The following is a 56,914-nucleotide window of genomic DNA, read 5'->3' as shown; positions in this document are numbered from 1 at the left end:
CGGTTGTAGATTTCCTGGGGCGTGGCGTACTGCTCAACCTTGCCGTTGTTCATCACGGCAATGCGGTCAGCCATCAGCATGGCCTCGTCCTGATTGTGCGTGACCATCAGGGTGGTGATGCCGAGGTTGCGCTGCAATTGGCGCAACTCGGTGCACAGATGCTCACGCACCCGAGCATCGAGGGCCGACATCGGCTCATCCAGCAACAGCAACGAAGGGGCTGGCGCCAGGGCGCGGGCCAGCGCGACGCGTTGTTGCTGACCGCCGGAGAGTTGGCCGGGGTACTTTTTCTCACTGCCGATGAGGCCGACCAATTCCAGCATCTGACCGACCTGACGGCGCACTTCGTCGCGACCACTGCCGGCGAGTCCGTAGGCAATGTTCGCTTCGACGGTCAGATTGGGGAACAACGCGTAGGACTGGAACAGAATGCCGTAGTCCCGCGCCTGGGGCGCGAGGCCGGACACATCGCGGTCACCGAGGTACAACTCGCCGCTGTCCTGTTTCTCCAGCCCGGCGATGCAGCGCAGCAGCGTGGTCTTGCCGCAACCCGAGGGGCCGAGCAGGCAGACCAGCTCACCGGCCGCCACATCGAGGGAGACGTTATCCAGCGCGGTGAAGGCGCCGAAGCGTTTGTGCACGTGGCGCACTTTCATCGGTGCGCCGGGGTGGGTCAGGGCAGTGGCAATTGCGCGGTTCATGGACAGGCCTCATCGAACAGATGCAGGCCATCCTAGGGTTGTAATGCGTCCGTCATGTGGCAGTGAGGCAAAATCCTCTGATAGTGGTATTGGCAGATTTGAGGTTATGCATCGCCTGAACTGCCGCCATCGCTGGCAAGCCAGCTCCCACAGGGGTTTGCAGTGCACTTGGGTTCGCCAAACACCAGAGAGCCCTGTGGGAGAAGGGCTTGCCAGCTCCCACAGGGTTTTGCAGTGAGGCTGGATTCTCTGACCACCAGAGAAACCTGTGGGAGCTGGCTTGCCAGCGATGAGGCCGGCACAGACACCCAAAATCTCAGGCCGGGGACATTTCCTGCGCCAACCCGAGAAACGCCGCCGGCAACCGGGCGCTTTTTCGCTCCTTGAGGCAATACAGATACTCGGGAAGCTGCGGTGCATTCTCCAGCGTCAGCACCCGCAACTGCGGATCGTGCGGGACTTCCTGTCGCGCAATGATGCTGATGCCGATGTTGCGCAACACCGCTTCGCGGATCGATTCGCGGCTGCCGATCTCCAGCAGCGGGCCGGAACTCACCCCGGCGCTCGCCAGAAATTCTTCGGTCAGGCGCCGCGTGGTCGAACCGGTTTCGCGCATCAACAAGGTGTGCCCGGCCAAGGCACTGAGCGCCACATGGTCGTGCGCCGCCAGCGGATGATTGCGATGCACCGCCAGCACCAGCGGATCGGTGCCCAGCACCCGGCGAATCAGCCGCGCATCGTCGAGCATTTGCGACGAGGCGGCGACGTCCACCCGGTAATCTTCCAGCGCTTCGAGCACTTGCTGGGAGTTGCCGATTTCCACCGAGACCTCCACCTGCGGCAACCGCTCGCGGAAGGTCTTCACCAGATCGAGGATGTAATACGGCGCGGTGGCGGCGATGCGCAATGTGCCCTGCACCTGGCCGCTGTTGCGCAAGAAAAATTCGATATCGGCTTCCTGCTGCATCAGCGTCTTGACCATCGGCAGCAATCGCGCGCCCTCGTCGCTGACGCTAAGGCGGCGACCGCCGCGATAGAACAGTTCCACCGAATACTGGCTTTCCAGATTGCGGATCTGCGTGGTCACGGTCGGTTGGCTGAGGCCGAGTTTTTTGGCCGCCAGGGTGATGCTGCCCAGGCGGGCCACCATGTAAAACGCCTTCAGCTCGGCACTCAGCACAACCGTCCCTCTCTTCTATTTGCGCAACAGGCGCAACCCGTTGAACACCACTAGCAGGCTCACGCCCATGTCGGCGAACACCGCCATCCACATGGTGGCGAGTCCGGCGAAGGTTACTCCAAGAAAGATCGCTTTGATCACCAGCGCCAACGCAATGTTCTGTTTGAGGATGCTCGCCGTGTCGCGCGACAGGCTGATGAATGCAGGAATCTTGCGCAGATCATCGTCCATCAGGGCGACATCAGCGGTTTCAATCGCGGTATCGGTGCCCGCAGCGGCCATGGCGAAACCAATCTCCGAGCGGGCCAGCGCTGGCGCATCGTTGATGCCGTCGCCGACCATGCCGACCCGGTGACCCTGGGCATACAGGTCGTCGATGGCTTGCAGCTTGTCCGTCGGCAACAGATCGCCACGGGCTTCATCAATGCCGACCTGCGCCGCAATCGCTTGTGCGGTGTGAGCGTTGTCGCCGGTGAGCATCAAGGTTTTCACGCCGAGGTCGTGCAATTGGCGGATCGCTTCGCGGCTGGTTTCCTTAACTGTGTCGGCCACGGCGAACAGCGCGAGCGGACCGGAGGCGTCGAGCAGCAGCACGACAGACTTACCCTGCTGCTCCAGCGCGAACAGTTTCTCTTCCAGTTGCGGCGAGCACAGACCCAGCTCTTCAACCAATCGATGGTTGCCCAAGTGGTAAGTCTGGCCGTTGATGTCGCCTTTCACGCCACGACCGGCCAGCGCTTGGAAGTTATCCACAGTGAGCGGCGCAAACTTTTTGTCCACAGCCGCAGTGGCGATGGCCAGCGACACCGGGTGATCGGAACGGCCAGCCAGCGCGGCGGCAATCGTCGGCGCCGTGGCATCGGCCGTCGGATCGAGCGCGATGTAATCGGTCTGCAACGGTTTGCCATGGGTGATCGTGCCGGTCTTGTCCAGTGCGAGGAAGTCGAGTTTGTGCCCGCCCTCCAGATACACGCCGCCCTTGACCAGAATGCCTTTGCGCGCGGCGGCTGCCAGACCGCTGACGATGGTCACCGGGGTGGAAATCACCAGTGCGCACGGGCATGCGACCACCAGCAAAACCAGCGCGCGGTAGATCCAGTCGAACCACACTGCGCCCATGAACAGCGGCGCAATGATTGCCACTGCCAATGCCAGGACGAACACGGCGGGGGTGTAGATTTTCGAGAACTGATCGACGAAACGCTGGGTCGGTGCCCGCGCGCCTTGCGCCTGTTCAACGGCGTGGATGATCCGCGCCAGGGTCGAGTTGCTTGCTGCGGCGGTCACGCTGTACTCCAGCGATCCGGCCTGGTTGATGGTGCCGGCGAAGACTGTGTCGCCGACGGTTTTTTCCACCGGGAGGCTTTCGCCAGTGATCGGCGCCTGATCGATGGTTGAATTGCCAGCGACGACTTCACCGTCCAGGGCAATGCGCTCACCCGGTTTAACCCGTACTCGCGCGCCGAGATCGACAACTTTTACGTCCTGTTCGATCCAGTTGCCATCGGCCTGCAACACCGTGGCTTGTTCCGGCTTCATCTGCATCAGGCCGCTGATGGCGTTGCGCGCGCGATCCAGCGAGCGTGCTTCGATCAGCTCGGCCACGGTAAACAGGAACATCACCATCGCCGCTTCCGGCCATTGGCCGATGAGGATTGCACCGGTCACGGCAATGCTCATCAGCGCGTTGATGTTGAGGTTGAAGTTCTTCAGGGCGATCCAGCCCTTTTTGTAGGTGCTCAGGCCGCCGCTGAGGATCGACACCAGCGCAACGATCGCCACCACCCAGTTGGGCGCAGCGTTGGTGAAATGGATGACTTCCGCCCCGAGCGCCGTGACGCCGGACAGCGCCAGTGGCAACCACGGTTTGCGCTCAGGTGCAGCGGCGGGGGCTTCAACGCCCGCCTCCATCGGTTCGGCGTGCATACCAAGGGACTTGATCGCCTCGATAATGGCTGCGGTGTCCGCCAGGTTGTGGGTGACGCCGAGCACGCGGTTGATCAGGTTGAATTCCAGTTGTTGAACGCCGGCGAGTTTGCCGAGTTTGTTCTGGATCAGCGTCTGCTCGGTCGGGCAGTCCATCGCCTCGATGCGGAAACTGCTCAACCGGGCGTCGGCGCTGGGCGCTTCGCTCAGTTGCACCAGCGACGGCGCAGCGGCTTTTGACGAGCAGCAGGCGCCTTCGCTCGTCTGGACGGGCGCAGGCGCAACAACGTTCGACCCACAGCAGCTATCGCCGCCATGGTCGTGCTTATGCACAGGCTGCAATTTGTGGCTGTGATCGTGCCCGCCGCCGGTTTTGTGGGTGTGCAGTGAATCGCTCATCGGTCGCGTCCATAAAGGTGCCTGTTGCCAAGTAAAGACCCTGTAGCCACTATAGGGTCAAGCACCGTTTCTGGAGATGGCCGTCATGAAGATCGGAGAACTGGCGAAGTTGACCGACTGCGCCGTGGAAACCATCCGCTATTACGAACGCGAAAACCTGCTGCCGGAACCGGCCCGCAGCGACGGCAATTACCGCGTCTACACCCAGGCCCACGCCGAGCGCCTGACCTTTATTCGCAACTGCCGCACCCTCGACATGACCCTTGAAGAAATTCGCAGCCTGTTGGCCTTGCGCGACAGCCCGCAGGATCAGTGCGAAAGCGTGAACGCGCTGATCGACGAACACATCCTCCACGTCAAGGCACGGATCGATGGCTTGCTCGCGTTGCAGACGCAATTGCTCGACCTGCGCCAACGCTGCGGCGAAGGGCCGGATGCGGACCATTGCGGGATTTTGCAGCGGCTGGAAGTGAGCGGCGGCGTTGTAGCGAGCGAAAACGAACCGTCCCACGTCGGTCGCAGCCATGGCCATTGATACGCCCCCTGCGGCAGCGCCTACACGGGTGTTTAGATGATTTCGAAGCTGACTTCGCCGACCGCGCCCGGATTCCAGTAGAAATTGGGGCTTAACCGGGCGCCCAGGTAGAGCCGGTACAGCACCGTCACCCGACGACCGACATGGGACTGATACACCGCCGGATCAACCGAAAACTCCGTGGTTTTCTGCGCTGACACCGTGATCCGGCGCTGGCGCTCGACCCAGTGATCCGGCTCGTGAATCCACAGGATTTCCATCGCGTTATATGCGCGCATGTTGGCAATGGGCGCGACACTCACCTTGATCCCGTCGGGAAACGCCGAAGCCTGCAGCACACCATTCACCACACCTTCTACTTCCAGTGGCGGCTTGCTGCCCAATGCAGGCGCAACGTACACAAACCGCGATCGCGAAGGCCTGGCGCCACCGGATTGCGGCAGATGGACGAAAATGACTTCAACCGTTTTCCCTTCAAAACCGCTGATGACGGCGTCCGGGATACCCACCAGAATAAAATGCTCCTTGCTGTCCACCGCCATCGGCAGCGACTGAAACGGCGCTGAGCCATCAAGCGGCGTCCAGTCCACGCGTATCTCATCACCGAGGGCGATTTCTGCTGGTTGCGGATCGACCCATGCGGTCACGGCATTACGAAAGGGCGAACCGGGCTCGAATATTTCCATCGGGATCACAACACCTTCCGGCTCGGTTGCACCAAATCCGAAGTATTTGTCCTCTACCGCGTAGTAGTAGTGAATCAGCGGCGCATCGAAATCGCTCACCACCCTCGGCGATGTGACGTCGGAAATCAGGGCCGGGCTGACCTCCGGGTTCGGAGCGCCGCAAAATCCTTCCCCTGATGACATTGAGAGGTGTGCCATGAACGTCTCCTCGGTCGAAAACGTCAGATAACCACGCGCGGCAAGGCAACGGCACTGTCAGTTATGACAGGTCGATTAGACTGATTTGGCATAGGCAACCCAACGGGTTGAGAGGACGCAGGCACGCTCGATCTAACGTCGGGCGTGCCTGATCAGGTGAGCGCGAGATCGAGCGATCAAACCGCCATCGGCGCGGTCATTGGCGCGTGATGCTCGTAGCCTTCCAGTGAGAAGTCACTCGGTTCGACCAACTCCAGCCATTGCGGCTGGTAAACGCCGGTCTTGGCGAACTCCGGCACGCGATCCGAGATTTTCAGCTTCGGCATGGCGAATGGCTCGCGCTTGAGCTGTTCGTTGAGCATGTCCAAGTGGTTTTCGTAGACGTGGGCATCACCGATGAAATAGGTGAACCAGCGCGGCGTGTAACCGGTCAGGCGACCGATAAGGCTCAGCAGCGCGGCGCCTTCGGTGAGGTTGAACGGCGTGCCGAGCCCTTTCATGCCCCCCATATATTGCCCAATCCAGCGTGTTTCGACGTCTGTAGGCAATATCACTTATGTGCAGTTCAAATTATGCACATTTCGAGAATACATGTCCATCTTTTCTTCATACAAATTAGCGAGTTAACTGAAGTCCGCTGCCCATGCGGCTTTGCGGGACTTTCAATGGATTCGCCTAGCCAGAGTGGCGCTCAGCCCTATGCCCTGGAAACGGATACACTCCGCCGAGGCATTCTGCCACCAACCAGCTCATGCAACGGACACCCCATGGATTACAGACGCATCAGGGGCATGGAATCAGGACAGCGCCTCGCTTTCGAAGAACTCATTTGCCAGCTAGCCCGGCGTGAACCACAAGCCGCTGGCGCAGAATTCAGGCGAATTGAGGGAGCCGGTGGAGACGGCGGAATCGAGGCTTATTGGTTGCTTAAAGACAAAAGTGAGATCGGCTACCAAGCAAAATACTATTTAAAGTCCAGCGAAATTAATTGGGCCAATATCGACGACTCGGTAAAGAGTGCGCTTGAGTCTCATCCATCGTTAACCAAATATGTAGTCGCCCTGCCTTGTGACCTGACGCATAAAACAGGCCGTCAAGGCGGCGGAAAAACAGGGTGGGAGCATTGGGACACCCATAAGGCCAAATGGGAGAAACTTGTCCCGAAGGGTAATCAAGTAGAGTTCACCACTTGGACAGCCTCAGATATAACCGACCGTCTGATCCATCCAAACGCTGAAGGTCTCCGCAATTTTTGGTTTGGAGATGTTGAGCTTTCGGAGCTCTGGTTTAAAGACAAGATTGATCTTGCTGTTAGATCACTGGAAGAGCGCTACCACCCGGATGATCATGTTGAAGTAAGTATTGAGCGACTATTCAAAGTCGCGCTTCACGACCAAGTTATAATTACTGAAGTTCACGATCAAATCGCCAAAATCCGTGACGCTATAGACCTTGAAAAAGTTGAAAGATTATTAGGCGATCAGAGCAATAGCATTACGAACAAAATCCGAGGTGAAGCGCAAAAACTCGAATCGCTGGCGCTAACTATCACTTCAGATCCGTGGAGCACATGGCCTATTGCGGAGTGCCTACAGTGCGCGAACAACATCTCTAATCATGTATACGAACTGTACGACCTTAAACGGAAAGCCCAAGAAGGCAAGAGCAAATTAAAAAATGAGCACGACCAAGATTCTAGCAACTTGGAGTACAGGCTTGGCAAGATCAGTAGTGAGGCCTACTCGCTCAGCTCACTGCTAGAAAATAAATATTTTTCCAGCGAAAACTCTCGCACTATTTTGTTATACGGAAAAGCAGGTACTGGGAAGTCTCATCTACTTGGCAATATCGCCCAGCAGGCTATTTCAGGAGATAGAAAAGCTATCTTAATTTTGGGCCAGCATCTCTCAAACGATAATGTTTGGCATCAAATTACGACACGCTTAGAGATAGGCAATATTACTGCCGATGTATTCTTGCAAACTCTGAGCGCTGCCGTTGAGGCCACAGGTAAACGAGGCTTAATTTTAATCGACGCCATCAACGAAGGCGCAGGAAGAAAACTCTGGCACAGTGAATTGGCTGAGTTCATTGCCAGAGTTGAAAAATATCGCAACTTAGTATTGGTAATTAGTTGCAGGACTGAGTACAAAAAAGTTGTAATTCCTGAGTCATTACTCACAAACCTACCGTCATTTGAAGTTCGTGGCTTTGAGACACCCAAAGAGCAGTCGAGAGCCGCCAAAGTCTACTTAGGGAAACGCGGAATATCTCAGCCTAACAGTCCATGGCTATCTGCAGAATTCGTGAACCCCCTTTTTTTACGAAGTGCTTGTATCGCTCTTCAAAAAGATGGCAAGAAATTTTTCCCTCAAGGTTTATCTGGCACCAAAGAAGTATTTCTTTTTTATCTCAGAAGCATTGCACGCAACCTAGGGGTTGGCCAAGACGGCTCCGATACTCTTGTAAAACCCACCACACTAGCTCTTTCAGCCATAGCCTTGGAAATGGCCGCCAAGCGACGGGACTTCGTTCCGCAAACCGAGGCTATGCAGATCATTGCTGAGAAATTTAGTGGTCATCCTGCCCCAACAGATGCCAGCTGGCTTGAAGTGCTCCATAGAAATGGTCTATTCCGAACAGACCCAAACCCTCAAGCCAGTGAAGATGATCTGTTTGGCTACCCGGAAGACATCATTAGATTCAGCTTCCAGCGGTTGCAAGATCACCTGATGGCAGATGCATTACTTAAAAACATCGATGCCCCTTCAGCGGCGCTGGAGAACGGTGCACTTAGCTTTATTCATAACGACGAGCAGCTAGACTGGGAATGGGCTGGATTGGCGGGGGCTCTCGCAGTACAACTACCTGAACGCTTTGGCGAAGAACTTTTAGACTTATTACCCGGTGACATTAACATTTGGGCTAATGATTACGATCTTCGTGAATCTTTCATCGAAAGTCTAAAATGGCGTAGTAACAAAGCGTTTACTGAGCGAACCATAGAAATCTATGATGCATTTCAGTCAAATTTCAACAATTACTTCGATGTAATCATTCAGCTGAGCGCCAACCCAGATCATCCCTGCAACGCAAAGTTTATGCACAAGAAGCTTTTGAGTATGAAGATGCCAAAACGCGATGAATTCTGGACTCGCCAAATCAATGAACTTTCCATGGAAGAGGGAAGCATAGCTAGACGATTGATCGACTGGAGCGCACATGAACAGAGCGACCAAACAGATCCCAAAATTCAACATCTTTGTTCTATAACCCTTACCTGGTTCACCTCGAGCACTTTCAGGGAACTACGAGACAAAGCGACCAAGGCCATCGCCGCTCTCCTGCGTCGCAACCCAAGCCTGTATGAACAGCTATGTGAGGATTTCCACACCGTTGATGACCTATATATCCATGAACGGCTTCATGCCGCCGCTTACGGTTCCTGCTGCAAAGATCTGAGTAATGAACGGTTATCCGCCTTCGCAGAGGTAGCCTATAAATCCGTTTTCGACCAAGAAATCGTCCCACCGTCGATACTCTTGAGGGATTCAGCACTAGGTATCATCGAATTGGCCCATGTTCGTGGCTGCCTACCGGCAAGTATTGATGTTGGGAAAGCCCGCCCCCCCTATGCAACGAAAGCAATTCGACTATCCGTCACCGAAGAGGCGCTAAAAAAGGTTGCCCTTCAGGCCGGAGACTCACAGATCAGTCGCTCTTGCACTGGCTGGATGGGTGATTTTGCAAATTACGAAATAGAACCGAGAGTCAGCTCTTTCCTGAACGTATCCCTGAAGCAACCTGAGCCATTCACCTCATCCGAGATCTATGAGCGGTTTAAACAGGAGGTGATCAACCATTGCGCGGAAAGGGTTGAGATACTTCGGTTGATGCATGCGTTCAGTCCCAACCCCTTTCGAAATCTTCTGAACCGTGCCCAAGATGATGAACCGGACGAGAGCCTAGAGGACTTCATGGAATGTGAAGCTCTGCTGCTCTCTGTTCTGAGCCCCTCTGAAAAGCTGAGGTACAAAAAGGAATACAAACCACGCTTTGGCATCTCAACGACCCGCCCTGAAAAGCGGCCACTTATAAATACTGCATCGGCACAGCGCTGGATTGCCAAGCGAGCCTATAGCTACGGCTGGACAAGCAAGCTGTTTCCTCATGATCAAAGCTTTCGCCATGCGCATGGCCGCGAGCGCCCTGCCGGCGAGCGAATAGGCAAGAAGTACCAGTGGCTTGCTCTGGATGAGCTTCTCTGCAGTCTGGCCGACAACAACTGGATGTCCGAGAGGGCTTCCCATGGATCGCGCCAGTACGCTGGCCCAGTAGACATTGGTTTCCATCGAGACATAGATCCAACGGTATTGCTAACCGATGACGCGAAGCCTACCCGGGGGAGATCGATCCAGAAGCACGAGATATTGATGCGCCAAACCTCTGAAGAGGAGCTGGGCAAGTGGCCATTCGAAGCGGATCCCGCTATGAGCATGAAAGGCCTCATCGCCAGAGAGGATTCCGAAGGCCGCAGGTGGATGGTTCTGCATGAACACCGCTCAGTGTCCGAATACTACAAGGACAAGTCCAAACGCGAGCATGGGCTCAGGAAACAAGAGTGGCGATTCCTGCTGCCAGTGATCGTGAGGCAAGGAGATGAGAAAAGGCTCATCAAATATCTACTTGCCAAAAAGGACATCGATGTTAACCGCTACTCGACTCGTGAGGCGACGGGCGCCGGTTATCTTCTGGAGGCTCCATGGCGGTCTGTGTGGGATCAAGAGCAATGGTCGGCCATGGATTTCCACAAGGTTGGGGAGGTAGAAATTGCCTATCCATGCTACCGATATTACTGGGAGTCGCACTTGGACGCCTCTCTCCCTGAAGGAGCTCAAGCGCTTATACCCGCGCCTTGGCTAGCTCACAGGCTTGGCCTAGTTCCTCACCATGACGATCCGAATGTTTACGTAGACAACTCCGGCAACCCTTGTTTTGTTAGTGGTCGAAGCCCTGGTGATGGCTCGCATGCGTTTCTCGACCAGGAGCTCTTCGATGCATTCCTTAAGAACGATGGGCTGTCCTGTGTGTGGGTTTTTGTCGCGGAACGAGGAGCTTGGCCAGGCGGGGGGAACCGGCACGCTTCTTGGCGTCGATCCGAAGGGTTCGTGTGGCTTAAAAACAATAAGCCTCAAATCAATCACTGGAAAAACGATTACGACAAAGGGGAGGATGCAGAGGAACCGCACGACCTTGAGTCGTGAGCTTGAGCATTTCGGAAGACTGACCAGCTAGGTCTGCAAGTGCAAATTGGCAGGGGTTACAGATCATAGAAACAAGGAAGAGCTCATGTCTAAAAAGAAAAAGCCTTATCGACCAGGAAAAATTACTTCGCCGCTGGCCGACCACAAAAAGGTCGGTAAAGCGTTAGTGCCTCCCTTCATGCAGATATCTGGCCTGAGTTTCTCTTCCTGGGCCAGTGATCGCCTTCCAGAGATGCTTTGGGCCTGCTTAGTCATAACTGTCCTCCCGCGAGAGGAGGCAATTGATGCTTTCCGGGACATCGCCGCCATCGGCATCCGCTATCGGCGGGAAGATGGTGAAGAGCAGGAGCAGAAGGCACGAGGCTGGTCACTCCGCCATTCAGACCTGCCAAATCAGCCGAGAGAGCTTTTCAACGGATTGGCTTCTCGCGTGCTGCGCTGCCCCGCAGGCGTGCAGGCTTTACGCCCACTATTACTGCTCGAAAATTTACCAGGCTTGGCGTGGTGGAAGGCCGCAATTGCCGTTGAACCGACCGATGATGACTGGCAGACCCTTGGACAAGCTGTACAAAAAACATTTGATCATCAATCACAATCGGCCACGGATGTACGTTGGCTAAGCGTACTGTTCAAGCTGGGTCTAGGTGAGCTCTTTGTATTTGAGGGCATGAGGGAGCAGGTTCAGGAAATTATCGACTATCCCAATCGTGGGGATATGAGATCTGTTCGCCCCTCCATTAGATCGATGGAAATGGCTGTAACCAGCCTCAAACCTGATCAAGAACCTAACCCGTGGCCCGAGTCTTTCTGGGCTTACACGCTGGAGCATACCCATTGCTTGCCAGCCCCATTGAAGGCAAGAGGCAAGTCCACCCATGACTCAAAAGTCCTCGGCAAGGCGATCAACGATGTTCGGGAAGCTCTGCTGGAACACTGGTTCAATAGCCTAAGCACTACCGCATTGAATCCAAAACATGATGGTGTTTTTGGATTCGGATTCTTTGCTCTGGCCTGCTTGGTCGAGTTGAGCGTGGGCCCGTTGAACTCTGCTATTACAGGCAGGCTGCTGCTTCGCGCCCTTACAGAATGTCGAATATCTCTGGCCTATTTGGTACGGCGCGGCAATGACGAGATGTGGAAAAAATTCCGTTCATACGGTGCTGGCCAAGCCAAGTTAGCTCTACTTAAGCATGAGGAGATGTCTGGTCAGAAGCCTCGTTTCGTGACCCAGGAAGCCTTGGAAGCCTTGGCGAACGAGGACTACTTCCAGGAATACGTGGAGATTGATCTGGGCCACTGGTGCGGGAAAGACCTCCGTCGGCTGGCAGAGGAGTCAGGCACGAAGGACGATTACGACCGGTACTATGGCTGGGCTTCGGGCTTCGTCCATGGCCAGTGGGGAGCGATGAGAGACAGTAACTTCACTCATTGCCTGAATCCGCTGCATCGGTTCCACAGGATTCCGCTGCCGATGCATCGCATGCTAGAACCCACCATGGCTGATGCACTGCATTTAGTGAATGCCATCCTAGATGATGTGAACGGGGCCTACCCAGGATTCGACACTCGCTTCGAAATTGAGAGCGTGCTGGGGGAGGATGAAAAGTATGCAGAGCCTCCACCTGAGTCCGCTTAGACCAGCTTGTGCTACATCGCATAACGCCCCAAAAGGCATAGCTCGCTGAAAAACAGGCACAAAAAAACCGCCTTTAGGGGGCGGTTTCTTTGAACATATTACTTTCACAGGAGACGGTTTTAGCCGTGTCGCCGAGGTGGAGTCCTGCACTCTTAGCTCGACCATGTGGGCGAATTATAGAGAAAAGGTGCGGTACGTGTCAATCGAATTGACAAAATATTAACTTAATCTGACTCAACTCAAGCGCGATCCATTTCCCGCTGGATCCCAAGGTCTTCATCATAGTCCAGCTCCCACTCCGACGCCCACCGTTTTGCCATTCTCTCGACTGTCGTTAGCGCTTCTAGGGCAGTACGGAATGTCCCGAGCTCTAGATTGAGACGTTCAACTTCCTGCTGGAGCTGGTCGGCCTTAAGTTTTTCCTGCAGGAATTGGTTGTGAGGCACATGGTTGGTGACGCCCACCGCGTGCATCAGTGCTGCTTTGAGAAGCTTTTCCTCGCCTCTTGAAAGCCTAATCGTGTAACGCACGTTCCGCGAGGGGATGCTCGTACCGAAGCTCACAGGCGGCAACAGACGCTGAATAGAGACAGATTCCGTCCTGCCGCACAACACATAGCTGGACTTTCCGCTGTATTTATATCGCGGCATCCGATCCAAAGTGACCTGCGATATTTGGAAGACCGATTTGTCGCCAGCCGATGGAGCGATGGATGTCACGGGAGCGACCTGAACCAGATTGCTCGATACCACTTTCACTACGACAGCAAGTCGACGCTTGTACATCTCTCCGGCCAGGAGCGTATCGCTATAACGCTTGTTGGTCTTCGTACTCGCATCCGTGCGCCCTGTATGCTGAACGAAGCCGTAATCAACCTCGACCAACGTGCCAGGCCACACAAGTTTACTCAACGTCTGGTTCTTGTCCTTCTTCAGAGTCTGATAGAGGAACACCTCGTTGGAAATATCGACAGACTTGAGCAAAATCGTGAAAACAGCCGGAGCGTCGCCAGTGGCCGGCGTACTGGCAACCGACACCAATTCCCAACGGTGGCATTGGGAGGTTGAGAAGCATTTGGTGACGAAGACTGGAGGCGGCGTCTTCCCTGCCTTCGCCATGGGTAGGCCAGGGATGAGCGCCTCACGAATACCTTCGTAGGATTCACTTCCAAGCAGTCTGGAAATCTCTTTTCCTGACGCCTGATCGATCACGGTCTCGAAGTACCGAACAATGATCGTCTGCATTGAACATCCCGTAATTATATGTCTATGGCGTGCCCCGACCAAGCCAAATTTAATAGCTTAGAACCGGGCTCCTGTCCGCCACCGATGGCGAAGCGGTGCCATCATATTCCACTTCTTGCAATATTAAAATGCTTCCATTTTGCCATCAAATTACAAAGTAGTGATTCCATTTTAATATTGAAGTGACATCATATTACTAGAGCTCGGGAAAGTTGGTTAGCACCCTTGAACGCTTGTACGTAGTATCGAAAAACATCAATTACCTTAAGGGTAAAACGCTTTTTGTAATTCGCCTGACTGTCCCAGATCCATCATCAAAACTTCCACTTTGCTGTTGCGTGAAGCCTGGTCGGAAAGTCCGATTGACGGCTTCGGTTGATCGTTCACTTCAATCAGTCATGACTTGAATAAGTCATCCAATGGCACGAATGCAGCACCTGTTTCTGCGGCTGCTCTCACCTTGCGGTCAATCACTTCAGCGATGGGAATCCGCTGCCCCAGCGCCTTGTAAATATCCTCGCCGGACATGCAAATCACTTTCCGGCCTTTTCCAAACGCGTAAAGGCCCTCTTGCGTAAACCCGCCGTAACTGATGAACACCCCACGTGCCCAGACCGCTTTTTGATCCAGTTTGCCGTGAAACGTGTGTAGTTCAGCTACCCCAATCGGATCTCTGACCCATTTGGCTTCGATCAAATACGTTTCATGGCCGAGCTGGAAGCTACCATCGATTTGCTCGCCAACCAGGCTGAATGGCGAACGCGCCTGGAGCTTGGATGAGTCAAAGAGCTCCTTGAGAAATCCTTCGAACTCGTAGCCACGCTTCTGGGGCGGTAAATCCCGCAGATCGTATAGCCGCTGCCTTAAAGCATCGAGGACTTGGCCCTGATCAATGACCGCTGCCGCAGCGAAAGGATTTCGTACAACTTCTGCATGCTGTCCGGGCGATCTTATGGACTCGAGCAGGGAAAGGAATCGGCCCTCGGCGTTCACGACAGCCTCTTCGGCCTTTGTCTCTTCCTGCCTGGTCTGCCGGTACTTCCAGAGAGCTTCGAGCACTCGGGTTACCGTGGGTTGATCGGCGTTCTGGAGAAGACATCTGAGTCGCCTGGCCTTTGAAGTGCCGTCCTTAGAGAACATCTCGTGGGAGATGTCGATCTCAAGCTCCTCTAGGAAAAACTCGTCCATGGTGCGGTTAGAGAAGTCGAGAACATATCCGCCCCCCATGTCGAAGATCGAATCAAGGAACCGCATCTCAGTCGATTTGAAATTCGCCACGCCTGCCCTCAGTCATTCATTTGCCCGACATCAGATGCCAAGCCAAGATCACGTTGAAAAGTCAGTTAATAATATGCCCCAAACCGCACTATCACGCAGTTCCGTGACTCGACCAACCCAGTTCCATATTTTGGAGCTAGCGTAGACGCCCTGCAGATTGGCATGCTAGTTTCGCCGCCTCTGATCTTCCTGGATCAAACGGTCGGCTCGTGAAGGCTCAAATGCCACAGGTTGTAACACCTCTTTATCGCACGCATTTCGACGAAAGTCAGCGGGCAGCCGACACCCTGGCGACCGGAGAATTGCTATGCGCGTCCCAGTCTATCCAGACGACCTGATCCGAAATCGTGGTTTCAAAAGCCTGTCCAAGCAGTTGCAGCAGCACTGGTGTGGCCCAGCCCCAATCTCACTTGCAGATGCTCAAAAAGCGCTCGCGCAGGGACTGGGTTATCTGAGCTTCCACGATCTCACCGAGACCTCAAAAGTCTGCCCGCCAGATGAGCCTGTGCCGCATGAAGCCGATGTCAGGAAGGCAATTGGTTCAGCCATCAAAGCTACCCTGCAGGCAGAAACATCGCCGCCTGTGGATCGACAGAAGCTGGAACGGCTCGTGAACGATCTCTTCCTGAAAAAACTCGTAGCCTTTAAACGTGTGCAGGTTTCTCCCGCTGCTGATCATGGCCTACTACCCAAACTGGTTATCCAGACTCAGCAAGGGTTGCTTAAAGAACATGTTCAGACCTTGGAAAAGATCCTTGCCGAATCGGGCGACTTGAGAGATCGGGCGCTGTTTGCATGCATGCTGGGTGGGCTGCGGGCAAACGAGTTCCTATCGGCGAGGATGCAACAGGGTGCTGCGGTGTATAGCGTGAAAAGCCGTGATACCAAGCATGTACTCGATGCGATTCCTGATAGGTACAGGTCGATACTTAAGGAGTACATCAAGGTCTCAAGGCTGTCAGACGGGGATTATCTTTTCCGTGCGGGTAATGCCTCTGGGCGTCCGCTGTCGGTTATAACTCTGAGAAAGATCTGTTTCTCCTGGACTCGCAAAGGGAATATTGATGCGAGCTTGCTGACACCTTATGGCATCCGCAAAACCACGAACAATTACGCCGATTTTTTGCGCGAAATGGGCGTGAGGATGGGCCACCACTCAGTGAATACGTCCTTGGCATATGGAGTCGGATTGCCGAAAACCAGTAGCACTGTTCACTAGGCCTAACCTCGGGAATGGTTTCGCGACTGATTTGCGAGGCCATTGAGTATTCCTGTTTTGGGCCAGCCCCCTGTTGGGGTACGGTTGTCGTGAACCCAATGTTGGCTTCGCTAAGGTTGGGCCCTTCGGGCGTCCATCATCAGGCCTTTGGCCCACCCTGGGCCGGCGCGCTCCGCTTACGGTCGCGACCGATACCTGAGCAACACTCCAAGCCACTTCCTGCGAAACCAGCCCGACGATGCCCTTCCCGCTGGCTATTGCGAAGTGAATTTTCCTGACCTATGATCGGGTCAGGCGGTGATGGTCGCCTGGCGCCTGTTTCGCGAAGCAATAGCCCATCGGTGACACCCTTCAGTTTTACATCGGCATGTCCCTAACCAGACGCTGCCCGGTGAACAGGCAATCGGACACCTAAGCGTCGTTGATTTAGGAACCTTTGCCATGTCTGATTTTTCTCCGCTAAACATCTTCAAATCCCAAGCTAAAGAGCTTGCTCGTGATAAGGGCCTTAAGCTTTCTGTCGCTCAAGAAGCCCTGGTGCAAAAAGCGGGCTTCGCTGATTACCATGAGTTTTCTGTAGTCGCCCAACGGAACCCAAAGGATCCGCGCCTGATGGTGGCTGTATTTGGGATCAAAGACTTTCCCCAAGCGATCAATGAGGATGATGTCTACGCCGACCTGGATCTAGAGTTGGAGGATCAGCTCTCCGGCGCGATTGCGGATACTAATGCGAGCGGATTCACTATTGATGCTCTTGAAGTGGAAACCGCTGACTACAGCGACGCAACTGGGAAGCTTACTTTGGAAGTTTCCCTGACCTACCAGGGGCAGCAAGATCAGGAGAGGATGTATCACGGTGCAGCGTTCTATCTCAAAGCCTCGGTCGAATTGCTACGCCGTGATGGTATATGGCTACTTGCTGACGAAGGCGTGGTCATCTCCAGCAGTGAGTCTGATGCTGATCGCGACCGTAGATCTGAATGGGAGCACTGGGCCCAAGTCGAAGAAGCTGAACGCGGCGACCGCAAAACCATGGCCCAAGCCTTGGCGAGCGAATTGGGCATATCTGTCGAAGATGCAGAGCTTCTGTCCGATGCGGAAGTCACGGCTAATGAATCGGATGAGGGGCTCGTATACAGCTACTGGATCAATTTTGAACCCGTAGCCGAGGGTGAGTTAAGAGCAGACCTGATCGCGCGATTCGGCTCTCTGGAGTACGAGCTAGACCCAAACTTTTTCGATGATGTTGATCACGAGTTCTGAGATTGATGAGGTGGTGGCCAGCTTTACGCTGGCCATTCAAAAGGCTTGAGATACCTAGACTTCCCAACATAGGCTGCTAGTCCATATTTCCCTCCCTTTGACTTTAACCTGATACTCCACTAAGGCAGAAACGCAGGGTAGCGAAATGACAACAATCTACTTCGACGAATCAGGTAACACAGGACGTCAGCTGGCCGATCTCGACCAACCACTGTTTATCCTCGGCTCGTGTGACTTCAGCGCTGAAGAGTGCGAGCAGCTTCTCCACCCACTGCGCTCCAGGCAGGCGGCTGAAATCCACTTTAAAAAACTTCGAAAGTCTGGGCGAGGACAAGATCGGATCATTGAGCTATTCCAGTCCGACTTGGTGACGCCTGAGCGTTTCAAAGCACAGGTGTTTCACAAGCGGTTTATGCTGCTGACCAAGGTGATCGATGACCTACTGGAGCCCCTGCTTTACTACCACTTCGACTTCAACCTCTATGAGAACGGCCAAAACATCGCTCTGAGCAACATGCTCTTCGCTTGTCTTCCCCTGGCAGTGGGGGATGCCTGCTTCGATCAATTCCTCTCCGTCTACTACGACATGTGTGGCGAAAAGAGCGAGGAAGCAATCACGGCGTTCTACGAGCATTTGGAGGTGATGAAAGAAGCTGCCGCACAGAGCACGCTGCCGATGGAATGGGAGCTCGAAGTGCTGTCCATGACCTCGGAGATTGTCCGGGATGCCCTCGAAGATTTGCCCAAGAGTACCTTCAACCCTGCGATACCGGCTTTCTTTTCGCTGTGTGTTGAGTGGGGAAGGCAGCACGCCCGGTTCGACGCGATATGCGATGACTCGGAGCCACTGGAGCGGCAGGCCGATTTTTTTACCGCAGTCGCCGAACTCGAAGAACAGGCTGAAGAGCAACAAGTGATTGGATTCGGAAACGCCCAGATTGAGTTGCCCCTTAGGCTGAATACTTTGGCCTTCAGTGCCTCACACGATTCTGATGGTATCCAGCTTACCGACGTTCTCACCAGCGCGCTTTCGTACTACTACACCAAACGGCAGAAGGGCGAAACGAATGATGAGTTCTTCATGAAGCTAGACGGCCTAGGCTTTCTACATGATTTTGTCAGCGGTTGTGTCTGGCCCACGACAGATGTCACCCCAGAAGCACTTGGGAGGGGGGGTGATGAAGGTGGGCACAATCCTGCGAATGCCTTCGCTGACTTTTTAATGGAGCGAAACAGGTAAGCCTAAAGCGCCGAACGCTCAATGCTTCCGACTGAACCGTTTTCCAATGTCAGTGCTAATGCCTACCTTGGTATGTGCAGTATGAACTGAAATCTCGCTCTTTGATCTCAGTGGTTCAATCGCCCAGACCATCTGTTAGCGTGGAGCATTCAGCGCCAAATCCTTGAGCTAGGGCGCGATATCAAATGACGCTTTCGTGCCCGTGCAGCAGCAATCGTCATTGGTCGGCGCAATCTTTCTCTCATCGTAATGTACCCAAATACGGCCATTAAGCCCAAAAACGATGGTTAATGTGCCGTATTGGGAACATTGACTTTGCAAGTCATAGCCACGTACCCCATCGCTAGACCCTAGGACGGTAATTGATTCTCTGATTCGCTGGCCTCATGGCGAGACCAGCGCAACCTAGCTATCGACATGAATTGTCTAATAGCCAGCGCTCCCCGTTCATTTCTGGCTTTCGACCCAGGCAAGGTCAGTGCTACCTCTACCTTGGCACGACTCGCTTCGTACATTGCAAATGCGTTGAACTCACAGTCAAGCAGCACCAAGAGCACAGTATCGAAGGGTTGTCGTAGATCAATTGCCCCCATACGTCCCGTAATCTTTTGCGGGTTCAGGATACAGCGACCCTTGATCTGGATTCTCGCGACGCCATCTTCCAGCGTCTCTGTAGCGTCGTAACCTGCCTGCCTTGCAGGATGTAGTAACAGGCCGAGTCTAGTAGCAGCTTCGTACTCTGCGATCTCGCCTGTTACGCCCAGCGGCTTGCCGGTCAGACGATAGAATCTACGCGCAAGCACCTTGGCTTCTTTCAAGATCTCTAGGATTTCATCCTGGATCAATGCAGCCTGCTGAGGTTCGTTGCCATGACTGAGTTCAGTCATCTGCAAACGCCTCGAGCGCAGTGAGCAGCTTGGCAAGCTCAGTCAGGTTGGCTGCAGTCACGATGTCATATTCTCCTCGACTACTCAGCCGATACACCTCTCGAGCCTTTTTGACACGTTCCAGCAGAGGGACGACTATGCCTGACGCCCTTTCCAGAAACTCGTTGATGTCAGCCCGTGTCTGAGGAATTTTGTAGCCTTTGGCCGCGCTTGTGATAATCACGTCCGAATCGCGAAGCTTGGCGATGCCGCTGGAGCGGATCCTCTGGTCGTTGATATCTCCGAAGCCGCTATCTTTTAGGTGGCCGACTATTTCTGCGGTTGGCACGTAGTCTTTGGTGACGAATTCGCTTTGGAATCTCAGGAACCGCAAGATGCTCAGCTGCAGGCGCTCATCCTCATTAGGGTGCTCACCAGCCCTTTCGCTAAAAAGGTCAGCCTGGCGGAGAGCTTCTTGGTGTACCTGGTAGTCTGCATACCCAGATTCATCCGCCGGCGGCGGCAGAAGAGACTGGTACTTGGATGGCCACTCAAGCATTCCAAGGGTCAGGCTTCGTAGAATCTTTTTGTAGGCAAGAACTGCTTCTTCCGATGCTTTCTCTTCGTAGATCTGAGCGACTGAGCCAGCAAAAAAATCTGCAACCTGAACCAAGACGTTGTCCTTACTGGCCATCGTCTGGAAGGCATCTTTATCGCCAAATAGGTCATCGACGAACCGTTCTGAAACGTAGCTTTTGAGGCTCTCCTGAAATTCCTGGCCACCATGCTCGTCTACGATCATCTGGAGGTCAGGGTATGCGCGGAACAAACGTTCATAGAGCAACCCGTTCACGTATTTTATGAACGAGGTCTTGATACGGAGGCCACCGTCTTTGTGAATTCGGGACTTATCAACGACGGTGAAATAGAGCCTGAATGGCAGATCGGCTAGCTCGTTTAGGATCCGGGCACGGCGATCTGAATCCTTGGGCTTAAGATTGCTGGATTTGATCTCGCCCGTTTGAAAATGCCGCTCGCGGAGTGCTTCAGCTTGGGCATAAGCAGCCTCCAGGTCTTTCTCTGCCACTAGAATGGAGCAGACGATGAAGAAGCTCGAGCTTCCACCCTTTGACGTATCTAGGTCGGAATTCCCGGACTCATCCACGAAGGCATATGTTCTGTCCATGAGCTTGCTCCATCAACAACGTACTGAGCGCGGCGGGTCGCCCAATGACAAGGTGGCGAACTTAGTTCGTCGCAGTGGTAGTGCCTGGAGCGGGGCCTTCGCTGAACGTGTAGTTGATGACCACGTCATTTCGGATCAAGACGTCGAGGGTCTTCTGAGTGCCCGTAGTCGTCACCTTCATGGTGACCACGTAGCTTTGGGCATGCGCTGAGCCATTGGTGTAGGTGTAGATCCACTTCTCGTCAGTCTCGCTGACTGCGCTCTTAGCGTAGGGCTCACCAAACAGCGACTTCAACTCAGTAGTCGTCGTTTTACCTTTGGTGATGCTCGCTACACTGGCCGACGGAAAGTCTCGCCCTGCGGTGTAGTGGGACGTAGCGCAACCGCCAAGTGCGACACAGATCCCTATTACTGCGATGAGCTTTTTCATATCCATCCTTGATCGTAGAAAGCTCCAAATCTAGCTGGCATCGAGGCTAAAAGCCATCACCAAGGTGATCAGCTACTTCCGTGCATTCGCAGATAATGCCTTGCACATGTAGCAAGCCGAGCCAGGGCAAAGCCCCCTGAACTGTTCCGTCTGAGAAATAAGAGGTGGCGCAGAGCCTCGTTGATTTACTGCATAGCCCTGCTGCTTAAAAAAGCCTGAAGCAGTTGTTGTCAGCAAATGAAATCGAGCGATTCCCTGCTCGGCGGCTTTCGCTTCAATGACCCGAAGCACCGCGACACCGACTCCCTTCGATCTGAATGTCGACACTACGACCAGAGAACGCAACAACCCGTCCGTACCATGCGTTTCGAATCCTCCCCATGCGACCGTCTCGCCATCCAGTGTGAACTCAAAAAAGGTTCGGCCTGGAAGATCAATATCGTCTGCTGGAAGGTCAGCAAATTTCAGCGCATCGCGAAATCGCTTCGACTGCCCTCCGGCTATTTCCGTTGCCTGGATCATCATATCCCCCTCCATCCTCTCATCTCCGTTATGCCGACACGCATGGAACGTTAGGGCACATGCCTAAATAGCAGGCATCATATTCGCTTTACCGAATATTCGCCAAAGCGTATATTCGATTTTCCATATGCGTCGAGTTCCACCATGAGCCCTGCTATCAAAGTGCTTTTCGTGTGCGTTGCCAACTCAGCCCGCTCCCTGCTTGCAGAGGCTTTGCTGCGGCACACCGACCCGCGCTTCGAGGCCTTCAGCGCAGGATCTGAACCGTCTGAGGTTGATCCGCGCACCACTCAGGCATTGGAGGCAGTTGGAGTCGATGCAACGGGCCTGCGCAGCAAGTCCCTCAGCGAGTTTCAAGCTGATCGATTCGATTACGTAATCACTCTTTGTGATAAATCCGCAAGCGAGTGCCTACCAACGCCCAGTGCAGGTGAAGTCATTGCCTGGGATTTTCCTGATCCAGTAACCAGCGATGATCCTGGCGCATTTCGCCACACGCTCCACGACATCCACGAGCGCATCAAGCTCTTCGTTTTGGTCAAGACCAAACACCTGGAGGATCTGTGACAGAACCCATGAACCCCACCACCTTATTCAAGTGCCTGGCGGATGACACCCGAGCAAAAATTTCGCTGCTTGTCGTGAGTGAAGGTGAGCTGTGTGTTTGCGAGCTAACGGCAGCACTCGACCTGAGTCAGCCGAAGATTTCTCGTCATTTGGCGCTGCTGCGCTCTGCCGGTTTGTTGTTGGATCGTCGCCAAGGCCAATGGGTGTACTACCGACTGAATCCTGATTTGCCCGCGTGGGTGACTGCAGTTTTGAAGGAAGTGGTAGACGCCAATCAGCAATGGCTGGAAACCGAGGCGAAGCGCCTCTGCGGCATGAACGACCGTCCGATCAACCAAGCCGTGTGTAGCTGATTCACGCCCAACCGGATTAATGAAATGCTGATTGCCGTATTGATCTTTATCGCCACCATCGTCCTTGTCATCTGGCAGCCCAAGGGGCTTGGGGTTGGCTGGAGTGCGATGTTCGGTGCCATCGTCGCGTTGCTGGCAGGTGTCGTTACCCTTGCCGACATACCAGAGGTTTGGCGCATTGTCTGGAATGCCACTGGGACTTTCATCGCGGTCATCATCATTAGTCTGCTGCTTGATGAGGCAGGTTTTTTCAAGTGGGCTGCGTTGCATGTAGCCCGATGGGGAAGCGGGAGCACCCGCAAGCTGTTCGCATTTATCGTCCTGCTGGGGGCAGCGGTGTCGGCCCTGTTCGCCAATGACGGAGCAGCATTGATCCTCACACCCATTGTGATCGCGATGTTGCTGGCGCTGCGTTTTTCTCCTGCTGCTACGTTGGCATTCGTTATGGCAGCCGGTTTTATCGCCGATACGGCGAGCTTACCGCTGGTGGTTTCCAACCTGGTCAACATCGTTTCTGCCGACTACTTCGATATCGGCTTCAACGAATATGCTTCGATCATGGTGCCGGTAAACATCGTCAGCGTGGCGGCGACGTTAGCCATGCTGCTGTGGTTTTTCCGCAAAGATCTACCAAAGACCTATGACCTCAACCAACTGGACAATCCGGACGAGGCAATCCACGACCGGGCCACTTTTGTAGCCGGTTGGTGGGTGCTGGCACTACTGCTGATCGGCTTCTTTGTCATTGAGCCATTGGGGGTGCCAATCAGCGCCATTGCAGCGGTCTGTGCATTCATTCTCTATGTCATCGCGGCTCGTGGTCACGCCATCAACACAAGCAAGGTGCTCAAAGAGGCGCCATGGCAGGTGGTGATTTTTTCTTTGGGTATGTACCTGGTTGTTTATGGCCTGAAGAACGCCGGCCTGACCGACCACATCGCGCAGATCCTGAACGTGTTCGCCGGTTATGGCGTTTGGGGCGCGTCCCTTGGTACAGGGCTGCTGACAGCATTGCTGTCTTCGATCATGAACAACATGCCTACGGTTCTGGTTGGTGCCTTATCCATTCATGCCGCCGAAGTTGATGGCGTCGTACAGCAAGCGATGGTGTACGCCAACATCATTGGCTGCGATCTCGGCCCGAAGATCACTCCAATTGGCAGTCTGGCCACGCTGCTGTGGCTGCATGTGCTGGCCCGGAAAAACATAACGATCAGTTGGGGTTATTACTTCAAGACCGGGATCGTGCTGACCGTGCCCATCCTCGTTGCCACATTGTCCGCCCTGGCACTGCGCCTCAGTTTCTGAATCAAGGAATCGTCTGATGAAAGTCTTGTTCATGTGCACCCACAACAGCTGCCGCAGCATTCTGTCCGAGGCGCTTTTCAACCACTTGGCGCCCGAGGGTGTAGAAGCCGTCAGCTCAGGAAGCTTTCCCAGTGGCCGAGTGAATCAACGGGCATTGCAAACGCTGGAGGCGGCGGGTATCTCCACTGCGGGCTTGAGCAGCAAGGCTTCGGATGCTTTTGAAGGCTCGCCTCCCGACATCGTGATCACTGTCTGTGACCGGGCTGCGGGTGAGGCATGCCCAATCTTCTTCGGGCCAGCTTTGAAGGCGCATTGGGGGCTGGCCGACCCGTCTGAGGCTAGCGGGTCGGACGCCGAGATCACCGCTGCGTTTGAAACCACACTAGCCAAAATTCACGAGCGCGTGAGCGCATTTCTTGCGCTGCCACTGAAGACCATCAGCACTGACCAGTTGAAAGCTGAACTGAACCGCATCGGTTCGCTTTAAAGATCTACCGAGGCGGCACCCAACCAGGCGCCGCCGTAGGAGTTTATATGCAAGACACATTGCCGAACGTACACGCCGACCTGATCGACATTCCTTCGCTGGAGCAACTGTCGCCTCGTACGCCTTTGCTCCATAAACCTCGTATTCTTCTGCTGTACGGATCAACGCGAGAACGCTCATTCAGCCGGTTAGTCACGCAAGAGGCGGCACGCCTGCTGAATGAGTTTGGTGCTGAAACCAAGATCTTTGACCCATCGGGTCTGCCGCTTCCGGATGACGCTCCCGATACACATCCCAAGGTCGCTGAGCTGCGCGAGCTGATGCAATGGTCTGAGGGACAGGTGTGGTGCTCCCCTGAGCGTCACGGCTCCATGAGTGCAGTATTCAAAGCCCAAATTGACTGGGTTCCGCTGGCGATTGGCGCTGTACGACCTACGCAAGGCAAAACCCTTGCTGTGATGCAGGTCTGCGGCGGCTCGCAATCTTTCAACGTGGTCAATCAGCTGCGCGTACTGGGTCGATGGATGCGAATGTTCACCATCCCAAACCAATCTTCGGTGGCCAAGGCATTTACCGAGTTCGACGAGGCAGGTCGTATGAAGCCGTCCTCGTACTACGACCGTCTCGTGGACGTGATGGAAGAGCTGATGAAGTTCACCCTGCTGTTGCGGGATCGCCAGGATTATTTGGTTGATCGGTACTCCGAGCGTAAAGAGTCCGCCGAAGAGCTTTCCAAACGCGTCAACCAGCGCTCCATCTAACGTCAGTACGAGGAAGCGATATGAGCCAGATCACGATCTACCACAACCCCGAATGCGGCACCTCTCGCAACACCTTGGAGTTGATCCGTAACAGCGGGGAAGAACCGACGGTTATCGAGTACCTGAAGAACCCGCCTGATCGCACCACACTTGTCAGACTCATAGAGGATATGGGTATCGGGGTGCGGGCTCTTTTGCGTATCAAAGGCACTCCGTACGAAGAGCTGGGATTGGGCGATGCATCGCTGACGAACGAACAGCTCATCGATGCCATGATGGCTCACCCTATCCTCATCAATCGCCCCATCGTCGTGACGCCCTTGGGTACACGCTTGTGTCGTCCGTCAGAGGCAGTCCTCGACCTTCTACCGCAGGAGCAGCGCGGCAGCTTCGTCAAAGAAGACGGACAAGTCGTCATTGATGAGCACGGTCGCAGAGTCTGATACGACAACGGTGAGGTGCCGCGATTGAGCCTGGAGGATGCTGGTGAGTCAGAATTCGAAACTTGATGTTGTGGTCATTGGCGGTGGTCAATCAGCGCTGACAGTCGCCTATTTTTTGAAGCGGTCAGGCTTGTCTTACGTGCTGCTCGATGCGGAGTCGGCACCAGGAGGAGCCTGGCGGCATGGCTGGGACTCGCTGCGACTCTTCTCTCCATCGGCATGGAGCTCGATTGCGGGCTGGCCGATGCCTGCCGTATCAGAAGAAACGCCTCACCGTGATGATGTTATCGACTATCTGACTCTGTACGAGCGTCGATATGACTTCCCCATCATCCGATCCACCAGGGTGACCCGTGTCGAAAAAGTCGAAGAAGGGTTACGGGTTGTCTCCGGGGATAGATACTGGGATGCCAAGGCGGTTATCAGTGCAACAGGCACCTGGAGCCGCCCATTTACCCCGAGCTATGCCGGACAGGAGTTGTTCGTAGGGGAGCAGCTTCATTCCGCTCATTACGTTGGGCCGAATGAGTTTGAGGGTAAAACCGTCCTTGTCGTGGGTGGTGGCAACTCGGGAGCACAGATTTACGCCGAGGTTTCTAAAGTGGCTCAGGCAACCTGGGTGACTCAAGAGGCCCCAAAGTTTCTACCTGATGAGGTTGATGGGCGTGTCCTGTTCGCACGAGCTACTGCTCGATTGAAGGCGCAACAGGATGGCGTGGAGCCTGAAAAACCCGTTGGAGGGCTGGGCGACATCGTAATGGTGCCATCGGTGAAGGACGCTCGTGAACGCGGTGTGTTGAGCGCTGTACGGCCATTCACGCACTTCACTTCAACAGGCATTGTCTGGTCATCAGGAGACGAAACAGCGGTGGATGTCGTCATCTGGTGCACTGGGTTTTCTCCTGCGCTCGACCACCTAAACAGCCTGGGCATTGTAGGCCAGGATGGCAAAGTGACTGTGGACGAAAACCGGAGTGTTGCTTCATCCAATCTGTGGCTGGTGGGTTACGGCGATTGGACGGGGCTCGCCTCCGCGACATTGATCGGAGTAACCCGCACCGCTCGAGATGTAGTCAAGCAAGTGCAAAGATATCTTGCTGAGTTGGACTGATGTCTACCGCAGCCCCGACGACAAGGCAGCATGCGACCCTGATTGGCTCAATGGGTTGTAACCAAATTCTTGCGTGGGGCTCCACGTTTTATCTGCCGGCAGTTCTAGCTGAACCCGTTTCGCACTCACTAAATATATCCGTTCCCGCTGTAGTGGGCGCCTTATCGTGGTCTCTGCTTGTCGCTGGAATATGCGCGCCTGTAGTCGGCAGGACTATTGATAAGCATGGCGGAAAATGGGTGCTCGCCAGCAGTTCGCTTTTGCTGGCCCTTGGTTTAATCACCATGTCTTTCGCATCAGGGCTGTTCGTCTACTACATCGCATGGACAGTTTTGGGTTTGGGCATGGCCGCAGGCCTGTATGACGCTGGATTCGCGACACTGGGCCGACTGATGGGGGCAAGGGCGAGAGGCTCGATGACCGGACTGACACTCATAGCGGGCTTCGCAAGCACGGTCGCTTGGCCTTTCCTGGCGTCGATGGATGCGAGCCATGGATGGCAAACCACCTGCAGGGTGCTCGCCTTAATCCATCTTGCTGTAGGTTTGCCCCTTCACCTGCTAACGGTTCCAGTCCCTACGCCGCGAGCAAGTGAGTCCGCCAAGATCGCCAAAACATCGTACGCGCCTGCTGATCCATGCTTAGCGTGGATCTCCTTGCTGTTCACATTACATGCGTTCGTGATGTCAGCGTTGGCGGTCAATCTAATAGCACTCCTGCGTAGCCATGAAATTTCCGCCGCCATGGCAGTAACGCTCGGAGCGCTGATGGGGCCGTCTCAAGTTGTCGCTCGGCTTTTGGAATATGCGTTTGGCCGCAACGCTCATCCGGTATGGATAGCAAGGCTAGGAATTCTGGCTTGCATCGTCGGACTGTTGGCCTTGGTGCCGGGGATGGTGATGCTGTCCCTTATCGCAGTGATTACCTTCGGCGGTGGAAATGGGATCATGACCATCGCCAGAGGAACAGTCCCACTTACACTGTTGGGCAGCACCAACCTGGGCATCCACCTTGGCCTGATCGCTCGCCCAGTGTTGGTTGCACAAGCGGTAGCGCCCATGGCATGCGCATACATCCTAGTGCAGCTTGGCCCAAACTGGCTAATTTGGATCATGGCCGGGATATTGGGCATCGGCGCTTTGGTCGCATTCACCAAACTACGAGCCTTCACCCCATCACTGGCTTGATTTCAACCTGGGGGAAGAGAATAGGTTCCAGTGGAGGGGTTGCCTGGCACAGCCCGCGCCGCCAATAGCCGACGTCGTGCCATTTCCCAAGCTTGAAGCCTACCTCTGAATACATCCCTATATGGGTGAATCCTAGCGACTCGTGCAGGCCCACGCTGCCTTCATTGGGCTGCGCAATTCCAGCGTAAGCGGCGCGAAACCGCTGTTTCTCAAGTATTGGAAGTAGAGTCTCGTAGAGTTTGCGGCCAACACCCTGGCGGCGAGCTGATTCAGCTATATACACCGTCACGTCTACGGCCCATCGGTAAGCTGCACGTGCACGATGCTGACTTGCGTATGCATAGCCCTTGATCTCACCACCTTCTTCAGCCACAAGGTAGGGATATGTCTGAAGTGTCGTCGCAATCCGCTGAGAAATCTCCTCAACGCTTGGCGGCGTCTCTTCGAATGAAATCGCCGTGTTCGAAACTATTGGCGCATAAATGCGCTGAATGGCTTCTGCATCTGCTGTCACCGCCGTGCGGATCTTTAAAGCCATATCGGTCGTCCATGATGGAAAGCGTTAACAGTACATTTTGCGGAGCAAATATTCGATTCTTCCGCGCTTCCTTGTAGTGGGTTGGAGCATGCAATGATTTGGATGCCCCCCAAAAAACGCCGTGTCGGTTTTTCAACCTAGTGGCCACCCCATCATTCAATGGTTGGCCACTAGGTTGATAAGTTATTGGCCGAAGGGAAGCTCAAGCAGCCATTGATTCGCATGCTTGTGCGCAAGCTAAACACGCTTTTGAGCAGTTCTGGCAATGTTCTGCTTCGTGAGCGCCGCACTCCTGACCGCATGCTCTACAAATCTTTGCGCAAAGCATACAAATCTCATTCGCGAAGGGGCTTCCCCGTGCCATTAGGGTCGCTGCGAGCCTACAGATATCTGCGCAATCCCTATCGAGCTTTATGCAGTTCGCCATCATCTTAACGTCCTGCTCTTCCAGACAGGCTGATGCGCAGGTTTCACAGGCCAATGCGCAGCGTAGGCATTCCGAAATGCAATCTTCATAGCTACTGTTCATAACCAATTCTCCGAGGTCGACGGTCGATTCAGTTGATGTACTTTTCTTGGAGGTACACTCAGTCCGACCCAAGCAGATTGGCCGGGTTTCGTGAAAATAATTACAGTTTCGTAAGGTAGGCACGCCTCCGCATCTTAGCTCGCCTCATCGAGCAGTCGCTTTTAGGCATAGGTCTGAAAAGTTCAGCTTTCCATGCAGGCGTAGGCAATGCGTGGAGCAGGTGGACGGCTGGAGTAGACGGTCAGCGATCTAAGCCATCTTTGGCGCTCCCGTTATGTTGATCAGTCCCGGCCAACGCCGCTGTCAAAGTTGTAATCGCAGGCTAAGCCTGCTGACAGGTGCGAGCCCCCATCATCCTCACTGAGCCGATGCTCAATCTCTCTGGACTACCTGAGAGCTGATTCTGTTGAGGAGATGCGCCATGAAAGCAACCAATGTTCTGATTCTTACGTTCAGTTTGGCTATATCGTCGCTGGCGTTTGCTGAGGGCGGTGGCGACCGCGCCGCTGAGCGTATGGAGCGAGCCCGTGAGACGGCGATGTCCACGCTTACCCCGAGTTCGGGAACACAGCCAAAGGGGGACGTTGCGCAGGAAAAACCTGTGGCTGAAAAGCCAAACCATCACTGCTGAGTCGCCCAGCTTACGGAAATGTAATTACCTCGTTTGCTGGCCTGTGGCATCTTTCGATGTATGAAATCGCGCAGGCGATCAAGTGATTGACCATTGGAATGTGCGCAGTAGTGCGCGCCTCCCTCCGACTGACGGGACACGAATCGGTATGCACTCCAACACCTCTCGGCGCACCTTCGTAAAAGGACTCACCGCAGGCGGAATTCTTGCAGGGTTAGGGCTCTGGCGTACCCCTGTATGGGCTGCACCTGGCCTTGGGGAAGCGAATGTCCTGTCAGGAACGGAGTTCGACCTGTTTATTGGAGAAACGCCGGTAAACATTACTGGCAATCGCCGTACAGCGCTGACGATCAATGGAGGGCTGCCGGGGCCCCTCCTGCGCTGGCGTGAAGGTGACACTGTTACTTTGCGCGTCAAAAACCGCCTGAAGGATATGACTTCCATTCACTGGCACGGGATCATTCTTCCCGCCAATATGGATGGTGTACCCGGCCTTAGCTTTCACGGGATTGAGCCTGACGGAACTTACGTCTATCAGTTCAAGGTCAAGCAGAACGGAACATACTGGTATCACAGTCATTCCGGCTTTCAAGAACAGGTCGGTGTATATGGCCCGTTAGTAATTGAAGCGAAAGACCCCGAGCCGTTTGTGTATGACCGTGACTACGTGGTGATGCTCACCGATTGGACGGATGAAGATCCGGCCTCGTTGATGAAAACGCTGAAGAAACAGGCTGACTACTACAACACCCACAAGCGCACGGTTAGCGACTTTATCAATGACGTCGCTGACAAAGGTTGGTCAGCCACCGTTGCTGATCGCAAGATGTGGGCAGAAATGAAGATGAACCCCACTGACATCGCAGACGTCAGTGGTGCGACCTACACCTACTTGATGAACGGCCAAGCTCCTGATTCGAACTGGACAGGCACCTTCAAACCTGGCGAAAAACTGAGGTTGAGATTCATCAATGGTTCGGCAATGAGCTACTTCGACGTCCGTATTCCTGGGCTGAAAATGACCGTTGTTGCCGCCGATGGCCAGTATGTAAAACCCGTGAGCGTGGATGAGTTCCGAATAGCCACAGCTGAGACGTACGATGTAATAGTCGAGCCCACCCAGGAAGCCTACACGTTGTTCGCACAGTCGATGGATCGGTCGGGATATGCCCGAGGTACTTTGGCTGTTCGATCAGGCTTAGTCGCACCTGTACCCGAGCTCGATCCTCGTCCTCTCGTCACCATGGCCGACATGGGTATGGCGGGTATGGATCATGGCTCGATGGGCGGAATGGGCGACATGGCTGGAATGGATCACAGCAAAATGGCCAGCATGGGTGACAGCTCAATGGATGGCATGTCGGGAATGGACGGCGGCTCCATGGCATCGATGAACCATGGCGCTAAGCAGGATATTTCCGGCATGGAAGGCATGGCCGGAATGGATCACAGCAAAATGTCTATGGAAGGCATGGGTGGGATGGGGGACATGCAGTCGCACCCCAAGACAGAAGCCAACAACCCTCTCGTAGACATGCAAGCAATGTCGACCTCACCGAAGCTTGACGACCCTGGTATGGGCCTTCGTGATAACGGTCGCAAGGTGCTGACATATTCCGATCTCAGGAGCACGTTTGAGGATCCTGATGGCCGTGAGCCAAGCCGAACTATCGAACTGCATCTGACCGGGCATATGGAGAAGTTCTCTTGGTCGTTCAACGGGGTGAAGTTTTCTGATGCCGAGCCAGTGAAGCTGAAGTATGGCGAGCGAGTTCGGATCGTGCTTGTTAATGACACCATGATGACGCACCCCATCCATTTGCATGGGATGTGGAGCGACCTTGAAGACGAGAATGGCCAATTCCTTGTTCGTAAACACACCATCGACATGCCGCCAGGATCGAAGCGCAGCTACAGAGTCACCGCCGATGCGCTAGGTCGCTGGGCCTATCACTGCCATCTTCTATATCACATGGAAATGGGTATGTTCCGAGAAGTGCGAGTAGAGGAATAAGGGATCGACTATGAGCAACTATTTTTGTGGCACTCGCATTCACACAGTTGTAGCTACGGTCGCTCTCAGCCTTGGCTTTGTTCTGCCGGCAGCCGCTGACACCACTCAGCCTGCAGACGGGCAGATGCAGAACATGGATCACAGCCAGATGAAGGGCATGGATCACTCCCAAATGCAGGGCATGGATCACAGCCAGATGAAGGGCATGGATCATTCCCAAATGCAGGGCATGGATCACAGCCAGGTGAAGGGCATGGATCATTCCCAAATGCAGGGCATGGATCATAGCCAGATGCAGGGGATGCAGCCCGCCAAGCAGCAGGCTCGTAGTGAAAGCCGAACCCCCATACCGCCAATTACAGATGCGGAGAGAGCCGCAGTTTACAACGCGCCTGGTGGTCATGAGGTTCATGACACAGCTCTTAACTCGTACTTCATTTTTGAAAAACTGGAATGGCAGGACGCTGATGAAGGGAGCGCGTTGAATTGGGAAGCTCAAGGTTGGATAGGCGGAGACGTTGACCGTTTATGGCTGCGTTCTGAGGGCGAGCGCACCAATGGGAAAACAGAGGAGGCCGAGGTGCAAGCGCTGTGGGGTCACTCTATTAGTCCCTGGTGGGATCTGGTCGGTGGTGTTCGTCAAGACTTCAAGCCTGGTGACCCTCAAACGTGGGCGGCTTTCGGCATCCAGGGCTTGGCGCTTTACAACTTCGAAGCCCAGGCTACTGCTTATCTGGGCGAAGGTGGCCAGACTGCGGCGCGGCTGGAAGGAGACTACGACATCCTTCTGACCAATAAGCTCATCTTGCAACCGACGGCAGAATTCAATTTCTACGGAAAAAACGATCCCCAGCGTGGCGTTGGTTCTGGGTTATCGGAGAGTGAGATTGGACTGCGGCTACGGTATGAGATCCGTCCACAGTTCGCTCCGTACGTGGGAGTGACATGGAACCGTAGTTATGGAAAGACCGCTGACTATGCCAAGGAGGAAGGCGAAGACAGTAACGAAGCTCGCCTGGTGCTTGGCGTTCGGGTCTGGTTCTAGACCAAGTTAATAGCACCAAAATAATTACTTAACCTCATTACAACAGCTATTCGCTGTGAGGAGCCTTGCATGTCGTTCTTGAAATCCTGTGTTGTGGCCGTCGCTCTTTCATCCGGTATTTTGCTGAGCTCGGTCGCTCAAGCCCATCCGAAACTGTTGTCTTCGACTCCTTCAGAAGGCGACTCCGGTGCGGCCCCCTCGAAAATTGAACTGCACTTTTCCGAAAACCTGGTCACCCAATTTTCCGGAGCCAAGCTGATCATGACTGATATGCCAGGCATGCCGAATTCACCTATGGGTGTCAAAGCCAGCGTAGCAGGCGGCAATGATCCGAAGACCATGGTAATCACGCCTTCATCGCCCCTGACAACGGGCACCTATAAAGTAGAATGGCGGGCAGTATCGTCCGACACTCATCCAATTACCGGTGCCGTAACTTTCAAAGTGAAATAAGCATGAGCGACCCTTTGAATGTGGCGCTGCGCCTCGCGCTTTATCTGGATTTGATGCTCCTGTTCGGACTCGCGGTGTTCGGGCTGTACAGCTTTCGCGGGAAAGAGCGCGTATCGGGAACGGTGTTGCATTTTGGGTCGCTGCTGAGTGGGGCTGCCGTTATAGGCATTCTTCTATCTATGGCCACGTTCTTGGTCATGACGAAAAACATGAGCGGTGCGTCCGATTGGGCGGAGCTGTTCCCTCACCTGGAAATGATGCTGTCTGAGACCGAGGTCGGTTACAGCTGGATGGCACGTATGGTCTCGCTTGCGGTGGTGATAATCGCTGCAAGCCAAAGCACTCGATTGCCATCTGCTAGTCTTTGGATTGCTACCCTAGCGGGCAGTATTGCCTTAGCTACGCTCCCATGGACAGGTCACGGGGCGATGGATGAGGGGGCTAGACGGTTCTGGCATTTCGCAGCGGATATTCTCCATTTACTGGCTGCTGGCGGTTGGATTGGAGCCTTGGCAGCCTTTGCTCTGATGCTGAGCATGAGGGGAGGTAATCCTGAGCAACTCGTACGGGTTTTGACTCGAGCGCTCAAAGGATTCGAAACAGCGGGCGGGTTCATTGTGGGTACGATCATACTCACAGGAGTCGCTAATTATCTTTTCATTGTCGGGCCGACCATTACAGATGTAGTGACCAGTACCTATGGCATTCTCCTCCTAGCGAAAATCATATTGTTCGCTGGCATGCTCGGACTCGCGACCCTCAATCGTTTCTACCTGAGCCCCTCACTGGAACGCTCTGTGAGCGGGGGTAATTATTCTGTCGCAGTCACTGCTTTGAAGAAGAGCGTGCTGCTCGAATCGACCTGTGCAGTTGTCATTGTTTGCTTGGTGGCTTGGCTAGGAACGCTAAGCCCTTCAATCGAGATGGCTCAAGGGTAATGCCCGTGCAGATCTGAGCAACGCTGGTCGCTCAGATCTGCGTGACGATCATTTCGGGTAGTCAGCGACCACCTCTTGCGCACCACCCTTAGTGAGGCCCAAGACTTTGTAAGGTTGATGTTTCTGACCATAGTCCATACCAGGCGAACCTGCTGGCATGCCTGGCACTGCAATCCCTGCAAGGTCGGGACGGTCATTCAACTTCTTAATTTCATCCGCCGGAACATGGCCTTCTACGAATTTACCGCCAATAACTCCCGTGTGGCAGGACGCTAGTCCCTGCGGCACACCCAGCCCTTTCTTGATAGCGCTCATATCGCTTTCCACATGGTCAGTCACCTTGAATCCATTGGATTCCAAGTGCTTGACCCACTCCTTACAGCATCCGCAATTCGCGTCACGGTGGACATCGATGCTGAGCTGCTCTGCAGCTTGTGCAACGCCCATGAGCATCAGCCCCGTAGCGAGGAATAACTTACGCTTCATCATTTTGATGCACCTCTTTAACATTTCGTAGCGCGGTTGCTATGTATTCCTTGTCCGGACTCATGACCTCGCATCCGCACCGTTCCAAGGTAGGTTAAGCGCAACAACTGATCATTGCCGATTACATTTTCGTAAGCTGCCGTCTAACTGCTTACGCCCTTCCATGCCATGGTGCCTAGGCGCTTTCTGCCACCTGTCAGAGCGATTACATTTGCGTCAGCTTGCGCATCGTTGTCGGTTTCGTAGCACACTTGAGGTACGCCCAGCTGGAGTTCCACCATGAAAATCCTGGTAGCAGAAGACGAACCCAAAACCGGAATGTATCTCCAGCAAGGACTCTTGGAAGCGGGCTTTAACGTCGACCGGGTGCTGACAGGCACGGAGGCTTTGCATCAGGCGCTGAACGAGAGTTACGACCTTCTGATTCTGGACGTGATGATGCCTGGGATTGACGGCTGGGACGTCATTCAAAGTGTTCGCGCAGCGGGAAGCTTGGTTCCCGTTTTGTTCCTTACAGCCAGGGACGGAGTCGATGACCGAGTTAGAGGCTTAGAGCTTGGTGCAGATGATTATTTAGTAAAGCCGTTCGCGTTTTCTGAGCTACTCGCTCGCGTCAGAAGCCTGCTGCGTCGGGGTGCCGGTGCTCCCAATCTGACGTCTATCAAAATCGGCGATCTTGAAGTCGACTTGCTCAAACGTCGGGCCTCGCGCTCAGGTCAACGCATTGACCTGACAGCCAAGGAGTTTGCTTTGCTGGAACTGCTGATGCGCCGCAGGGGGGAGGTTCTCTCAAAGTCGCTCATCGCATCCCAGGTCTGGGATATGAATTTCGACAGCGATACCAACGTGATTGAGGTCGCCATTCGCAGGCTTAGGGCCAAGATTGATGATGATTTCGATACAAAGCTGATTCAGACCTCGCGAGGCATGGGCTACATGCTTGATGCCCCGGACGCAGAATGAAGCGCCCGTCTCTAACGCTTCGTCTAAGCCTGATGTTTGTGTGCGCTGTAGTCGCAGTGCTCGTGGTAGCAGGCTTTACCTTCGACGGTTTCAGCCGGCATCACTTCAAGGCACTCGACCGGCAAGCTATGACAGAAAAGCTCGAATCAATTCGTCAAATCATGGATGGTGAAGCTGGCTCAGCTGACCGTTCGGATGTATTGCTTCAGTTACAAGCGTTGTTGGGGGCGCACCAGGAACTCTCAGCCTCGATTGTCATGCAGGGGGGAAAAACGATCTTCGCAACCTCTAACGCAGCTCAGCATCCTTCTATTCCTCCTGATGCCCCTGATGATGATATGTGGGAGTGGACAGACGGAGGCCATCTGTACCGAGGGATGAAAGCCCAAGTTCATTTGGTGAATGAATCAGAGCCACTGACGGCCTGGCTGAGTATGGATATCACAAGCCACATGCATTTCGTGGAGACTTTACGTTGGTGGTTGGTGATAGGTTTGGCGATCAGTGCGTTGGTCAGCGCCGGCTTGGGTTGGTTGGTTGCGCGTAGCGGATTGAAACCCGTCGCACGGGTGACGCAGGTTGCCGCTTCGATGTCAGCTGGATCGCTGAAAGAGCGAATTCCGATGGATTTTGTGCCCCGTGAGCTTGAGCTACTCGTCACTTCGTTCAATGCCATGCTTGCTCGGCTAGAAGAATCGTTTTCTCGATTATCTAATTTCTCAGCCGATATCGCCCATGAGCTACGTACGCCAATTAGTAATCTGCGAACACATACTGAAGTGATTCTCACAAAAAAGCGTGCGCCAGAAATATATGAGGAGAATCTTTACTCCAATCTGGAAGATCTCAACCGACTTTCAAGCATCATCGATGGCATGCTCTTTTTAGCAAAGTCTGATAACGGCCTGGTTCTACCCGCGAAAGAAAAAGTCGAAATCCGGTCAGTGGTGGAGAAACTCTTGGAGTATTACCAACTGCTGGCAGATGACACCGGTTTGAAGCTACAGGTCATTGGACACGGTGAGGTGCGTGGTGACAGGACTATGCTGGACAGGATGGTTTCCAATTTGCTATCGAATGCGATCCGGTACACGCCCTCTGGTGGCACCATTTCTGTAAAAATCGAGTCGTACGGCAGCATGATCAGTTTATCAGTGCAAAATCCTGGTGAAGAAATCGCCGCTGAACATCTACCTCGGCTGTTTGATCGGTTTTATAGGGTTGACCCTGCGCGAAGGGAAAGCTCTACAAACAATGCAGGGCTGGGTTTGGCAATCGTAAAATCGCTGGTAGATGCGCATGACGGAACCGTTGGGTGTGTCTCCGTAGATGGTCGGACGACTTTTACGATAAGCCTGCCTGCTTGGTCTATTGCTCGGGATGAAACGCTATGAATCTTTCCAAAGTCAGAGCTATCAAGTCGAAGCTTTGACGTTTGGCTTGTTCAATTGTAAGGACGGTTTGCACCAACTACACTCCACCTCTATGAAACGCTACCTACGGCTTTGCATTCTCCTCATCATCAGCTTGACGCTTCCCCTGTCCGGGATGGCGGGTGTCCAGGCACCCACAGAACCTTGCCCCATGAAGACCATGGGCATGGCAATGATGGACGACATGAAGATGGACTGCTGCAACGACATGAAAAGCCCTTCTGAGCACGGAAAGCCTTGTAAGCCGGGCCAAGAATGCAAAACAGGCGGTATGTTGGAAGTTTCGGTGTTTAAGCCCCCTCTCACACTGTTTGATCCTGTAGTCCTTTCCTTTTCTAGCGATTCATTGCCTGTACATACCCCGTCCGGAGTATGGCGACCCCCTCGCGTTTAATTCCTGTCCGACATTGAGCCTCATTCTGCATTAGCGGGATGGACTAGCTGCGCGCATGTCTTTTGACGCGTGCAGTGGATGATTACAGGAATCGTAAACATGAACTCCAAGTGCAATTGCACAGGCTGGTCTCTCGTGGCCGGGCTAGCGGCAAGCGTGCTGGCGTTGCCGAGTTTCGCTGCCGCATTGACGCTCGATGAAGCGTTGCGGCTGGCAGAAAACAATGCGCCGTCGCTGACCGCACAAGACGCGAAAATTCAGGCTGCCAACAGTGCAGCCATCCCTGCTGGTGAATTACCTGATCCCAAACTCTTGGTGGGCGTGCAGAACTACCCCATTGGCGGCCCGGATCGTTGGAGTATCAACCAGGACTTCATGACCATGCAGATGGTCGGGGTCAGGCAGGAGATGCCCAATAGCGACAAGCGCAAAGCGCGTATCGAAGTCGCCGATGCAGCTATTGATCGTGCCTCTGCGGAGCGTCGAGTCGAACGTCTGAAGGTGCGCCAGTCCACGGCGTTGGCCTGGATCAGCAGCTACTCGGTTGAGCGCAAAGATGTGTTGTTCCAGGACTTCTACAAAGAAAACCGCCTGCTGAGCGATACCGTCCGGGCTCAAATTGCCGGTGGCCGCGCTCAACCCGCCGATGCGGTGACACCCAAGCAGGAAGCAGCTCAACTGGCGGAGCAGCAGGACGATCTGATTCTCCAGAGAGCGCAGGCTCGTGCGGCCCTCAAACGCTGGATTGGCTCCGCCGCCAACGACAAGCCTGTAGGCAGCTTGCCTGAATGGCCCGTCGACACCTCAAGTTACTCTCATAAGCTGCAACACCACCCCGAGTTGGCAGCGTTTGCGCCGATGACCCGCGAAGCGCAAGCCAAAGTTCGTGAAGCTGAAGCGGAAAAGCAGTCGGACTGGAGTTGGGAGCTTGATTATCAGCATCGTGACCGTCAGTTCGGCGACATGGTCAGCGTTCAACTTTCCTGGGATTTACCGCTATTTCCCGACTCTCGCCAAAACCCTAGGATTGCGGCCAAGCAGGCTGAACTCAACCAATTGGAGGCCGAACGCGAAGCGCTGTCACGCGAGCATACCCAGCAGCTGGAAAATGAACTGGCTGACTATGAGCGTCTGGATCGTGCCGTGCGCAGAAATCAGGACAGCCTGGTGCCGCTGGCCAAGGAAAAGGTCGAACTCAGCATGGCCAGTTACCGTGCAGGCAAGGGCGATTTAAACGCGGTGGTTGCCGCCCGACGTGAACTCATCGAAGCCCGCCTTAAACAGATCGACGTAGAAGAGCAGCGAGCGCTGACCAGTGCACGTCTGTACTTCGCTTATGGGGAGTCCAGCCAATGATCCTAAAAAAATGGAGCGGGGCATTGTTGGTAGGCGTCTCGCTGGCATTCGGGGTTGCCGGAGGTTACTGGTTCGCGCATCAACGTGTGAGCGGAGTACCTGGTGCCAGCCCGGAGCAGAGTCCCAACTCCTCAGAGGAACGCAAGGCTCTGTATTGGTACGATCCCATGTACCCGCAGCAAAAGTTCGATAAGCCGGGTAAATCCCCTTTCATGGACATGCAGCTGGTTCCTCTGTACGCCGGTGGCGCAGGAGATCGTGCGACCGTCAGTATCGATCCGAGTCTGACCCAGAATCTCGGTCTGCGTTTTGCAACAGTCACCCGTGGAATCTTTGACTCCAGCCTTGATGTGACGGGTGTCTTGGCGTTCAACGAACGAGATGTTGCGGTGATACAGGCACGCACCCCTGGCTTTGTGGAACGGGTCTATGCCCATGCTCCCGGTGATGCGCTCAAGGCCAACGCGGCCCTGGCAGATATCCTGGTGCCGGAATGGGCGGCTGCCCAGACAGAGTTCCTTGCCATTAAGCACAACGGTGATGCTGACCTATTGGCTGCGGCCCGACAGCGACTGCGGCTCACAGGGATGCCAGCTGCGCTGATCACCCAGGTAGAGCGCAGTGGCAAAGTCCAGCCGAACCTGACCCTCACCAGTCCTATCAGCGGCGTGCTGCAAGAGCTGAATGTACGTGCGGGTATGACCGTGTCGGCTGGCGATACTCTGGCCCGCGTCAATGGCTTGAGCAGTGTCTGGTTAGCTGTGGCCGTTCCAGAATCGGATTCCGGAGCTATCACCGTGGGGCAGGCAGTCGAAGCGCGTCTGCCAGCCTTCCCAGGAACAACACTTAGCGGCAACGTCAGCGCGATTTTGCCCGAGACCAATCCGGACAGCCGCACACTTCGGGTACGTGTCGAGTTACCCAATCCGGACGGGCGTCTCAGGCCGGGTTTGACGGCGCAAGTACGCCTGAATCGTTCGACCGAGCAAAGTGTATTGTGGGTGCCGAGTGAGGCGGTGATTCGCACTGGCCGACGAGCGCTGGTGATGCTCGCCGAAGACGCTGGGCGCTACCGTCCCGTGGAGGTGCTCCTTGGGCAGGAAAGCGATGGCAAAACGGCGATAGTGAAAGGTCTGGAAGCAGGCCAGAAGGTGGTTACCTCTGGCCAGTTCCTGCTCGACTCGGAGGCCAGTCTTAAAGGCATTGTTGCTCGCACGGAGGAAGAGTCGCCACCCAGTGAAACAGCCTCCAGTTTTCATGAGGCTGATGGTCAGATCGTTGAGATCGACGACAAAGAAGTCACGCTCGCCCACGGCCCTTTCAAGACGCTCGGTATGCCTGGCATGACGATGACTTTCCCTCTCGCTAGTCCGGCGCTGATGCAGGGTCTCAAGGCTGGTGACAAGGTTCGGGTCGCGGTGAGCCAGACCGATGATGGCTTGCGTGTTGAACGCCTGGATAAATCGGGGGGCCAGCCATGATTGCTGCCCTGATTCGTTGGTCAGTGGCCAACCGATTCCTAGTGCTACTCGCGACACTGTTTGTCACCGCTTGGGGTATCTGGTCGGTTCAAAGCACGCCCATTGATGCGTTGCCAGACCTCTCCGATGTACAGGTGATTATCCGCACCCCTTATGCAGGACAAGCGCCGCAGATCGTCGAGAACCAGGTCACCTATCCGTTGGCCACCACCATGCTCTCGGTGCCGGGGGCCAAGACCGTGCGTGGTTATTCCTTCTTTGGCGATAGTTTTGTCTACGTGCTGTTCGAAGACGGCACTGACTTGTATTGGGCTCGCTCGCGGGTGTTGGAGTACCTGAGTCAGATACAAAGCCGCTTGCCGGCCAGCGCCAAACCGGCGTTGGGGCCGGATGCGACGGGGGTGGGTTGGATCTATCAGTACGCACTGGTGGATCGCAGTGGCGGGCACGATTTGGCACAACTTCGTGCTCTTCAGGACTGGTTCCTCAAGTTTGAACTCAAGACCCTACCGAACGTTGCGGAAGTGGCCACCGTGGGAGGCATGGTTAAGCAATACCAGGTGCAGCTTGATCCGCTCAAACTGGCCAGCCTCGGCATCACTCAGTCTGAGGTGACCGATGCTATCGGCAAGGCCAATCAGGAAACCGGTGGCGCGGTGCTGGAGATGGCAGAGACCGAGTTCATCGTGCGTGCTTCCGGCTACTTAAAGACACTCAATGACTTTCGGGCGATCCCACTGAAGCTGGGCTCGGGCGGTGTGCCGGTGACCCTTGGCGATGTCGCCACGATCCAGCTGGGGCCGGAAATGCGGCGTGGCATCACCGAACTCGACGGTGAGGGCGAGACCGTCGGCGGCGTGGTGATTTTGCGCAGCGGCAAGAATGCTCGCGAGACCATTGCTGCGGTCAAGACCAAACTCGTCGAGCTGAAAAAAAGTTTGCCGTCTGGGGTGGAAATCGTCACCACCTACGACCGCAGTAAGCTGATCGACCGCGCTGTGGAAAATCTCAGCCACAAGCTCATCGAAGAGTTCATCGTTGTCGCGTTGGTTTGTGGGATCTTCCTCTGGCACTTACGCTCGTCGCTGGTGGCGATCATCTCCCTGCCGGTGGGAGTTTTGATTGCCTTCATCGTCATGCGCTACCAAGGCATCAACGCCAACATCATGTCCTTGGGTGGGATTGCCATCGCCATCGGCGCCATGGTGGATGCTGCCGTGGTAATGATCGAGAACGCCCACAAGAAGGTTGAGGCGTGGCATGTAGCAAACCCAGGGGAAGAACTGAATGGGGAGCGTCATTGGCACGTGATGACCGAAGCGGCGGCAGAGGTCGGCCCGGCGCTGTTCTTCTGTTTGTTGATAATCACCCTTTCGTTCATTCCTGTGTTCACCCTAGAAGCTCAGGAAGGGCGTTTGTTCGGCCCACTGGCTTTCACCAAGACCTACGCCATGGCCGCAGCGGCAGGATTGTCAGTGACCTTGGTGCCAGTGCTGATGGGTTACTGGATTCGAGGACGAATCCCCAGTGAGCAACAGAACCCGTTGAACCGGTGGTTGATTCGGATCTATCAGCCAGCTCTGGACGCAGTCTTGCGTCGACCAAAGATCACGCTGCTGGTGGCGCTATTGGTTTTCGTCAGCGCGCTATGGCCAATGTCGCGCTTGGGTGGAGAATTTCTTCCGCCGTTGGATGAGGGCGACTTGCTCTATATGCCTTCTGCTCTGCCGGGATTGTCGGCGCAGAAAGCGGCGCAGTTGCTGCAACAGACCGACCGCCTGATCAAGAGCGTTCCAGAGGTTGAACACGTCTTCGGTAAAGCAGGCCGTGCCGAAACCGCTACCGACCCGGCACCGCTGGAGATGTTCGAAACTACTATCCAGTTCAAGCCACACGAGCAATGGCGCCCAGGCATGACCCAGGAGAAACTGGTGGAGGAACTGGATCGAGTGGTACGAGTTCCAGGGTTGACCAATATCTGGATACCGCCGATTCGCAACCGTATCGACATGCTGGCCACCGGGATCAAAAGCCCCATCGGAGTAAAGGTTGCCGGCACAAACCTGACGGAGATCGATGCGGCAACTCAGGCGGTCGAGCGGGTGGCCAAGGATGTGCCCGGTGTCAGCTCGGCTCTGGCCGAGCGACTGACCGGTGGCCGCTACATCGATATAGATATCGACCGCAAGGCCGCCGCCCGTTACGGACTGAATATCGCTGATGTGCAGTCCATTGTGGCTGGTGCTATCGGCGGTGAAAACGTCGGGGAGACCATTGAAGGGCTTGCACGCTTCCCGATAAACGTCCGTTACCCTCGTGAGTGGCGAGACTCGCTCGGCGCCTTGGAGCAGTTGCCAATCTACACCCCGCTAGGCACCCAGATCACCCTTGGTACGGTGGCGAAGATCAAGGTCAGCGAAGGGCCGCCGATGCTTAAGAGCGAGAACGCACGGCCTTCAGGCTGGGTGTACATCGATGTGCGTGGTCGAGACATTGCCTCGGTGGTCGCCGATCTACGCCGGGTCGTCAATGAGCAGGTCAGGTTGCAGCCCGGTATGAGTCTGAGTTACTCAGGGCAGTTCGAATTTCTGGAACGGGCCAACGCACGGCTCAAGTTGGTGGTGCCTGCCACCCTGTTGATCATCTTCGTGCTGCTCTACCTGACTTTCGCCCGCTTCGATGAGGCCTTACTGATCATGGCCACTCTGCCGTTCGCACTAACGGGCGGAGCATGGTTCCTCTATCTGCTGGGATTTAACCTGTCGGTCGCCACCGGAGTCGGCTTTATCGCCTTGGCCGGGGTTTCTGCCGAGTTCGGTGTGATTATGCTGCTCTACCTGAAAAACGCCTGGGCCGAGCGTGAAGACCTCGGCGACAGCACTGAGCGCGGGCTGGTGGCGGCGATTCGTGAAGGCGCTGTGCAGCGCGTTCGACCCAAGGCCATGACCGTGGCCGTGATCATTGCCGGTCTGTTACCCATCCTGCTGGGCAGCGGCACCGGCAGCGAAGTCATGAGCCGCATTGCCGCACCCATGGTCGGCGGCATGGTCACGGCACCCTTGCTGTCCCTGTTTGTCATTCCGGCAGCGTATCGCCTGATGCGTCGCCGTCACCTCCAAGATGAACCCAACCTCCCTCAAGGAAAAGTCGTATGAAACTGACCCTGATTGCAGCTGCTAGCACCGTACTTACGCTGTCCTTTTCTGCCCTAGCAGAGGACATGCCGGGCATGAAAATGGAGAGTATGGAAATGAAGCAAGAAACAAAGCAGGCTCCAGTAGCCACCGCCGACGGAACGATCAAGGCTATCGATCCTACGAAGCATACCGTGACCATTGCCCATGGCGCTGTTCCATCAGTGCAATGGCCACCGATGACTATGGCGTTCTCCGCGACAGAGGATCAGTTGAAAGGGCTGGCAGCCGGAGACCGTGTCTCGTTTACCTTTCGTCTAGAGGGTGGCAAAGCCACAATCGTTTCTATAAGAAAATGAGCCTGCGATGATAAAAAACCGGCACGGTTCGTCGTGTCGGTTGCAGTTCAAGTATCGCCAAGCGGTGCGATAGCGACATCTCCATTGGCCGCATCGACGCTTCGATCAACAATCAGAATATCCCCCGAGGCTGCTCAGCGATCTTTACCAAGTAGCCAATCCTTACAGCTGTGTCTTTTAAATTGACTTAACGGATTCCACTTCCACGTATTTGTATTTCTTCCTAGCAGCCTTCACAGCTTCTTGCTCAGCAAGCAACGAACTCAGCGTGTCGGCCTCATGGATCAGCTCGTGCATCTTCCCCTCAAATTCGTTTCCAACTCGAAGCGTGACCCTGAGCCTAGGCGTGAACGGTTTCGCCGGTTTCTTCTTGGCTGCAGACTCAGCAATCGGCTTCGTGAAGACGACTTCTGTCACAGATTCCGGTGCTGGAGATGCAAGAACCTCTTCAGGCTGAGCTGTACCGAACAAGGCGCGGCGCATTTCTTCTTCAGTAAAATCAGCTTTCATAAATTGTCTCTATAGAACAGCAATTAACTCAACAAGTTGTTTGGGAAGGCTTACGCCAAGATGCCCTATGGAGCAGGAGGAGATTTCAAATGCCTAGGTCAATTTCAAGACACAAACCCCTCCAGGCTAGGGAAAGATGCACCTTCGGCAGTCGCGTAATGAGCCCGTCTGCTAGGTCACTGGCGTGGCGGGAGTACAGAGTTACGGTGTCTGGAACCGGTGTCCGATCCGCAACGAATGCACCCACTCGCTCCTGGGCAATTTTCAGTATATTCAGGACTTCTTGGCTCACCTGTTTGGTGGACAGGTATTCCACGACTGGCTTGGGCGGAGTCGCAGCGTGACTCCACATTTCTATGACTACCTTGAGGAGCCCGTCTGAGCCAAAATGCTTGAGAGCCATTTCCCACAGCTGACCTTCCTGCACCATATCCAGGCGACCCCTAGTCATTGCGGAGTTGTACCAACATGAGACTCTTTCTTGATTGCGAGTTTACCCGGTTATCAGCAGCAGCGAAGCTGATATCACTCGCATTAGTGGCTGAGGATGGGCGCGAACTCTACGTGGAATTGCTCGACACATGGCGAGAAGAAGACTGCAGTGATTTCGTAAAGGAAATCGTGCTTCCGCAGCTGTGGGGTGGCAGCTACGCGCTGCCCACTGTTGAAGCCAGGTTGTCTCTGCTCAAGTTTCTGACGTCGTTCAAAAACGAGGTCGAGATCGTCACTGACGCCCCTCAGTACGATTGGGAGCTTTTTTGCGATCTAGTCTATGACGGCGGACGATGGCCCCGAATCGTTCGCAATTTTCCTACCGATGCGACGACGCTTGCTCCAACCAGCGAGGGTGAAGAGTTGCCTCACCACGCCTTGCTCGACGCCAGGATCATTGCCGGCATGTTTGCTCAGTGATGGCAGGGCACTGTTGCGGATCGCTAACCTTTTCGATAGTGAAGTTACGTCTAAACCTCTAATTCAGTGCAGGAGTTCGTTGAGGTTACGCTTCATGGGCTGGCCATGGTGGTGAATCAGCGTGGGGGTAGCTCAGTGAAGCGAAGTCTGGGATAGATCCTCTGTTCAACCGCGCACTCGGAAATTTGCCAGAATGCCGAAAGGAGTGCTTGCTCTGAGGGACAGTGCCTCGTCATAACCTCGAACTCGTTGTAATCAAATGCCAACACACGAACACCTACATCATCCATGAAATCCAAGATCATGGCCCCGTACTCTTCATAGGTGTCGCTAAACAGCTCTTTTACCACCACGACTCCTACAAGGGGACGTGCTGCAAGATCGATTTTGAGGGGAGTACCATCAACAAGCCGCAGCGCGGGATTTCCCTCACGCTCGATAGTTGAAACTGCGCCACGTAGCTGCGATAGGCCTCCTTTCAACTGACTCAGGGCCTTCTTACGCTTTCGTTCAAGCTTTGTCCCCATCATCTCAGCTGTGTTTGGGCTGTCCTTAGCCTGTAGTAAAAGCGTGACCTCCGTCCCCAAAACAACAGCATCGGTCAACTCTTCCCCGTCGGCGACTTTCACTGGCCCATGGATGATTTGCTCCGCCGAGTAAGCACGCTGGAGCAGATAGATGATATCCAGCTCCTGGAGGTGTCCTGGCTCCGGTCGCTCAAGGTGAGTATTTGAGAAACCTCTGGAACCCTGGAAGCCTTGGCGAGTGAGGTCGGTGATCAGGAAGTCGCTTGGAAATAGATCCTCCAAGAGCGTCAACGTTACTGCTCGGCTGTCGTCTTCCCTAGTCGTAAAGCTGAACCAGTGATCTGCCTGCTCCATCATGAGATGCCAATGCTCCTTCCCCAAGGGATTGACAGCCTTTGCATACTTTCGGATCCCTTCAAGACTAGCGTGCGCTGTACTGCTGAGAAGCTCGCGATTGTGTTCATCAAAAAAACAGACGCTAAAACGGTCAGGAAGACTTTTCAGGCCCTCCGTAAAAGGATCGCTACCCATCAGAGGTGTTTTAACAGTCAGCGGACTAATCGGATCATCAAAGCAGGCCGTCAACAGCGTCAGGCCTTGCGCCTCATCACACTCGTATGGCGCAAGATAGAACTTCAGCTCGCGCTTCTCACGTGCGGCGAGGATAAATTCTTTGCCCGCTTTGAACACGAGCGCTGGGCCATCAGGGCCTTCTACAATCCAAAGACCACGACCGAGCAATGCAACGTCCTGAAGCACTTCGGGCTTCATGATGGTTAGGTACATTGGAACCCCTGATGAAATTTCCCTTAGCGTTGCCGCATGGGCTTAGAACAATTTATCCAAAGGTACGAATACTGAACCTGTCTCAGCAGCCGCCCGCACTTTGCGGTCGATTACATCCGCAAATGGTATGTGCTTGTCTAAAGCATGGTTGATATCTTTTCCCGAAATGCATATCAGGCTCTTGCCGCGCCCGAATGCCTCCAGCCCAACGTCAGTGAATCCGTAGTAACTGATAAAAACACCTCGTGTCCAAGCTGCCTTTTGGCTGATCTTGCCTTGAAAAATGTGCAGCTCTCCTGCACCAACAGGGTTCACTACCCACTTCGCCTCAACAAGGTAGATGTCCCCTCGGCATTGGAAGCTTCCATCTATCTGTTCCCCCGTATTCCTAAATGGTGCGCGAGGTTGGAGGTTGGATGCCTCAAACAGCTGCTGGAGGAACGTCTCGAATGCGTAGCCACGTGCTTGAGGAGCGAGCTTATGAATGTCCAATAGGGCCCTCTTCAACTGAGCTGCCTGATCAACATTTACCGGACGCACAGCTGCGAAAGGATCGCCCTTGATGACGTCGGCAGATGAGACGGATTCCAAGCCTTGAATCAAAGTCAGAAAGCGCCCCTCGGCGTTAACCACAGGCTCATCTTTGTGTTGGTTGGCCAGCGCTGCCTGGCGATATTGCCAGAGTGCTTTGAGCGCTCGCACGCAAGTCGGTGTATCGGCAAGCGTGAGGAAGCTCCGCAGGCGCTTAGCTTTGGATGTGCCATCCGCAGTGAACAGCGGATCATCAATATCGATCTCCAGTTCTCCGAGGAAGAACTGGGACATGGTGCGGTCTGAGAAGTCCAACACGTAACCCCCTTCCATCCCAAAAAGAAGGTCGATTAGCTTCATATCCAGTGGTTTGATCTTCGGCATGCCACACGTCCTTGGCTAAGCATAGGGAACCGAGCATACGATATCGCTGAAAGTGTCCAATAACTATCTGCGCCCGAAGAAGTGTTCAAAATCTCGGCGACCGGGTTCAGTGACAACGGTTCTGGGATCGAGCAGGCAACATTGTGCTGGCGTGCGAAATGACAAGCGGAGCACGCAGGCCCGATCAGGGCCGGAGATTTGAGGATGGAAGCCCGAAGGGGCCAAGTCCCGCAACAGCGGGATTGGTTTATGACAGCTGTCCCCGAAACGGGGCAAGCCCAAAACAACGATCAGCGACTACTGAAGGCGATCAGGCGTTGGCAGATACGTGTCTCCCGCGATACGCATGAACTCCCGGAGGCTACGCCACCCGACATCACGCCTAAACGTCGCAATGACGTACTTCGAGTTGACCGTGTTGATCACCCAAAACCTGCCTTCCTTCGTAACGGACTGAATGTCTGATGTCCGAATCAGCCTACCATCTGCAAATCGTTGGTACGGCCCAGGGCAAATGTGACCGAACACCACACCAACAGCACTGCACGCATGAATATGGACATTCACCAGGTAGGCCGTGACCAGGCCGTCGTAGTCTTGGTTCACTGCCTTGGCGATGCGAAGGAGGTCGAAGTCCGAGTAGCGCTTTTCGTGTAAATCGACTGCAATAGTATTGATGTCTTCCATGGCTACACAGCCTCCGACGCTGAGGCTACGTCGGTGGTCTCAGAACGGCGCCGATATAGCTCCCTGACCCCAACCAAGGTATCGACATCGAGGTCGCGCTGATGGGTATTGACGTACACATCACCACTCTCGACCTGCAGAACACAGATTGGCACTTCTGCCTGGTTGAACCCCATGGAGAGCGATTTCAGCTTTTCCATCTTCCAGCCTGACCCTTTGTTCATCCATGCCGGGGTAACGACCTGGACATCTTGAATGACCATGCTCTCGTCTTGGGAGACCAGCAGCTCCACCAAGCGAGGCTCATCGTTCAGCATCTCTTCATAAGCTACGAATCGCCCCTCATGCCGGCGCTTGAGGCTCACGTGATACCAATGGGTAACCAAGGATCGCGACATGGCGTGAAAGTGAGCGAGACCATCCCCGAACATACCCACCGGGCCGGCCTGGTCTTGCATGCTAATCCTGAACATCGTGTATCTCGTGTTGAGCAGGCCCGCGAAGTGCGCCTGCGATTAACATAAGCCAAATATTGTCTTCAGCGAGGCAGTCATCTCGCGCCCTTTACCTACCAAGGCGTACACCGTATTTCGGGTCTCGAACAGGCAAACGCCGTCGAACGACTTACACAGGGTCGAGCGTACCCAGCCCCCTGGAGGGAACCGGCCCTGGCTGTCGTAGGTCACGCAATGGGAATAAAGGAACATTGTCTGCAGGCCTATGGCGCGCACCCTGGCGAGCGATTCAGGAGGCTCGTCCACATGAAAGATCAGCCAATCCTCGACCAAACAGTACGGTTTCCGACCGAAACGATCCGACACCAATGCCTCTATTTCGGCTTGAGGTAGCTCTGTTCCAAAGGACGATATCTCACCCTCGCGGAGCAACTCATGCTCCGAAGAATTACCCATAAATTGATGATCCTCATGGTGCGAGCCCAAAAATCAGGCTCTGCGAACACGCAAAATACCGGGCGACAAGCCAGAAATCCCATCGATATGATTATATGCATTTGTGTGGGATCTATCAAACGCGTCATACCGTCTCTTTTTGGGAGAGGTAGGTTGGATGTCCCTGCGGAAGGCTTATGCGGCGACGCTACAGTGGCTGAGGATTCGAAATGGCTTATCGCAAGCAGATCTCCAGCATCAAGCTGACCAGGCTCACATAAGCCGCTTGGAGGCTGCGACGACGACACCGACTATTGATCTGAGTGCGGATCTGGCGCACGCGCTGGGCCTAACGCCTTTGTCGCTGCTCACTCTGGTGGCCGCAGCCGATGAGGGCAAGACAGCACGCTCTGTCTTGAATGAATCGATGAGAGAACTCATGCGGCTAGGAGTTCTTGATGAAGCGCTGCCTGGCGAGCCGCAGAAGATCACCACACCACAGAGAATCGCAGCCGCAGAAAGGCTCGAGGCAGTACGCAAACTAAAGGCAGAAGGTCTTTCTCAGGCAGAGGTCTGCCGGCACCTGGAATTACCCAGAAGCACTGTTGGGCGCCTGTGGCACGTTGACGATTAAAAGCCCCCATCGGCTCAAAGTGACAGAGGCACGGGTGTCACTGATCAATAAGCCAAACTTCTGGCCATTCTTACGATGCTTTCCTGTATCCATTGCTCCACGATGGGCCGTGTGGCAGGGATGAACAGTCGTGACTCACTAACGAGCTTTTCACGGCGCATAGGCATCGAATAGCTGCTGGGGGCAGTCGCTGGCGGCTCTTCTATCTTCGCCATGTCTAAATTCTTCAAGGTAATGCGATACCAACCACTGTTGAACCTGGCCACCTCGAAGCAGGACATAATTAGCTTTGATAGGTTGGCCGGAGACACGAAATAGAGACCAGCCGTACGCCCCTCGACTGGCACACTTGCGTCAGTTTCCAAAAGGACGAGCCCGTCGTCAAAAGCGCGCCAAGACGTATCTCCGGACTTCAGTCCTGTGAACAACTTGTCATCCCAGTCTTCGTAACCTTGCTTGAACTTCGCCAAGCCCAGGTTATGGAAGCTATGGAAAATCTCATCACGGCGCTGGGCCGCTCCGTGCACAGCGTGCTGCTCAACGGGCTGTGGCAGAAACGCGAACTCAAGCTGTGGCGCATAGGAGTGACCGCCGTAGGAGCGAGAGCTTGATGCCTCTGTAATGCGCTCGTGAAAGGCTTTCTCAGAAATTGCGCTTTTGGATTTCTCCATTCTACTCAGGCCCTGGACAATAGCTTTCAACAGCTCTTGGGGATCTGAGAATGAAGCTCTGAAAAAACCTTGTTTGTAGTCAGACACCTCGTTGACGAACACGGCCTGCTGCGCGTCAAAGTCAGTCTGCTGGATGAAGACCAGAATCGGTTTACGCTTGCTCACCGCCTGGTGGAATTCTTGCTGCGTAACCGAGAGACCTGGCTGAGGTTCATAGCCGTAGTTAGCGCCAAGAATCAGTATATAAACGTCGCACTGGTCGACCTCTGTCAGGCAGGCGTGCTCCGAGGAATAGGTTCGCGCTCCGAAGTGCTCGCTCATGACCGGCTTCATGTCCAGTGTCTCCACCGCGTCTTTGGCGGCGGCTCTGAACTGCTCGAAACCTCTTACTACGGAGCTTATGAACACCTTCATCATTGCATCCTCTGAACGCTGGCATAGCCGATTGGAAATGGAGAAATGGGGGAGCTGGTGTAGCTCACAAGGCGGTAGTCGAGCACGATTCAATGCTGACCTACCGTGGCTCCTTCGAGCCGACGGCTCGGCTCATTCCGCCAGCAAACCCGCAGATGATCATCGCACGAATCGTTTGAGTGACCGTCGACTCGCTATCACTTGCTCTCGTATCTCGTCTGGGTTTATCGACATGCCGCCGTCAGGTGTCACGCGGAGCGACTGCAGTTTATTCAGGGCAGCTATGAACGCGCGATCTCTCGCTTGCTCTGAGCCAGATCTTTTGTCAGGCCAAACGAATTCAACGCATCTCCTAAACAAGTTCATAACGCTCTCCATTGACGTCGACTGCTCATCACAGAGCTTCAGCAAATGATATCTGGGTTCTACTACCCTCAGCGACGGGAGCTGATGTGCTGGGCCATAAAAACTCAGAACGCGATGGTAAATCGTCATGCATTGGCCACCTGACTGGCTTCACCAGAGGTGTTAGATGAGTGAGCGATTAGCCGCTAGATATTGGACAACTTGCTCTAGACCCGTTCTGCTTTTGATGAGGTCACGAGGTCGACTACACAAACTACAATTCTCGCTGCCGAGCCAGTTTCTTGCATTTCGCTCGTTACCCACGGCTGCGAGTAAGGACTGATACACCTCAACTAAAAGCAGAGCACGGCTCCCCTTATCACTGCTCGGTCGAAGCAGTTCATGTCCATGGCGTAAAAGCTGCATCGAGGAAACATCCTCGCCTAAGACAGCTGATAGTTCAGCGTCAGCAAGCCCCAGTCCTTCGCCAGCCCTGATAAATGCTTTGCTAAGTACAGCGCTTTCAGCGCTCGAAGCGGATTCCATGCTCCACCATATGGTCGGTTATGACTGGTCTGTAACGTAATTCCATGCTCTGTAACGCTGCTTACGTTACAAGTCAAAAGTTACGTTACAGTCTGTGATTAAACGCAAAAAGCAAGCGGAGCGCGCAGGCGTGCGGGATGGGAGGCCGCAGGGCCGAGACGTGGCTTTGCCATGGCTCGGTTCACGACAGCCGCTCCCCGAAAGGAGCACGCACAAACAACAGGATTTGTTAGCTGTGACGCTAAACGATCAGGCTCAGGAGAACCTGCCAACCTGAGAGCCATGGTGAGTAAATCGCCCCCACATTCCCGCTACAACCCCAGTTCAGCCTCAACCTTCATGCCGCGAAGCTTCCTAGGAAGTGACTTCGGGGGGCACCACTCAAGTGCTTTGGAAATGCACAGATGCCAGATTTCAAACTGAACATAAAGCACGCCATCAGCCTTGTTCTGGGGCATGAACCCACGCGACTTAAGAACCTGTTTAAGAACGTTGATGGCGCCCCGAGGCAACCTTCAATCGACTTAATCTGCCAACGCAGCGGTCTTACGTACCACGGCCAACGAACCATCCTGAAAGTGACCAGGTGTGGGCCGAGCCTGCACCCCGGTATGTGAGCTCTGAGTTGAGATGGGCACTTGCTTGTGTTTGAGGCATTCGGAGGTCGTATAGGGACTTATCCCGATAAGCAGGCATCAAAACCGGCCCTGAGGCCGGTGTTAGCGCCAAATGCGCCGTGGAGATCAAACGGATACAGGAGCTGCGATATGCGGGTGCGGATCGTAACCCACCAGTTCGAAATCCTCGAACTTGTAGTCGTAGATAGACGCTGGCTTACGAAGCAGTTTCAGCTCGGGAAGCTGACGTGGTTCACGAGCGAGCTGAGTTTTCACCTGCTCCATGTGGTTGGAGTAGATGTGGACATCGCTCAGTGAGATCACGATCTCACCGACATCAAGATCGCACTGCTGGGCCAACATGTGAGTCAGGCATGCCAACGATGCCGTGTTGTACGGGAGACCCAAAAAGCTGTCGGACGAACGAATGAATAGGTGCGCGGACAGCTTCTTGTTCACTACGTAGAACTGATACAACAGATGGCACGGCGGAAGGGCCATCTTGCCGTTCCTGGCATTTTCCTTCGGGCTCACCTTCTCGTCTGGCAGGTACTCCACGTTCCAACCATGGAACAGGATTCGCCGACTATTAGGATTGGTCTTCAGGGCATTAACGACGTAGTCAATCTGGTTAATTGTGCCACCATCTTTGGTTGGCCAGGCAGTCCACTGCTTACCGTACACAGGCCCGAGGTCACCTTCTTCGGTGGCCCATTCATTCCAAATTTTTACGCCGTTTTCGTTAAGCCACTTGGTATTAGTATCGCCACTGAGAAACCAGATAAGCTCATTTACGATGCTTTTAAAGTGAAGTTTCTTCGTTGTAAGAAGAGGAAAGCCTTTTGATAGATCATGACGATATTGCCTACCAAAAACACTAATAGTTCCAGTTCCCGTTCGATCACCTTTGACCGCACCGTTTTCAAGAACATCTGTCAGTAAATCCAGATAGCTTTTCATGCACTTTTCCCCACCTGGGCAGCTTCCAGGATACTGATAACTTGCTTGAGTTTATCAATTTCTTTCTGTGAGTCCAAGAGCCGCTTGTTAGCATCCGCCAAAAGGCTCTCGTAGGTATCCCTCGAGCCTACCATATTTTCATACTTCTGTTCATGTACCCGAGATTCGTCTTCAGCTCTTTTGGCTTGGGTAAACCAGTGTAGAACTTCAACTCTCGCGGCCTCCAACTTTTCGGTTAGTAGCACCACAGGATCGACTGGGTTCTTCTTCGACACTTGCTGACGCAAAACTTCGAGGCGCCGGTTTTCCTTGATGGATTCCAGACGCTCTAACGGCCACACCCGCTGACGAATTGTATTACGATGAATACCCGTGAGTCGGCTTAACTCTGCAACCGTAGCTTTGAGAGATTCGTTACCAGCAATATCAAGAAGTGATTGGGAGAGCATTTCTGAATAGCGATCAAAATCCTCTTTATTCTTTTGATTAAAAGCACTTAGATCAGACATCAGAGATCTTCCCCTAACAGTTGAAGAACGCCGAAAGCTTCCTCCATGGCAGCTTTGCTTTGCGCGTGTATGTGGGAATATTCTGGATTCCCAAGCATAGTCTTGTTCTGGTAATACACCTCTCGCCAGCTTGGAGCATTGGCCTTGCTGACAATGGCATTACTACAACGGTTCGGGTTGCAGCGAAGCCCACCGATGCATGGAATCGAGCTGTCAAACTCATTGGACGAGCCACCGAAGCAGAAGCCCTGCCCAACGTTGATCACAGCGATGTGCTGCTCGGCCATAGCCTCAAAGATGTCGTCCTTGGTGTACCCAGAAGCCATGTAACCCCGGAACGCCTTCCATAGGTTCTCCTTATGGGCAGCAGCATTCACACCGGCGTAGTTGCCGTCTGGATCAAACCGCTGCTTGATACTCTCCACCTCAGCCACACGCCGGAACGACTTTCCGATGGCGTTCTTGTTTCCGCCTTTTGAGAGCATGTCACCAATCTCACCGTAGGCCAAGGTGGTCTTACTAAAACCACGATCAGAATGTCCCACCCCTACGATATCGCCGAAGTGTTTGAGTTGGTGTGAGATAAAGGGAAGGCCCACGTCGGCGCGGTATAGCTGATATGCAAGCGTGTGTCGCATCATGTACGCATTGAATTCCAGCTTAGAAAACTGCTCAGGCGGAAGCACATTTTGGAAAAATTTATCGAGTGTCAACTTGGTTCCACCAGTTGAAAACGGCTGGCCTACTTTTCCAAACTTGACGGTATCCACATTGGAGAAAATGTGATCGTTGTTTTTATACTTACTAATTAACTGACATACACGAACAGCATCGCGCACAATGGGAATTGCAAGCCAAAAATCGTCGAACAACTCAAATAAGTTATCCTGTTGCTTACTGACATTGCTGCGCAGCAACCAATATCGACCATCAAAGCGCAAGCATGAACTTGCAAGCAGCTCGGCATACTCTGAAGGTCTCATCCCCGTGTACTGGCCAATTAAGTAAAGGCACGAGTAATTCAAAAAGTTTAGATACAGCCTAAATTTATCATCAAAGGTTGAACGCGTATCATCTACATACATAGTTACCGCTTCGGGCGCAGGAACAGTGAAATATTCACTTGATTTCATAATGTCGTCGCCGATAACCTTGGCAACCTCAGGCCTTGAAAATCCCTTTTGAGCAAGCCTCTTGTAAATATACAAATTGAATTTCAATGGGCACACCCCATGTTCTTGGGCGGCAGTAAAATTCTTGGCGTTGCGCCGACTTAAGCTACCAGTATCTACTACTTCTTCGCCCATCACATCCAAAAAATCGACGATAGTAAGCGAAGCAGCCAGCGAAGAAATCTCAAACACCTCGTTTGGTAAAACCTGCGTCTTCTTTTTTACCTCTTCTGCAGGCAGGTGTGTAGTACCAACCGACTTCCAGTTAAGCTTTACCAAATCTACGATTGGTAGGTTTGAGCCAAATACGTTTTCTTGTAGATAGCCAGATCGGAGATACCGGAAAAAAGTAATCAGCGAGTTATCGAATACGTAATCAAAGTTCTCAGCAGCCAAGTCATAAAAGTGCGCTGGCAGTGATTGAACAGATGCCATCTCGCGCTCAATGTGCTCTTTTCCGAGCTCCTCAGTCGCGACTGAGAAGACCTTATCCAGAAACCGCATACCACTTTCAAATCTCGAGATCACGGTATTAGGTTTGGATAGCTTTTGAGAAACATTCATGGAATCCCCCTCCGCAGGAATTCCACTCAAGGCCTTCAAATGGAGCATGAACGCAGCCTTAAGCTCAAGCATCGCTAGGTCTGGGATGTTCGGATACTTCGTAAAGTCGATCCTGAGTTTAGATCCACGAATGAACCGAGACGCATTCGGATAATCTGCATTGAAGTCCCAATTACCCTCCATAAACATAGAGAGCTCAGAAACATGCAATGTCTGCAGGTAGGTGAGGAAGGTCAGCGTCTCCTGTTGCGTCTCCTCAACATCCTGCGGAGGTATTTGACCTAACAGCAGAGACAAGCTCGAGCGAAACCTGGCGAACGTAAGCAGGGCTGAAAAATTGATCTGTTCCATGGTTACAACCCCACCCCGTCAACCAAGATAGTGGTATCAACAAACTCCGCGAGACGGCGCCCTTCGGCCAACTCTTCATCCGAAAAATCAGAGTTCACGTTGAGAACTTTATCGAGCAGAGCCAAGTTTTCGCGCACCACTCGGCTATAAGGAGTGTCCATGACACGGGAGACCTCAACGGCCTTCAGATAATCCCTCTCCATTGCAAACAGCTCAGGCAAGTTGGAAGCTGTAAGCAACACGTTTTCACAACCCAAGCACATGTTGTACATGGCGCAGGGGTTGCCAGGCACATAAGTGCTGAGCTTCTTGACGAAATCTGGCGGGTTGAAAATATTGCGGCAGCTTGCCAGCGGCGTTTTGAATACCACTTGTGGAGTGTAAATCTGAACAGCGTCAATCAAGCTGGCCTTTTCGCCTTCGGTCTGCGAAGCCGCGTTAGGCTGGTCACCAGACTCAACAGCACGCTCGAGAAGCTCCTGGAGAGCCACATCCAGCTTGGAACGTGCAATGGAGTTGAAGTCCATACGATCTAGGTAGGCCAAGGTCGTGGAGATGTGCTTGTGGCCCAAGATCAGCTGGATCTCACGCGGAGGTACATCCCGCTCGACCAGTTCGCTGATGAAACTAGGCCTCAGGCGTGAGGGTGTCAGACTAAGCGGTGCTCCGCCATCATCAACCAAACCTTTGCGCTGGGAGTAAGAGGAGAACAGCACAGGAACAATCCCAACTTTTGAGGTCGCGAGAGACTTAATCTTCAGGAAGGTTCGTGGCGCGCTTGACTGCCAAATAAAGAGTTTATTGCGAATATCCTTTGGCGCAGCATCGCGGATGTCTGCAGTCAGCGCTTTGACATCTTCAAATATTTGAGCAACCGCCTTTGACTGAGATGTGGTCAGCCAGGCAATTTCAGCATCAAAAATATCAAGCTGCATCAGCTTCTCGCCGTCGGAACGCTCTTTCCAGTATTTCAGGCAGGCCCGCCCTGTGAGCGGATGCTTCACTTCATAGTCATCTAAATCTAAGAATTTAAGGATGGTCTGAAGTAGCCATGTATTTCCCCGGCATACCACCTAGCGCAACTTTTAAACTCGCCAAATGATCAAAAAACAATCAATTCGACGAGTATTTCTTACGTTTTCGCCACCCGGACCCCACTC

Annotated in this window: 53 protein-coding genes and 1 pseudogene (1 of these 54 cut by a window edge); 28 read left to right on the top strand and 26 right to left on the bottom strand. The window is 54.0% G+C overall.

Annotation, left to right across the window (positions count from 1 at the left end; translation table 11 throughout):
- The 3 genes from GIW69_RS11015 to GIW69_RS11005 form a co-directional block, all read right to left on the bottom strand.
- Nucleotides 1-701, bottom strand: the 5' portion of a protein-coding gene (locus tag GIW69_RS11015) for a putative 2-aminoethylphosphonate ABC transporter ATP-binding protein (protein WP_236482428.1). Its footprint begins 376 nt before the window's first position; 701 of the gene's 1,077 nt are visible here — the first part of the coding sequence; it begins with the start codon at nt 699-701; its stop codon lies off the left edge, out of view.
- 316 nt (nt 702-1,017) lie between these two features.
- Nucleotides 1,018-1,881, bottom strand: a complete 864-nt coding sequence (locus tag GIW69_RS11010; RefSeq protein WP_236482426.1) for a LysR family transcriptional regulator — start codon at nt 1,879-1,881, stop codon at nt 1,018-1,020.
- Between the two features lie 15 nt (nt 1,882-1,896).
- On the bottom strand, nt 1,897-4,206 hold the full coding sequence (locus GIW69_RS11005) for a heavy metal translocating P-type ATPase (protein ID WP_236482425.1): 2,310 nt from the start codon (nt 4,204-4,206) through the stop codon (nt 1,897-1,899).
- An 85-nt stretch (nt 4,207-4,291) separates the two neighbouring features.
- On the opposite strand from GIW69_RS11005, the gene cadR reads away from it, so the two are divergent.
- Nucleotides 4,292-4,741, top strand: coding sequence for a Cd(II)/Pb(II)-responsive transcriptional regulator (cadR, locus tag GIW69_RS11000; protein WP_236482423.1), 450 nt, complete (start codon nt 4,292-4,294; stop codon nt 4,739-4,741).
- Between the two features lie 32 nt (nt 4,742-4,773).
- Here the strand turns inward: cadR and GIW69_RS10995 are convergent, their stop codons facing one another.
- A complete protein-coding gene (locus GIW69_RS10995; protein ID WP_236482421.1) occupies nt 4,774-5,625 on the bottom strand; it encodes a hypothetical protein in 852 nt (283 codons plus the stop codon).
- A gap of 176 nt (nt 5,626-5,801) precedes the next feature.
- Nucleotides 5,802-6,119, bottom strand: a pseudogene (locus tag GIW69_RS10990) (thymidylate synthase); the annotation flags it as partial.
- 273 nt (nt 6,120-6,392) lie between these two features.
- Here GIW69_RS10990 and GIW69_RS10985 point away from each other — a divergent pair.
- Both GIW69_RS10985 and GIW69_RS10980 read left to right on the top strand, forming a co-directional pair.
- Complete coding sequence (locus tag GIW69_RS10985; RefSeq protein ID WP_236482419.1) at nt 6,393-10,889, top strand: P-loop NTPase family protein; 4,497 nt, start codon at nt 6,393-6,395, stop codon at nt 10,887-10,889.
- A gap of 85 nt (nt 10,890-10,974) precedes the next feature.
- Nucleotides 10,975-12,525 carry a DUF5677 domain-containing protein gene (locus tag GIW69_RS10980; RefSeq protein ID WP_150636966.1) on the top strand — a complete coding sequence of 517 codons (1,551 nt, stop codon included), beginning with the start codon at nt 10,975-10,977 and terminating at the stop codon, nt 12,523-12,525.
- Nucleotides 12,526-12,764: 239 nt separating this feature from the next.
- On the opposite strand, the gene GIW69_RS10975 is transcribed toward GIW69_RS10980, so the two are convergent.
- Both GIW69_RS10975 and GIW69_RS10970 read right to left on the bottom strand, forming a co-directional pair.
- The gene (locus tag GIW69_RS10975; RefSeq protein ID WP_150636968.1) at nt 12,765-13,769 is read right to left on the bottom strand and encodes a hypothetical protein; all 1,005 of its coding nucleotides are present in this window, start codon (nt 13,767-13,769) and stop codon (nt 12,765-12,767) included.
- A gap of 396 nt (nt 13,770-14,165) precedes the next feature.
- The gene (locus GIW69_RS10970) at nt 14,166-15,047 is read right to left on the bottom strand and encodes a restriction endonuclease (RefSeq protein ID WP_224787268.1); all 882 of its coding nucleotides are present in this window, start codon (nt 15,045-15,047) and stop codon (nt 14,166-14,168) included.
- Nucleotides 15,048-15,354: 307 nt separating this feature from the next.
- On the opposite strand from GIW69_RS10970, the gene GIW69_RS10965 reads away from it, so the two are divergent.
- From GIW69_RS10965 to GIW69_RS10955, 3 genes are all read left to right on the top strand, one after another.
- Nucleotides 15,355-16,266, top strand: coding sequence for a site-specific integrase (locus tag GIW69_RS10965; RefSeq protein WP_236482417.1), 912 nt, complete (start codon nt 15,355-15,357; stop codon nt 16,264-16,266).
- A 441-nt stretch (nt 16,267-16,707) separates the two neighbouring features.
- Complete coding sequence (locus GIW69_RS10960; protein ID WP_150636972.1) at nt 16,708-17,529, top strand: hypothetical protein; 822 nt, start codon at nt 16,708-16,710, stop codon at nt 17,527-17,529.
- Nucleotides 17,530-17,674: 145 nt separating this feature from the next.
- Nucleotides 17,675-18,769, top strand: coding sequence for a DUF3800 domain-containing protein (locus GIW69_RS10955; RefSeq protein WP_150636974.1), 1,095 nt, complete (start codon nt 17,675-17,677; stop codon nt 18,767-18,769).
- 350 nt (nt 18,770-19,119) lie between these two features.
- Here the strand turns inward: GIW69_RS10955 and GIW69_RS10950 are convergent, their stop codons facing one another.
- The 4 genes from GIW69_RS10950 to arsN2 all read right to left on the bottom strand — a co-directional run bounded on the left by GIW69_RS10950 (nt 19,120) and on the right by arsN2 (nt 21,776).
- The gene (locus GIW69_RS10950) at nt 19,120-19,656 is read right to left on the bottom strand and encodes a hypothetical protein (protein WP_150636976.1); all 537 of its coding nucleotides are present in this window, start codon (nt 19,654-19,656) and stop codon (nt 19,120-19,122) included.
- Nucleotides 19,649-20,821 (bottom strand): DUF3800 domain-containing protein, encoded by a 1,173-nt coding sequence (locus tag GIW69_RS10945; RefSeq protein WP_150636978.1) that lies wholly within the window; start codon nt 20,819-20,821, stop codon nt 19,649-19,651. The genes GIW69_RS10950 and GIW69_RS10945 overlap by 8 nt, the downstream gene beginning before the upstream one ends.
- A 61-nt stretch (nt 20,822-20,882) precedes the next feature.
- Nucleotides 20,883-21,251, bottom strand: coding sequence for a hypothetical protein (locus GIW69_RS10940; protein ID WP_003395050.1), 369 nt, complete (start codon nt 21,249-21,251; stop codon nt 20,883-20,885).
- A 72-nt stretch (nt 21,252-21,323) separates the two neighbouring features.
- Entirely contained in the window at nt 21,324-21,776 is a 453-nt protein-coding gene (gene arsN2, locus GIW69_RS10935; protein WP_224787269.1) for an arsenic resistance N-acetyltransferase ArsN2, read from the bottom strand.
- A gap of 141 nt (nt 21,777-21,917) precedes the next feature.
- Here arsN2 and GIW69_RS10930 point away from each other — a divergent pair, with 141 nt between their 5' ends.
- The 8 genes from GIW69_RS10930 to GIW69_RS10895 are packed head-to-tail and all read left to right on the top strand — an operon-like array spanning nt 21,918 to nt 27,990.
- Complete coding sequence (locus GIW69_RS10930; RefSeq protein ID WP_070414556.1) at nt 21,918-22,340, top strand: arsenate reductase ArsC; 423 nt, start codon at nt 21,918-21,920, stop codon at nt 22,338-22,340.
- A gap of 8 nt (nt 22,341-22,348) precedes the next feature.
- Nucleotides 22,349-22,693: a metalloregulator ArsR/SmtB family transcription factor gene (locus GIW69_RS10925; protein WP_164393769.1), complete on the top strand. Its 345-nt coding sequence runs from the start codon at nt 22,349-22,351 to the stop codon at nt 22,691-22,693.
- A 24-nt stretch (nt 22,694-22,717) separates the two neighbouring features.
- Entirely contained in the window at nt 22,718-24,001 is a 1,284-nt protein-coding gene (locus tag GIW69_RS10920) for an arsenic transporter (RefSeq protein ID WP_150636982.1), read from the top strand.
- Nucleotides 24,002-24,017: 16 nt separating this feature from the next.
- Nucleotides 24,018-24,488 carry an arsenate reductase ArsC gene (locus GIW69_RS10915; protein ID WP_150636984.1) on the top strand — a complete coding sequence of 157 codons (471 nt, stop codon included), beginning with the start codon at nt 24,018-24,020 and terminating at the stop codon, nt 24,486-24,488.
- A 47-nt stretch (nt 24,489-24,535) separates the two neighbouring features.
- Complete coding sequence (gene arsH, locus GIW69_RS10910; RefSeq protein WP_139048551.1) at nt 24,536-25,249, top strand: arsenical resistance protein ArsH; 714 nt, start codon at nt 24,536-24,538, stop codon at nt 25,247-25,249.
- Between the two features lie 20 nt (nt 25,250-25,269).
- The gene (arsC, locus tag GIW69_RS10905; protein WP_007247287.1) at nt 25,270-25,692 is read left to right on the top strand and encodes an arsenate reductase (glutaredoxin); all 423 of its coding nucleotides are present in this window, start codon (nt 25,270-25,272) and stop codon (nt 25,690-25,692) included.
- A gap of 37 nt (nt 25,693-25,729) precedes the next feature.
- Nucleotides 25,730-26,803, top strand: coding sequence for an ArsO family NAD(P)H-dependent flavin-containing monooxygenase (locus tag GIW69_RS10900; RefSeq protein WP_139048550.1), 1,074 nt, complete (start codon nt 25,730-25,732; stop codon nt 26,801-26,803).
- Nucleotides 26,803-27,990, top strand: coding sequence for an MFS transporter (locus tag GIW69_RS10895; protein ID WP_224787270.1), 1,188 nt, complete (start codon nt 26,803-26,805; stop codon nt 27,988-27,990). The genes GIW69_RS10900 and GIW69_RS10895 overlap by 1 nt, the downstream gene beginning before the upstream one ends.
- Here the strand turns inward: GIW69_RS10895 and GIW69_RS10890 are convergent.
- Nucleotides 27,971-28,528, bottom strand: coding sequence for an arsinothricin resistance N-acetyltransferase ArsN1 family B (locus GIW69_RS10890; RefSeq protein ID WP_150636986.1), 558 nt, complete (start codon nt 28,526-28,528; stop codon nt 27,971-27,973). The genes GIW69_RS10895 and GIW69_RS10890 overlap by 20 nt on opposite strands.
- Before the next feature lie 202 nt (nt 28,529-28,730).
- Nucleotides 28,731-29,057 carry a four-helix bundle copper-binding protein gene (locus GIW69_RS10885; RefSeq protein ID WP_007247291.1) on the bottom strand — a complete coding sequence of 109 codons (327 nt, stop codon included), beginning with the start codon at nt 29,055-29,057 and terminating at the stop codon, nt 28,731-28,733.
- 421 nt (nt 29,058-29,478) lie between these two features.
- Between GIW69_RS10885 and GIW69_RS10880 the strand changes: the two genes are divergently transcribed.
- The 5 genes from GIW69_RS10880 to copD all read left to right on the top strand — a co-directional run bounded on the left by GIW69_RS10880 (nt 29,479) and on the right by copD (nt 34,138).
- On the top strand, nt 29,479-29,688 hold the full coding sequence (locus tag GIW69_RS10880; RefSeq protein ID WP_105223821.1) for a co-regulatory protein PtrA N-terminal domain-containing protein: 210 nt from the start codon (nt 29,479-29,481) through the stop codon (nt 29,686-29,688).
- Between the two features lie 148 nt (nt 29,689-29,836).
- Complete coding sequence (locus GIW69_RS10875; protein ID WP_150636988.1) at nt 29,837-31,702, top strand: copper resistance system multicopper oxidase; 1,866 nt, start codon at nt 29,837-29,839, stop codon at nt 31,700-31,702.
- A 10-nt stretch (nt 31,703-31,712) separates the two neighbouring features.
- Nucleotides 31,713-32,747, top strand: coding sequence for a copper resistance protein B (locus tag GIW69_RS10870; RefSeq protein ID WP_150636990.1), 1,035 nt, complete (start codon nt 31,713-31,715; stop codon nt 32,745-32,747).
- Nucleotides 32,748-32,816: 69 nt separating this feature from the next.
- Nucleotides 32,817-33,200, top strand: a complete 384-nt coding sequence (copC, locus tag GIW69_RS10865; RefSeq protein WP_105223824.1) for a copper homeostasis periplasmic binding protein CopC — start codon at nt 32,817-32,819, stop codon at nt 33,198-33,200.
- A 2-nt stretch (nt 33,201-33,202) separates the two neighbouring features.
- Nucleotides 33,203-34,138, top strand: a complete 936-nt coding sequence (copD, locus tag GIW69_RS10860) for a copper homeostasis membrane protein CopD (RefSeq protein ID WP_150636992.1) — start codon at nt 33,203-33,205, stop codon at nt 34,136-34,138.
- Between the two features lie 48 nt (nt 34,139-34,186).
- On the opposite strand, the gene GIW69_RS10855 is transcribed toward copD, so the two are convergent.
- On the bottom strand, nt 34,187-34,624 hold the full coding sequence (locus GIW69_RS10855; RefSeq protein WP_150637361.1) for a DUF411 domain-containing protein: 438 nt from the start codon (nt 34,622-34,624) through the stop codon (nt 34,187-34,189).
- Between the two features lie 279 nt (nt 34,625-34,903).
- Here GIW69_RS10855 and GIW69_RS10850 point away from each other — a divergent pair, with 279 nt between their 5' ends.
- The 7 genes from GIW69_RS10850 to GIW69_RS10820 all read left to right on the top strand — a co-directional run bounded on the left by GIW69_RS10850 (nt 34,904) and on the right by GIW69_RS10820 (nt 43,744).
- Entirely contained in the window at nt 34,904-35,587 is a 684-nt protein-coding gene (locus tag GIW69_RS10850; RefSeq protein WP_007247298.1) for a heavy metal response regulator transcription factor, read from the top strand.
- Nucleotides 35,584-36,981, top strand: a complete 1,398-nt coding sequence (locus GIW69_RS10845; RefSeq protein WP_236482415.1) for a heavy metal sensor histidine kinase — start codon at nt 35,584-35,586, stop codon at nt 36,979-36,981. The genes GIW69_RS10850 and GIW69_RS10845 overlap by 4 nt, the downstream gene beginning before the upstream one ends.
- Nucleotides 36,982-37,072: 91 nt before the next feature.
- A complete protein-coding gene (locus tag GIW69_RS10840; RefSeq protein ID WP_150637363.1) occupies nt 37,073-37,414 on the top strand; it encodes a hypothetical protein in 342 nt (113 codons plus the stop codon).
- A gap of 99 nt (nt 37,415-37,513) precedes the next feature.
- A complete protein-coding gene (locus GIW69_RS10835) occupies nt 37,514-38,770 on the top strand; it encodes a TolC family protein (RefSeq protein ID WP_150636996.1) in 1,257 nt (418 codons plus the stop codon).
- Nucleotides 38,767-40,251, top strand: coding sequence for an efflux RND transporter periplasmic adaptor subunit (locus GIW69_RS10830; protein ID WP_150636998.1), 1,485 nt, complete (start codon nt 38,767-38,769; stop codon nt 40,249-40,251). Before GIW69_RS10835 ends, GIW69_RS10830 begins: the two co-directional genes overlap by 4 nt.
- Nucleotides 40,248-43,406: an efflux RND transporter permease subunit gene (locus tag GIW69_RS10825; RefSeq protein ID WP_150637000.1), complete on the top strand. Its 3,159-nt coding sequence runs from the start codon at nt 40,248-40,250 to the stop codon at nt 43,404-43,406. The genes GIW69_RS10830 and GIW69_RS10825 overlap by 4 nt, the downstream gene beginning before the upstream one ends.
- Entirely contained in the window at nt 43,403-43,744 is a 342-nt protein-coding gene (locus tag GIW69_RS10820; RefSeq protein WP_150637003.1) for a copper-binding protein, read from the top strand. Before GIW69_RS10825 ends, GIW69_RS10820 begins: the two co-directional genes overlap by 4 nt.
- Nucleotides 43,745-43,921: 177 nt before the next feature.
- Here the strand turns inward: GIW69_RS10820 and GIW69_RS10815 are convergent, their stop codons facing one another.
- Complete coding sequence (locus tag GIW69_RS10815; protein ID WP_150637005.1) at nt 43,922-44,254, bottom strand: hypothetical protein; 333 nt, start codon at nt 44,252-44,254, stop codon at nt 43,922-43,924.
- A gap of 468 nt (nt 44,255-44,722) precedes the next feature.
- On the opposite strand from GIW69_RS10815, the gene GIW69_RS10810 reads away from it, so the two are divergent.
- On the top strand, nt 44,723-45,166 hold the full coding sequence (locus tag GIW69_RS10810) for a 3'-5' exoribonuclease (protein WP_150637009.1): 444 nt from the start codon (nt 44,723-44,725) through the stop codon (nt 45,164-45,166).
- A 116-nt stretch (nt 45,167-45,282) separates the two neighbouring features.
- Here GIW69_RS10810 and GIW69_RS10805 read toward each other — a convergent pair whose 3' ends face one another.
- The 5 genes from GIW69_RS10805 to GIW69_RS10785 all read right to left on the bottom strand — a co-directional run bounded on the left by GIW69_RS10805 (nt 45,283) and on the right by GIW69_RS10785 (nt 48,992).
- Nucleotides 45,283-46,479: a hypothetical protein gene (locus GIW69_RS10805; protein WP_224787271.1), complete on the bottom strand. Its 1,197-nt coding sequence runs from the start codon at nt 46,477-46,479 to the stop codon at nt 45,283-45,285.
- Between the two features lie 42 nt (nt 46,480-46,521).
- Complete coding sequence (locus GIW69_RS10800) at nt 46,522-47,394, bottom strand: restriction endonuclease (RefSeq protein ID WP_150637014.1); 873 nt, start codon at nt 47,392-47,394, stop codon at nt 46,522-46,524.
- A 297-nt stretch (nt 47,395-47,691) separates the two neighbouring features.
- Entirely contained in the window at nt 47,692-48,081 is a 390-nt protein-coding gene (locus tag GIW69_RS10795; protein WP_236482414.1) for a hypothetical protein, read from the bottom strand.
- Nucleotides 48,082-48,083: 2 nt separating this feature from the next.
- Nucleotides 48,084-48,554, bottom strand: coding sequence for a hypothetical protein (locus tag GIW69_RS10790; RefSeq protein ID WP_053177983.1), 471 nt, complete (start codon nt 48,552-48,554; stop codon nt 48,084-48,086).
- A gap of 42 nt (nt 48,555-48,596) precedes the next feature.
- Nucleotides 48,597-48,992: a DUF6957 family protein gene (locus GIW69_RS10785; protein WP_007246714.1), complete on the bottom strand. Its 396-nt coding sequence runs from the start codon at nt 48,990-48,992 to the stop codon at nt 48,597-48,599.
- Nucleotides 48,993-49,149: 157 nt separating this feature from the next.
- On the opposite strand from GIW69_RS10785, the gene GIW69_RS10780 reads away from it, so the two are divergent.
- Nucleotides 49,150-49,605, top strand: coding sequence for a helix-turn-helix domain-containing protein (locus tag GIW69_RS10780; protein ID WP_150617884.1), 456 nt, complete (start codon nt 49,150-49,152; stop codon nt 49,603-49,605).
- Between the two features lie 44 nt (nt 49,606-49,649).
- Here GIW69_RS10780 and GIW69_RS10775 read toward each other — a convergent pair whose 3' ends face one another.
- The 6 genes from GIW69_RS10775 to GIW69_RS10755 form a co-directional block, all read right to left on the bottom strand.
- Nucleotides 49,650-50,690, bottom strand: coding sequence for a DUF4062 domain-containing protein (locus GIW69_RS10775; RefSeq protein WP_150637018.1), 1,041 nt, complete (start codon nt 50,688-50,690; stop codon nt 49,650-49,652).
- Nucleotides 50,691-51,218: 528 nt separating this feature from the next.
- Nucleotides 51,219-51,461: an antitoxin Xre/MbcA/ParS toxin-binding domain-containing protein gene (locus GIW69_RS26385; RefSeq protein ID WP_224787280.1), complete on the bottom strand. Its 243-nt coding sequence runs from the start codon at nt 51,459-51,461 to the stop codon at nt 51,219-51,221.
- Between the two features lie 863 nt (nt 51,462-52,324).
- Nucleotides 52,325-53,158, bottom strand: a complete 834-nt coding sequence (locus GIW69_RS10770) for a thymidylate synthase (RefSeq protein WP_150637022.1) — start codon at nt 53,156-53,158, stop codon at nt 52,325-52,327.
- A complete protein-coding gene (locus GIW69_RS10765; protein ID WP_150637024.1) occupies nt 53,155-53,667 on the bottom strand; it encodes a hypothetical protein in 513 nt (170 codons plus the stop codon). Before GIW69_RS10765 ends, GIW69_RS10770 begins: the two co-directional genes overlap by 4 nt.
- Complete coding sequence (locus GIW69_RS10760; protein WP_150637026.1) at nt 53,667-55,754, bottom strand: tyrosine-type recombinase/integrase; 2,088 nt, start codon at nt 55,752-55,754, stop codon at nt 53,667-53,669. Before GIW69_RS10760 ends, GIW69_RS10765 begins: the two co-directional genes overlap by 1 nt.
- A gap of 2 nt (nt 55,755-55,756) precedes the next feature.
- Entirely contained in the window at nt 55,757-56,758 is a 1,002-nt protein-coding gene (locus GIW69_RS10755; RefSeq protein WP_236482411.1) for a tyrosine-type recombinase/integrase, read from the bottom strand.
- Between the last annotated feature and the right edge of the window lie 156 nt (nt 56,759-56,914).

Origin of the sequence: Pseudomonas syringae, from assembly GCF_021605415.1 — a bacterium.
GTDB classification, from domain to species: Bacteria; Pseudomonadota; Gammaproteobacteria; order Pseudomonadales; family Pseudomonadaceae; genus Aquipseudomonas; species Aquipseudomonas syringae_S.
Note: the sequence above shows the minus strand (reverse complement) of the source record. Positions and strands in the feature narration are given on the sequence as shown.

What these genes read in the sequence shown, in the direction of transcription:
- copC (WP_105223824.1), top strand. Translation starts at nt 32,817, where the DNA reads ATGTCGTTCTTGAAATCCTGTGTTGTGGCCGTCGCTCTTTCATCCGGT.
- GIW69_RS10915 (WP_150636984.1), top strand. Translation starts at nt 24,018, where the DNA reads ATGAAAGTCTTGTTCATGTGCACCCACAACAGCTGCCGCAGCATTCTG.
- GIW69_RS11005 (WP_236482425.1), bottom strand. Translation starts at nt 4,206, where the DNA reads ATGAGCGATTCACTGCACACCCACAAAACCGGCGGCGGGCACGATCAC.
- GIW69_RS10825 (WP_150637000.1), top strand. Translation starts at nt 40,248, where the DNA reads ATGATTGCTGCCCTGATTCGTTGGTCAGTGGCCAACCGATTCCTAGTG.
- GIW69_RS10980 (WP_150636966.1), top strand. Translation starts at nt 10,975, where the DNA reads ATGTCTAAAAAGAAAAAGCCTTATCGACCAGGAAAAATTACTTCGCCG.
- GIW69_RS10845 (WP_236482415.1), top strand. Translation starts at nt 35,584, where the DNA reads ATGAAGCGCCCGTCTCTAACGCTTCGTCTAAGCCTGATGTTTGTGTGC.
- GIW69_RS10895 (WP_224787270.1), top strand. Translation starts at nt 26,803, where the DNA reads ATGTCTACCGCAGCCCCGACGACAAGGCAGCATGCGACCCTGATTGGC.
- GIW69_RS26385 (WP_224787280.1), bottom strand. Translation starts at nt 51,461, where the DNA reads ATGCAGCTTTTACGCCATGGACATGAACTGCTTCGACCGAGCAGTGAT.
- GIW69_RS10875 (WP_150636988.1), top strand. Translation starts at nt 29,837, where the DNA reads ATGCACTCCAACACCTCTCGGCGCACCTTCGTAAAAGGACTCACCGCA.
- GIW69_RS10775 (WP_150637018.1), bottom strand. Translation starts at nt 50,690, where the DNA reads ATGAAGGTGTTCATAAGCTCCGTAGTAAGAGGTTTCGAGCAGTTCAGA.
- GIW69_RS10830 (WP_150636998.1), top strand. Translation starts at nt 38,767, where the DNA reads ATGATCCTAAAAAAATGGAGCGGGGCATTGTTGGTAGGCGTCTCGCTG.
- GIW69_RS10780 (WP_150617884.1), top strand. Translation starts at nt 49,150, where the DNA reads ATGTCCCTGCGGAAGGCTTATGCGGCGACGCTACAGTGGCTGAGGATT.
- GIW69_RS10820 (WP_150637003.1), top strand. Translation starts at nt 43,403, where the DNA reads ATGAAACTGACCCTGATTGCAGCTGCTAGCACCGTACTTACGCTGTCC.
- GIW69_RS10880 (WP_105223821.1), top strand. Translation starts at nt 29,479, where the DNA reads ATGAAAGCAACCAATGTTCTGATTCTTACGTTCAGTTTGGCTATATCG.
- GIW69_RS10835 (WP_150636996.1), top strand. Translation starts at nt 37,514, where the DNA reads ATGAACTCCAAGTGCAATTGCACAGGCTGGTCTCTCGTGGCCGGGCTA.
- GIW69_RS10920 (WP_150636982.1), top strand. Translation starts at nt 22,718, where the DNA reads ATGCTGATTGCCGTATTGATCTTTATCGCCACCATCGTCCTTGTCATC.
- GIW69_RS10840 (WP_150637363.1), top strand. Translation starts at nt 37,073, where the DNA reads ATGAAACGCTACCTACGGCTTTGCATTCTCCTCATCATCAGCTTGACG.
- arsH (WP_139048551.1), top strand. Translation starts at nt 24,536, where the DNA reads ATGCAAGACACATTGCCGAACGTACACGCCGACCTGATCGACATTCCT.
- GIW69_RS10815 (WP_150637005.1), bottom strand. Translation starts at nt 44,254, where the DNA reads ATGAAAGCTGATTTTACTGAAGAAGAAATGCGCCGCGCCTTGTTCGGT.
- GIW69_RS10800 (WP_150637014.1), bottom strand. Translation starts at nt 47,394, where the DNA reads ATGCCGAAGATCAAACCACTGGATATGAAGCTAATCGACCTTCTTTTT.
- copD (WP_150636992.1), top strand. Translation starts at nt 33,203, where the DNA reads ATGAGCGACCCTTTGAATGTGGCGCTGCGCCTCGCGCTTTATCTGGAT.
- GIW69_RS10925 (WP_164393769.1), top strand. Translation starts at nt 22,349, where the DNA reads ATGAACCCCACCACCTTATTCAAGTGCCTGGCGGATGACACCCGAGCA.
- GIW69_RS10940 (WP_003395050.1), bottom strand. Translation starts at nt 21,251, where the DNA reads ATGAAAAAGCTCATCGCAGTAATAGGGATCTGTGTCGCACTTGGCGGT.
- GIW69_RS10770 (WP_150637022.1), bottom strand. Translation starts at nt 53,158, where the DNA reads ATGAAAAGCTATCTGGATTTACTGACAGATGTTCTTGAAAACGGTGCG.
- GIW69_RS10885 (WP_007247291.1), bottom strand. Translation starts at nt 29,057, where the DNA reads ATGAACAGTAGCTATGAAGATTGCATTTCGGAATGCCTACGCTGCGCA.
- GIW69_RS10930 (WP_070414556.1), top strand. Translation starts at nt 21,918, where the DNA reads ATGAGCCCTGCTATCAAAGTGCTTTTCGTGTGCGTTGCCAACTCAGCC.
- GIW69_RS10765 (WP_150637024.1), bottom strand. Translation starts at nt 53,667, where the DNA reads ATGTCTGATCTAAGTGCTTTTAATCAAAAGAATAAAGAGGATTTTGAT.
- GIW69_RS10855 (WP_150637361.1), bottom strand. Translation starts at nt 34,624, where the DNA reads ATGAAGCGTAAGTTATTCCTCGCTACGGGGCTGATGCTCATGGGCGTT.
- GIW69_RS10805 (WP_224787271.1), bottom strand. Translation starts at nt 46,479, where the DNA reads ATGTACCTAACCATCATGAAGCCCGAAGTGCTTCAGGACGTTGCATTG.
- GIW69_RS10785 (WP_007246714.1), bottom strand. Translation starts at nt 48,992, where the DNA reads ATGGGTAATTCTTCGGAGCATGAGTTGCTCCGCGAGGGTGAGATATCG.
- GIW69_RS10810 (WP_150637009.1), top strand. Translation starts at nt 44,723, where the DNA reads ATGAGACTCTTTCTTGATTGCGAGTTTACCCGGTTATCAGCAGCAGCG.
- cadR (WP_236482423.1), top strand. Translation starts at nt 4,292, where the DNA reads ATGAAGATCGGAGAACTGGCGAAGTTGACCGACTGCGCCGTGGAAACC.
- GIW69_RS10950 (WP_150636976.1), bottom strand. Translation starts at nt 19,656, where the DNA reads ATGACTGAACTCAGTCATGGCAACGAACCTCAGCAGGCTGCATTGATC.
- GIW69_RS10795 (WP_236482414.1), bottom strand. Translation starts at nt 48,081, where the DNA reads ATGGAAGACATCAATACTATTGCAGTCGATTTACACGAAAAGCGCTAC.
- GIW69_RS10955 (WP_150636974.1), top strand. Translation starts at nt 17,675, where the DNA reads ATGACAACAATCTACTTCGACGAATCAGGTAACACAGGACGTCAGCTG.
- GIW69_RS10850 (WP_007247298.1), top strand. Translation starts at nt 34,904, where the DNA reads ATGAAAATCCTGGTAGCAGAAGACGAACCCAAAACCGGAATGTATCTC.
- GIW69_RS10790 (WP_053177983.1), bottom strand. Translation starts at nt 48,554, where the DNA reads ATGTTCAGGATTAGCATGCAAGACCAGGCCGGCCCGGTGGGTATGTTC.
- GIW69_RS10900 (WP_139048550.1), top strand. Translation starts at nt 25,730, where the DNA reads ATGCTGGTGAGTCAGAATTCGAAACTTGATGTTGTGGTCATTGGCGGT.
- GIW69_RS10870 (WP_150636990.1), top strand. Translation starts at nt 31,713, where the DNA reads ATGAGCAACTATTTTTGTGGCACTCGCATTCACACAGTTGTAGCTACG.
- GIW69_RS10965 (WP_236482417.1), top strand. Translation starts at nt 15,355, where the DNA reads ATGCGCGTCCCAGTCTATCCAGACGACCTGATCCGAAATCGTGGTTTC.
- GIW69_RS10975 (WP_150636968.1), bottom strand. Translation starts at nt 13,769, where the DNA reads ATGCAGACGATCATTGTTCGGTACTTCGAGACCGTGATCGATCAGGCG.
- arsN2 (WP_224787269.1), bottom strand. Translation starts at nt 21,776, where the DNA reads ATGATGATCCAGGCAACGGAAATAGCCGGAGGGCAGTCGAAGCGATTT.
- GIW69_RS10960 (WP_150636972.1), top strand. Translation starts at nt 16,708, where the DNA reads ATGTCTGATTTTTCTCCGCTAAACATCTTCAAATCCCAAGCTAAAGAG.
- GIW69_RS10985 (WP_236482419.1), top strand. Translation starts at nt 6,393, where the DNA reads ATGGATTACAGACGCATCAGGGGCATGGAATCAGGACAGCGCCTCGCT.
- GIW69_RS10995 (WP_236482421.1), bottom strand. Translation starts at nt 5,625, where the DNA reads ATGGCACACCTCTCAATGTCATCAGGGGAAGGATTTTGCGGCGCTCCG.
- GIW69_RS10890 (WP_150636986.1), bottom strand. Translation starts at nt 28,528, where the DNA reads ATGGCTTTAAAGATCCGCACGGCGGTGACAGCAGATGCAGAAGCCATT.
- GIW69_RS10945 (WP_150636978.1), bottom strand. Translation starts at nt 20,821, where the DNA reads ATGGACAGAACATATGCCTTCGTGGATGAGTCCGGGAATTCCGACCTA.
- arsC (WP_007247287.1), top strand. Translation starts at nt 25,270, where the DNA reads ATGAGCCAGATCACGATCTACCACAACCCCGAATGCGGCACCTCTCGC.
- GIW69_RS10760 (WP_150637026.1), bottom strand. Translation starts at nt 55,754, where the DNA reads ATGGAACAGATCAATTTTTCAGCCCTGCTTACGTTCGCCAGGTTTCGC.